The following is a 56500-nucleotide window of genomic DNA, read 5'->3' as shown; positions in this document are numbered from 1 at the left end:
CCGCTGCCGGATACGCCCATCACCACGACATGCTGAAGGTCCTCACTCATAGCAGCCACCATCCCACAAGCGCGAAGGCGAAACCAATCACCCCGAGCAGGGTTTCCATTACCGTCCAGGTCTTGAGCGTCGTCCGCTCATCCATCTGAAGGAAGCGGCCGACGAGCCAGAAGCCGGAATCGTTCACATGGCTCAGCACCGTCGCGCCGCAAGCGATGGCGATCACGAGGAAGCACAGGTCGAAGGGGCTGAGCCCCGTCGTTGCCGCGACCGTTGGAGCGAGAAGGCCCGCCGTCGTCGTCAGTGCCACGGTCGCCGAACCCTGCGCCACGCGCAGGGCCGTGGAGATGAGGAAGGCGGCGACGATCAGCGGCATGCCGATCGCCTCGAGGCTGCCGGCGAGCGCCTGGCCGATGCCGCTTGCTCGCAGCACGCCGCCGAACATGCCGCCGGCTCCGGTAACGAGAATGATGCCGCAGATCGGGCCTAGCGCCCCGTCCATCAGCTTTTCCATGTCCTTGAGCGTACGCTCGCCGCTGAGGACCCACATGCCGACGAGCACAGTGATCAGCAGGGCGACGGGCGTCTGCCCGGCCATGCGCAGGATGCTGACCCACAATGCGCCGCCGTCGATCATCTTGGCGGCGGCCAGCGTCGATAGGCCGGTATTGAGGAAGATCAGCACGAGCGGCAGCAGCAGCACCAGCATCACCGTGCCGAAAGACGGGGGCACTTCGTCGTGCGCCGCCTCGTTCGGCGACCCGAGAAGGGTTGGCACCGGCAGTTCGAAGCGTTTGCCTGCCCATAGGCCGAAGAGATAGCCGCCGAGATACCATGTGGGCAGCGCCACGACGAGGCCGACGAGCACGAGCAGGCCGATATCCGCCCCCAGCAATTCGCTGGCGGCCACCGGGCCTGGATGGGGCGGGAGGAATGCGTGCATGACCGCAAAGGCGCCTGCCGAAGGCAGCGCATAAAGCAGAACCGAGCCGCCGAAGCGGCTTGCGACGCTGAAAATGATCGGCAGCATGACCACGAGGCCGGCGTCGAAGAAGATCGGAAAGCCGAACAGCAGCGAGGCGACGCCGAGCGCGAGAGGCGCGCGCTCAGGTCCGAACTGGCCGATCAGCCGATCCGCGAGCACCTGCGCGCCACCGGAGACCTCCAGCATCCGCCCGATCATCGCGCCAAAACCGACGAGCAGCGCCACCGAGGCAAGCGTCGAGCCAAAGCCCTGCAGGAGGGTCGGGACCACGTCCGCGAAGGAGATGCCGGTCACCAGCGCCGTCAAGAGGCTGACCAAAACCAGAGCGACGAAGGCATGCAGGCGCAACCGGAGGATAAGAAAAAGAAGCAGGCCAACGGCTGCCGCCGCGATCAGCAGGAGCGTCGCGGTTCCGTAGGCGGGTTCGATCGAAGTCATGTGTCCTCCTTGTTCCGGAAGTGAGGTCAAGGGCCATATAGTCTATGGCCCTTCACAGCAACCTACCTGAAAGAGGTGGGCACAGAGATACGGCCGTATGAAGAAGGGCTTGTGGCCTGGCGCTAACGATCGCCTTCGACAGGCGATCGCGCGCTTGAGGCGCGGCGCATTGCCATAGGCACACATCGCCACACGCGCTCGATCATACTCCACCGGGCGTGTTAGGTATGGCAGCAACTCGGCAGCCTCTGTCGTGATCATTCAACTGAAAGGTAGAATAAATGCGCGCTACAATCCTGTTGGCAATGGTTCTCGCCCTCGCCGGATGCTCCCAGACCGGCGGCGGCGGCGGTGGCGGTGGCGGCTACGCCGCCGATTATGAAGCTGGTGACGGCGACTACTATCACGGGATCGTAGCGCCGAGATAAGGCCCGACCTTCTGCACGAAAGACCACCTTTCGTGTTCCAGCAGGATGGACGCTCGTTCAAGTCCATCCCGGCAATACCCCCTAGGCACACGCGCAGCCGCCTCGGCTATGATCAATCGAGGGCCTGCCGACTCATCCACCCGAAATCGCGAGTGCTGCGACGCGACGTCCGGACCCGTTTCATCGCCGCGGAGCATGCCGATTTGTGCAATCAGAGCCAGCGCCTGACGCGCGCCTTGTAGACCCGATAGACGTCGCCGAACTTGCGCTCAAGATAGGCCTCCTCGCGCGCCACGACGCCATAGCGGATGACGAAGTAGAAGGGCACCAGCAGGATCAGCAGCCACAGGCTGTCGAAGATGATGGAAAAGCCGATCAGGCCGAGAAACATGCCAGTATAGATCGGGTTGCGGGTGAAGCGGTAGGGACCGGCTTCGACAATCGCCGATGTCGGGCGATGGATCTGGATTTCGGTTCCCGCACGCCTGAAGCTCACCGCCGCCCAGATCAAAAGCGCGATACCGGCGAGAAAAATGATGCCGCCGACGAGGGCGTCCGGCACGGTCGCGGGCACGAACGGCAACGGGTAGAGCCGGTCGAGCACGAGGCCACCGCCCACCGACATCACCCAGGCGATCGGCGGATGGATCACGGCGCCGGAACGGTCAGGCGCATTTCCCGTCGTCTCGTTCATCAAAACACCTTTGGTCTGGTTTCCGCGCCGTCCGTCCCCGCACCGATGGCGCTGGCTGCCATTTTAGAGGATGCGGGCCATTTGCGAAAACCCTCCAAGACGCTATGTGAACGGAGGATCATCGGCTCTGTCTGGGTCCGTGATCATGCCATGGCTACAACAGGACGAGACACATGAAAGCACGCGTCAAATGGGTGGAAGACCGGACCTTCGTCGGAGAGTCTGGTAGCGGCCACAAAGTCGTATTGGGAACCGCCTTCGGCGAAGAGGGGCGCACCCCGGGACCGAGCCCGATGGAACTGGTGCTGATCGGCACCGGTGGCTGCTCGGCCTATGACGTCGTGCACATTCTGGAGAAGGGCCGCGAGCCGGTGGAAGACTGCGTCGTCGAACTCGACGCCGACCGCGCCGAGACGGAACCGCGCGTCTTCACCCGCATCCACATGCACTTCATCGTCAAGGGACGCGGACTTGCGGTCAACAAGGTCGAGCGCGCCGTTTCGCTCTCGATCGAGAAATACTGCTCGGCCTCGGCCATGCTCGCCAAGACCGCGACGATCACCCACGATTTCGAAGTGGTCGACACCAGCGCTGGCTGAGAGCCCGACCTGGCGCTCGCATCCCCAGCGGTGCGAGCGCATCGACGACCCGCGGGCGCGCGGGTCGCTATCGTCGCGCGGGCTGAAACAGTTCGACAACATTTCCGGAGGGATCGATCAAAAGGATCTGCGCCCCTCCGGGACCGGTGACAATGTCATTGCGGAACATGACGCCGGCACGGCGCAGCCGCTCCACTTCGGCGTTGAGGTCATCGACGAGGAGATGGACGCGGTTCCAGCCGCCCGGCCCCGGCTTCTCGCCGTCCGGCATCGGCCGGCCGGCCGAACTCGTCGGTCCGCTCAGCAGCAGCCGCAGCGCACCGCGCTGCACATCTGCGAAAGCCGGTGCATAGCTCGACAGAAGCGAAAAGCCGAGGTGGGTCGTGTACCAGGCGATCGCCGCCTCGACGTCGTCGACCATGTAGCGGACATTGACTGTTTCCGACATTGCTTTTCCTCCAAGTAAACCCGGCCGGCCGATGCGGCTCCCTCACGCCGTTCCGAACTCACTCCGGCAGTCCGGCCAGCCGCAATCCTTCAACGTAACGCGCAAGCAAGGCCTTATCCCGGTAGGGTGCACGGGAACCGTATCGCTCGATCGAGAATTCCGGATTGAGTTTCAGGAGCTCCGCCGCGGCGCGACGTGCATCCTCAAGGCGCCCGAGTTGCGCGTAGGTCGCCGCCAGCAAACGGTAGGCCGAACCAAGATCGGCCATCTTCTCCAGCAGAGCCAACGCTTCGGTGTACTGGCCGGAGAGATACCTGGCAGCGGCGATGTTCCAGAAATACCAGTCCGGACGACTGGGGTTCAGCCGCAAGGCCAGTTCCCCGATCCTGATCGCGTCCTCCAACAGACCGAGATACCCCAGGGCATCGCAATATTCCGCAAGAAGATCGCAATTGTTCGGCGCCAGTTCGCGCCCACGCTCGTAACAACCGATGGCGCGTTCTGCCTCTCCCCTCCACAAATGGACGACGCCGAGCGCCCAGTGAACATCGGCGTCACAGGGACTGAGCTCCAAAGCCTTGCTTGCCGATGCGAAGGCACTGGCAAGCGTCGCTTCCATGTCGGCACGCTCGTTCCATTTCAGTTTGCGTATATCCAGCCAGGCCAGCCCGAGATATCCGCGGGCGTAGGCTGGATCAGCGTCGACCGCGGCCAGGAACATCTCCTTTGCCCGCCTGACCTCATCCGGTTTCAGGCTTTTTTCAATGTGCCGGCCACGCAGATAGAAATCGTAGGCGCTTGATCCTTTGAGCGGCTCGGCGAGAATCCGGTATCGTTCGGCCTCTTCGATTTTGACATTCAAGGCAGCCGGAATGGAACGGGACAACTCGTCCTGGACATCGAACATGTCGACAAGGTCGAAATCGTATTTCTCCGCCCAGATGTGTTCGCCAGTGGCATTGGTCAGACTGGCATTGACCCTGACCCGGTCGGCAGCGCGCCTGACGCTGCCTTCGAGCGTGTAGTAGGTTGTGCGTGCCTGAGGTTGCGGCTCGGGACGCGGCAACCGAACGATCACGTTCAAACCGGAGAACCGCGACAATGCCGCGACGACGTCCTGCGTGATGCCGGCCGCGAAATAATCCTCATCGGGATTGCCGCTCAAATTCGCAAAGCGCGACACATAGAGATGCGTCCGGCTCGACTTGACGGGGGGATTTTCCCGTATCTCCTGTGTCGGTGGCGCCATCAGCGCCGCCCCCTCCGATCCGCCGTCGTCGATGACGATATTGTAGATGTGGACGGGGCGGCCGATGTTCTTCAACGCCTGCGCGCCCGTGTCTTCGAAGCGGATGTCCAGGCGACCGCCCAGCGTGTCGTGAACCGAGGCGGAGACGGATATGCCACCCGGCTTGGCGAGGCTCTCGATGCGCGCCGCCACGTTGACGCCGTCACCGTAAACGTCACCGTCTTCAAACAGGATATCGCCGAGATTGATCCCAATGCGAAATTCGATCCGGCGATCCCGCTGCGTACCCGCGTTCCTCGTCTGCATTCCCCGCTGGATCTCGACCGCGCAGAGAACTGCGTCTTCCACGGCACGGAACTCCATCAGCATGCCGTCACCGATGAGCTTGACGATGCGCCCGTGATGCGCGGCGACCGCGACGTCCCACAGCTCCTGCCGATGAGCCATGAGGGTCGCAAGCGTGCCCTTCTCGTCGAGCTCCATCAGCCGACTATAGCCGACCACGTCCGCGGCCATGATGACGGAGAGCTTTTGTTCCATCGGCGCCCCCAGGCTCCAGCACCCCTATGGATAGCATATCCGGACGGGCGAGGCACTGAAGACGCGGCCACGCAGCCGACAGATCCCTGGGAGCGTCGATGACAGGCGGCGAAACGGCGGCTTCAATCCCGATAGAAGTTGCGCCGCCAGCGGTGGGCGGTCAGTTTCGCCCGCTGCGCATCCGGCAGGCCGGCACCGTCGCCGATGGCGCAGTTGCGCTCGACGTTGCGCACCGAACGCATGCCGGGAATGACCGTCGATACGGCCGGGTGGCTGAGAACGAAGCGCAGCGCCGTCTCGGCCAGTGCGTCGGGCTTGATTTCCAGATCCTCGACGATCTTCTGCGTTCGTTCCTCGACCTCGCGCTTGCGCTCGCCCCGGAAGTAGGTTTCCCGGAAGTCACCCTCGGGAAAGACGGTATCGGCGCGGATCTGGCCGGTCAGACCACCTTCGTCGAGCGCCACGCGGACGATGACGCCGACATTGTGCTTCAGGCACGCGGGCAGCAGTTTTTCTTCCGGCGCCTGCTCGAAGATGTTGTAGATCACCTGCACGCTGTCGACGACGCCGGTCTCGATCAGCCGGAGCGCATTGTCCGGCTCGTAGTCGTTGATCGAAACGCCGAAGAAGCGGATCTTGCCGTCGCGCTTCAGCCGCTCGACAGCCTCCAGCCAGTCGCCGCGGCCTACCCACTCGTCCGACCACACATGGAACTGCTGCACGTCGATCGTCTCGACACCGAGATTGCGCAGGCTCGTCTCGGTGCAGGCGATCACGTGGTCGGCCGGGAAGGTCTGCTCGGCCGGGGTGCCGGCGTGCGCCGGCCATTGCATGTTCTTAGGTGGGATCTTGGTGGCGACATGGATCGTCTCCGACCGCTCGCGCAGCAAGGCGCCGATCAGCTTCTCGCTGTGGCCCTGGCCGTAGCCGAGTGCGGTGTCGATGAAATTGAGGCCGAGGTCGACTGCGCGGTTGAGGGCGCGGGCGGACTCGTCGTCGCGCGCGCCCTGCCAATGGCTCTTGCCGATGCCCCAGGCACCGTAACCGATTTCGGAAATGCGCAGGCCCGTACGGCCGAAGGTTCTGTAGTGCATGGCGCTCTCGCTGGCATTGGGGAAGGAGGACGGGATACCGCCGGTTATCTAGGCTTCAGCGATCGACCGTCAACCGGGAAAATGTCACGGCCACGGCGGCTTTGTTGCCTCATACGTCCTAGGCAAGAAACCAGAAGAAAACGGCCGACAGGAAGATGAAGGCGAGCACGAGCCCCATGAACTGCCGCATGCCCTCGCTCGTATTGTCGCCGAGCAAGGCGACCCAGATCGGCCCGCCGCTGCAGTCTTCGTCGCGCATGTCGCGGATGGAAGCCAGCGCATCGCGACCGACCGCCGGACGGCTGTAGTCGTGCGGCGGCGGCTGCCGGTTGCGATGAGGGGCGAGAGATCCCGAAAGATCCGGCGCCACCAGGCCGCCGTCGCCGGCGTCGACCACGGGAGACAACCGTTCCTGCGTCGTCGACCCGTCGCGGGTCGCGTCTCCTGCCCGCAGGCGCCCTGCGCCATGGTGAAACGCCCAGCGCTGTGGTTTCGACTGCGGATCGGATTTCACGTGCCGGATAGACATCACGCACCTCCACAGGCGTAACCGCTAACCGGGCACTTTGGTTCCGTGCGCGGGCATGCATTGTTGATCACGGGGGCGTGGCGTCGACGAATTCGACACTTGAAGGACGCAATTGCCGGCAGCGTCTGCCGAAAAACAAAAGAGCCCGCCGCGGGAGGAGCGGCAGGCTCTCTAAAAATCGATCAGCAGCCTGGGAGGAGGAGTGGCGCTGATCTCGTGAACGATCCATGGGAGGAGGAGATCGTTCACCGCATCGAAGCTCTGCGGGAGGAGATGCATTGCTTTGATGAGGTGAATATACAGGGTTTCTGCCCAAATCGTAGGCGGATTTTGCGCAAGCCAGCTATGCGCTATGCGCGCAGCGCAATACCGGTCCAGAGCCGCCGTAAATGCGATCGAACGGCCGGTGATGCCGGCGAAACGCGGGCAGGCGGAAACGGGTTTCACGCCGCCCGTATTCCGACGTCGTAGGCGCTTCTGCCGCGCGAAACCGTCAGTTTTCCATGAAGGCGCGCGCCATGCTGTCGCGGATCGGCTTGGTGAGATAGTCGAAAAAGGTCCGCTCCGCCGTCTGGATCAGAATTTCCGCCGGCATGCCGGGGGTCACGACGAAATTGTGAACTCTTGCAAGCTCGCTTGCCGGAAGGCTGACGCGCGCCAGGTAGACCTCGCGCGTGCCCTCATGCGTCTGCACCGGCAGGGCGTCCGCCGACACGTAGAAGACCTGCCCATTGAGGACCGGCGTCGTGCGCTGGTTCAGCGCGGTCAGCCGCACCGTCGCCTTCTCGCCGACCCGGATATTGTCGACGTCGGTGCGCAGCACCTGCGCCTCGATGATGAGCGGTACATCGGCCGGCAGGATTTCCATGATCGGCTTGCCGCTCTCGATGACGCCGCCGGACGTATGAAAATGCATCCTGATGACCGTGCCGGTCACCGGCGCGTTGATCGTCGCGCGGCGGAGCACATTGGTGGCGCCGCGCAATTGTTCACGCACTGTGTCCAGTTCACCCTCGGCCTTCTGCAATTCGTCGAGCGCAGCCTCTTGGTAGCTCTGTTCGGTCTGGTTGACCTGCTGCTGCTGCTTGAGGATCTGGGACCCGGTCTCCGAGACTTCGGACATCAGACGGCCAATCTGGCCCTCTGCATCGGCGATCGCGCGCTGGATGGTCTTGATCTCCGTCTTGCGGATCAGGTCCTTGGCCAAAAGCGTCTTCTTGCCGATGTATTCCTCCTCGAGCAGGACTCGTTGCTCGCGCACCGATTTCAGCTGCTCCTGAAAACCTTGCGAGCGGAACTCCAGGCTCTCGATATTCCGCTTCAACAGTCCGATATCGCTGTCGAGCTTGCTCCTCCAGGTCTGAAAATTGAGCTCCTGGCTCTGCACGATCGGGACAATCTCAGGATCTTTCTTGACGTGCTCCGTGAGAACCGCGGGCAGCACGATCTGCTTCAAACCGTGCGCCTGCGCGGTCAGCCGGGCGACGATCGCCTCCAGCCGCGCCCAGCGCAGAAAATACTGCCTCTCATTCGCTTGTGCGGCCGTTTCGTCCAGCCGCACCAACGGCTGATCCACGGTTACGCGGTCGCCCTCGCTCACCAGAATATCCTTGATGATCCCGCCTTCGAAGTGCTGGACCACCTTGTTCTGCCCGGTTGCGACAAAGCTGCCCTGGGCGATGATGGCAGCCGCCAGAGGCGCGGTGAAGGCCCAAAGGCCAAAGCCGCCGAAGGTCACGACGATCAGCACCAGGCCGATCATCGTATGCTGCCAGATTGAACGCGGAACCTCTGCGTACCAGGTCAGATCCTGTACTTTGGCCATGTCGCTCATGATCGCCTACGGAAGCTGGTTTTGTTCGAGCGGGTTGCCTTCGGTATTCACCCCACGCGAAGCGAGTGCCTTGAGAACGTCCTGGCGCATGCCGAAGAGCGCCACCGTGCCGTTGACGAGCAGCAGAACCTTGTCGACGCTGTTCAAAAGCGCCGGTCGCTGAGTGATGGTGACAACCGTGATCTTCTCACGCTTGGCATGCGTCAGCGCCCGCGTCAGCGCCGCCTCGCCGGCGGTATCGAGATTGGAGTTGGGCTCGTCGAGCACAACCATGCGCGGGTTGCCGAAGAAGGCGCGGGCAAGGGCGACGCGCTGCTTCTGGCCGCCCGATAGAGGCGAGCCGTCGGCGGCCACCACGGTCTCGTATCCGTGCGGCAGCATGGCGATCATGTCGTGAACATCGGCAAGCTTGGCAGCGGCGTAGATGTCGGCGTCGGTGGCATCCTCGCGCATGCGGGCGATGTTGGCCTTGATCGTGCCGGGAAACAGCTGCACGTCCTGCGGCAGGTAGCCGATGCTTTCGCCGAACTGCCGCTGGTCCCAGTTCCTCAGGTCCATGAGATCCAGCCGGACGTTGCCCGACGTCGGCAGGATGGATCCAACCAGCATCTTGCCGAGCGTCGTCTTGCCGGCACCGGAACTGCCGATCACGGCAAGCGAATCGCCGGGCTCCAGCGCAAAGGTAATTCCGTTGAGCACCACGCGCTTGGTGCCCTGCGGAACGAAAAGCAGGCGCTCGACATCAAGGCGCCCTTCGGGCCGCGGCAGCTTCAACCGTTCGAAATTGAGCGGTGACGTCTTCAGCAGCGCGGAAATGCGCCCATAGGCAGCACGCGACTGGATGACCTGGCTCCATCCCTCGATCGCGCCCTCGATAGGTCCAAGCGCGCGGCCCGCGATGATGGAGGCCGCAATCACCATGCCACCGGTGAGCGAGCCATTGAGGGCGAGATGGGCGCCCCAACCGAGCATCGTCACCTGCGTCAGGAGGCGCACCGCCTTGGACAGCGACGCAAAGGCGATGTTGCGGTCCTGCGCCATCACCTGGGCCTTGAGCGAACCGGCCATGTCCTTGCCCCAGATGTGCACGGCCTCCGGGATCATCGCCAGTGCGTTGATGATCTGGGAGTTGCGCGACATCGAATCGAGGTGAAGGTTGGCCTTGGTCTGGAAATTGGTCGCTTCGCCGAACGCCGCAGCCGTCGCTTTCTGGTTCAACAGCGTAACGATGAGGAGGAGAACGGCTGAGGTGACGACGATTATCCCGAGATGCGGATGGATGAGGAAGACCGCCACCAGAAAGAGCGGCGCGATCGGCGCATCGAGAAACGAAAGCAGCGTGCCGGAGACGAGGAAGGAGCGAAGCTGCTGCAGGTCGCCAAGCGTCTGGTACTCGCGCCCGTTGCTATGCAGGGCGGCTCTCGCTGCCGCGCTCAGGATCGGCGCGCCGAGTTGCGCGGCCACCTCCACGGCGGTGCGCATCAGGATCATGCGGCGAATGGCGTCGAAAACCGACTGCAGCAGCACCGCGCCGACGATGATCGCCGTCAGCATCACCAGCGTGTCGACCGAGCGGCTGGTCAGCACCCGGTCCGAAATCTGGAACAGATAGACAGGGATCGAAAGCACGAGGATGTTGGTGACGATCGTAAACAGCATGACGATCATCAGGTTCTGCCGGATCGCCTTGAGACCAGCGCTGAGGCTCGCCGAAAAATCGACCGGGCCAAGGCGCTTGTGGAACACGCCCCCTCCACCGCCTCCGCCGCCGCCCTTGTCGGACGATCCGCCACCCTTGTCGGGCGACCGCGGCTCGGCCTTGATCGGCCCACGGTCGGCTTCGATCACCACCATGCCCGAAGGCGAATATCTCTCCTTCATCTCCGCGGTCGGCCAGGCAACCGGTTTTCCGACCGGCTTTTCGATGCAGGGTTCCGGCTTTGGTTCCTCCTGCAACGGGCGGCGCTCGACCGTCGCCTCGCCGCGCAGAGCCGGCTCGGGTCTGGCCACGGGCTCGGTCTTTGGAGGCCACGGCCGCGACGTGACGTTGACCGTCTCAGCGGCATCCGCCCGTGGCGTCCCCATCTGTGCGCGTGACGCCTGCGCGACCCCGATCGGTGCGGCCGGTGCAGCAGCGCGCGCCGGTGCGAGGCCGGGTGTCGGACCGGTGATCTGTACCGGCCTTGCGGCAACGCCCGATCCGGGAAGAGGCGAAACGGGTGAAGGGGTCCAGTTGCCATCCTCGCCGGCGCCGTTTGCCGCCACTCTTCTTATTTGGTCCGCCACCCCGTCGATCTCCCTAACAGCACGGTCCAGAACGTGTTCCTGATGATTGAGCTTGCGCAGAAACTGCCGTCGCGCGGCGTCGGCGCCGGATGCTTCCGGCCGTGTTCCGTTTTCCTCCGCACGCGAAGCGGCATCGGCGCCGGTTTCGGCAGACACTGGCCGAGACGGATTGGTGCGGTCGGTCATGACTATCCTCCCGCACTCCCATCAGGCGACCATGCTGTGCATGGGGTCGGCACTGGCCGTATCGATGCCGTGCCCATGGCTCGGCGAGATCTGATCCTGCGGCTGGTGGCCGAAATCCGGAGTGAGCATGTCGTCGCCGAGAAAGACGACCGCTTCGCTGACCAGCGCATCCGGGTTCTGACTACCGAGATAGGGATCGTTCTTGACCAGCTCCGCCTGGATGAGCACCTCGTCCGAATAGGCGCCGCCGCCGGCATAGATCGTCTTGCCCGTATCGACATCGACGATCCCGGCATAGTTCAGCAGAGCATTCGAGCCCGTGGAAATGGTCCAGTCCGCGTCCGGGCGCGCCTCGAGCGCGTTCATCGCCAGCGTCACCTGATCGCTGTCGCCGAGAATGTTGGTCTGCTGGATGTAGTTGAGGCTGATGAGGTCGCCGGAAATGTAGAGCACCCTCAGGCCATTCAGCCCGGCAAAGGCGGGATCATGCAGAAAGTCGTCGCCCGACGGCTTCTTGCCTTCCGACAGATCCTGCAGCGCGGACAGGTAACCGTCCGACATCGGATTGACCGGGCCTGCACTGCCAGCTTCGACGATTCCGGCATAGTTCCAAAGCAGGTTTCCGCCGGTCGAGACCGAACCGGCGCCGCTGGTGTGAAAGCCGCCGACGGCACCGATCAGATCGTTGTCGAGCAGGATGTTCGTCTGCTGGATGATGTTGGCGTCGAAGACGCTGCCGCCGACGAAGATCAGGTCAAAGCGGTATCCGAGCTCCAGCAGCGATATCTGGTTGGCCGCCGTGTTGTCGCCACCGACGATCGAAAGCTTCGAGCCCGAAGCCGCGAGGATCGCAGTGTCCTCATCCGACATGAAAGTGAACTGCTGGAGCCAGTTGACCATCATCAGGTCGCCCTTGACCTCGGTGATGGCCCAGACCTTGGGGAAGTCGGCGGTGTCGGCATGCGTCGTCTGCGCCGGCTCGACATGTTTGAACATGGCGATGTTGAACGCCTGGGTAGCATGCTGCTCAATATTGTTGCCGCTCAGCGCGGAACTGACGAGGTCGCTGTCATAGTGGGTGTTGACCTGAACGATCGCGTTGAGTTCGACGTGGTCGCCGGCCACCGCCAGCACTTCGGCCTGCAGCCAGTCGCTGGTGATGACGACGGAGTTGACCAGCGTGTTGCTGCCCGCTTCCAGCTCGACCGAAGTGTCGACCGCGACGGCACCCTCGCCATAGGCGATGCCGCCCTCGACTTCGACCCCGTCGTTCGACAGTTCGGGCTCGTCCGGCGCATCGGAAGCCTCGTCCGGGTCCGGCAGGTGATCCTTGAGAACCGGCGCTTCCTCAACGATCACGCCGTTCACATAGATGCCTTCGAGCGTGCTGGCCCTGGCTGAAAAATGGGTGACGCTCAGCCCCCCGGCCTCCGCTTCGCCGCCGGTGGAGAATGCCTCAAGCCTCTCGGCCGTGCCGACAACGAGGCTGGCGATCGCGTCACTGGAGCCGGCGACATCCGTCTCGCCGAGCAGCGAAATACTCTGCGTCGCGTCGATGAGCTCGGCCATCGTCGCGCTGTTGTCGATCTGCAGGCCGGACTTCAGGCCATGCCCGCCGACACTGACGAAATCATTGTCCGAAAGCTCGGCGGTCTGGTTGCTGTAGACCACCACCGAGCCCGGCGGGTTGATGTGCGGCTCGACCACCTGCGAGGCCGATCTCGGCGATGCGCCCTGCAGGGAGGCTTCCGAGCTGGCGCGGCCAAGGGAGCCGCCAAAAATCGGGTATTCGGGGAAGGACACCCCAGCATAGCCGTCCGGTATCGGCATGAAGATGTCCGGTCCGACCGGCTTGTACGGGACGTCGGGGTTGAAGTCGTCGAGATCGTAAGGTGCGTGCACCTTGACCGGCGCAGAAACGAGCTCCTTCGGATCCTTGTGGACGTCGCGATCCGGGTCGAACTTCTCATGGATTTCACGCAGACGCGCCTCTTCGGTAGAGAGTTCGAAGAGACCGATGAAATGGGCAATGGCCTCGGTGATCTTTGCGGAATACAAGGTCAGGCCCTCCTCTTGTCGTCGGCAGTCCCCGCCGGCTTGGCGGGTCGTGCCTGACTGCGCGGGAGCTTCCCGCGCAGTCATTCTCGGGTCGATCCCGCGAGACGCGGATCGACGCCCCCTCACCGATCAGGTGTTGTCGTCGTCGCCGACGGCAGTGGTCGTGTAATCACCACCGACGACCGTCATGTCGATCGTGTTGCCCTGCAGGTTCGCGCCGAGCACGATCTGCTGGTTGAAGGCGTTGGTGTCGATAACTGCGTCTGCCGAAGCCGAGGAGAGCCCTTCGACGAAGCTGTCGTCACCATTGTACGAGCCCCACATGCCGGCGCTGCCACCCGCACCGCCATCACCGTTCGTCGCGAAGCCACCCGCGCCACCCGCGCCGCCGGCACCACCGAGTGCATGGCCACCGTAGGCATCGCCACCGTCGCCGCCGGCTGCCCACGAACCCGTGAGCGCGAGGCCGCCGAGGCCGTGACCACCGGTCGCTGCACCACCGGTACCGTCACCACCGGTCGAGTCACCCGTAGAGCCGCCACCGGCATAGGCATCGCCACCACCGCCGCCGGCACCGCCGACGCCTGCACCGGCGCCGAAGCCAGCACCCGCGCCAAGACCAGCACCCAAAGCGCCGCCGCCGTCGCCGGCATCGCCGGCATCACCACCGTCAGCACTGCCGGTATCGCCAACCGCTACGCTGTTGCCACCGTTGCTGTCGCCACCGTCGCCACCGAGGTTCAGGATTGGCAGGATGAAGCCGCCGGCATCGCCGCCGTCACCTGCATCCGAAGATCCTGCCGGGCCGCTCGTGACGTCGCCACTTGTGCCACCGTTGCCGGCACCATTGCTGCCGCCGTCGCCGCCGGCTGCCGCGCCGACACCAAGGCCGACACCGAGACCGAGGCCGACGCCGAGGCCGGCACCACCGGCACCACCGGCACCGGCTGTCGCCGTACCGCCATTTGCGTCACCGCTGGAGCTGCCGCCGCCAACGCCAACACTGGCTGCAATGCCGCCAAGGCCGGCACCGCCGGTCGCATCGGCATTGTTGTCTGCGTCGCCGCCATCGCCGTCGCCAGCGCCCGCGAAGCCACCAACGCTATGGCCGCCATCGCCGCCGTCGCCACCGTTGGCATAGGCCTTGCTTCCGCCTTCACCACCGTCTGCGCCGGCCTGAATGCCGTCGCCCGAGCGGGCGTCGCCGGCATTGGCGTTGCCGTTCTGGTTAAGCGTGCCGCTGTTGTTGATGTCAGAGGCGCTGTCGTCATCCGACATGATGGCGTTCTGGCTGAACACGTTGGCAACGTTGCTGTTGCCGTTCATCGAGCCGTTCAGGATGTCCTTGAAGCTCGTGTTCGCCATGCCGTGGATCGAGGAGTTGTCGATATCGGCAAAGTCGTCGTCGGACGGCTTGTAGCCGCTCAGATCGAGATCGACGTCCACGTCAACGGTCGTCTTGCTGTCGACGTCGACATGGGTGCTGTTTTCGTTGAGGTTGGCATTGAGGTTGGCGTTGCCATTGCCGTTCAGGTTGGCGTTGCCATTTCCGTTCAGGTTGGCATTGCCGTTGCCGTTCAGGTTGCCGTTCCCGTTGGCATTGGCGTTGCCGTTACCATTGAGGTTGCCGTTGCCGTTGAGATTGCCGTTGTAGGACTCGCTGTACTGCGATTGTCCCTGATCCTGGCCCTGACCTTGGTCCTGGCCCTGTCCCTGGTCTTGCCCCTGGCCCTGGCCTTGTCCCTGTCCCTGAAGCTGGCCCTGCAGCTCCGCCTGCAATTGTCCCTGACCCTGGCCCTGTCCTTGTCCCTGGTCTTGATCTTGAGACTGGCTGTCATCCCATGGCCACAGGATATTCTTGTCCTTACTCATGACGATTACCTCGAGTTGAGGCCGCGACAGCCGAGCCGCATTCTTCTCTTACGCGGATTTGGGCCATGCGCGGGCTACGTGTTGGACTTGTTGAACTCAGTAACGGTGTTTTCCTCCGGGCGCCTAGTCGCCCATCTGTCGATACTTTGATCGCTTTTGTTGCCTCTCCCCTTACTTGGTCGAGAGGACCGGAACAGGTTCCCAACTGGGTATTCCATTCGATGCAGAGCTTGCCCAAAGGGGGCCTGAGTGCGTCCTGCTCGCCGGTTGCAGAGGAGACTCTGTCTAAAACCGACACGCATTGTAAGTTGTCAGTTCGGGCTAACCTTCGCGGGCTAGCGACGAGACGCAGAAACCTTCACCCGTGAGCTAGGCAAAATATGGCCGTCACCCGACGGCTGGCCACGCGCCGGAGAGGGCCCGAGCGCCGCATTTCCGGGCCTGCGCGACCATCGTCAGAACGAATTTACTGGACGCAGGAATGCAGTATTCTGACGAGCAGTGGTGTGGCATTTGGCAACCGGCGAGCACTGGAAGGCCCATGGCAAGATTTCACGAAATCCTCCTCTTAATCGGACAACTCAACTACACGTGGACGAATACGGAGAGTTTGCTCATCTACCTCATCGCCGGCCTCGCCCGGGTCGACAAGGAAACCGCGATCGTCATCTTCCTGACGCTGAACACGACGCGGGCCCGCATCGAACTCGTCGAGCGGCTGACCAAGATGGGAAAGACGCCTGCCGCGCAGCGGCAAGAAATTCTTTCGATTACCCAACAGCTTGGCCGGCAGGCAAAACTCCGCAACAAATACAGCCACTGCATCTATTCCTTCGACGAAACCGGCGACCAGGCGAGCACGCAACTGATGGCGATCTTCGACAGCAAGGACACGATCAAGTACGGCAAGATCGAGCAGATCAACGAGGCGGAGATCGCGCGGATCAACGAGGTGATCGAGCAGCTGCAGGAGGTCAACCGGGAAATCTGGGCGATCGTCGACCGCTACGCCTTCCCGCGCTGATCACCCGCCACGAGCGCAGACGACGGCATGCCGCAATCCTGCTGCCGCCGCTGGTGGCGGATGCGCGGCAGCCACCTCCACACGGCCCGGTTTCCAGCCATCCACAATTCAACCGCATTGTCAGGCCATCGCAGCAGCGACGGCAAAAGGAGGCGATGCGGATGGTTGGACAACCCGAGGAGAGGCGGTTTACGAGCATTGAGGCGCGCATCGACGCTGCGGCGCATGGCGTGCTCGACCGGCTTCCGGCAAGCGGCTTCCTTGGCGGCCTGACCGAATTTCTGGTGTTCGGCATCAAGCAGGCCTTCGCCTGCCTCTTCGGCGGCGCGATGCTGGCCCTGATGCTGGCAACGAAATTCTACTGGCCCGAAGGCAGTGGTCTCGCCCGCTACGACTTCCTGTTCCTGAGCGCCATCGCCATCCAGATCTCACTGCTCGTCTTCAAGCTCGAGACCATCGCCGAGGCCAAGGTCATCCTGATCTTCCACGTCGTCGGCACGCTGATGGAAATCTTCAAGACCTCCGTCGGCTCGTGGATCTATCCGGAGCCAAGCTTCTTCCGCATCGGCGGCGTGCCTTTGTTTTCGGGTTTCATGTATGCCGCCGTCGGCTCCTATCTGGCGCGCGTGACCCGCATTCTCGACATGCGCTACAGCAACTATCCGCCGCTCATCGCGACCCTGCTTTTGGCCCTTGCCATCTATGTCAACTTCTTCAGCCACCACTACATCATCGACCTTCGCTACGCGCTGTTCGGATTGACCGCGATCCTCTTCCTTCGCACCACGGTGCATTATCGCGTCTTCCGCTTTCGCCACCGCATGTCGCTGCTCGTGGGCTTCCTGCTGGTCGCCCTCTTCATCTGGTTCGCCGAAAACATCGGCACTTGGTCGCGGGCCTGGATCTATCCCTCGCAGCATGCCGGCTGGACGCTGGTCTCCGTGCAAAAGCTCGGCGCCTGGTATCTGCTGATGATCCTGTCGTTCGTGCTGGTCACGCTCGTGCATCGTCCGCGCGCGGTTGCCGCTCCGGCAGCCGTGGCCGAGAGTACAGCCGTCGAGATGGGCGATGCAGCCGTCGCCGGAAAGGGTGTCGGCGCGCGATAGCGCAACCGTACGACGAGAAGGCAGATCGCCCCAGGAGTTGCAAAACGGCGCGCGCTGGAAAACGATACCGAATCAATCGCTTTCGCAACGAGGGGAAACATGCGGCGTTTCTTTCTTTGCCTGCTGGCGCTCGGCGTCCTCGCTGTCGTTTCAGTCATGATCCTGCCCAGCTTCGTTTCGAGCGACTGGATGCGCGCCGAACTGGGACGGCAACTCTCGAACGCGACCGGCAGCGCGATCGCGCTCAACGGCCCGGTCAGACTTTCCGTCGTCCCGCATCTGGCGGTGGTGGCCGAAAACGTCTCGCTCGATGCCGACGGCATGACCGCCGAGATCGGCGAAGTCGCGGGCTCCGTGACGCTCTCCTCGCTATGGTCCGACCGCCTGCACGTGAGGGAAGTAAGGCTTGTACGCCCTGTCGTGGCGCTGCGGCCGAAGGCAGAGGCCGCAGCGGTTGCGCAAGACGGGGGGGCTGAGGCGGGACAGGCGAGCACGGGCGAAACGCGCGATCCGCTCGCCGCCCTCGTCGCCTTCCTCGAGAAAAGCGCCATCGACAAGATCTCGATCAGCGAGGGAACGCTGCGGCAGGAAGGCGCCGGCGGTTCGGTCGACGTCGTCAGCGATCTCGATCTTACGCTCGCCGTTCCGGATATCGATGGCGAATTGTCGCTCTCGGCCGGCGCCGGCGTCGATGGCCGGCGCTACGATGTCACGCTTGCCGTTTCGCCTTTGCGTCCGCTGCTCGAGCACAAGCCTGCCGAACTCAGCCTTTCCCTGGAGGCCGAGCACCAGCTTGCGGCCGGGCTCACCGAACTGACTGCCAGCGGCCAGGTAGCGCTGAATGCCAATGGCGGTTACCAGATCCGCGGCGGCAAGCTTACGATCGGCGACGAAGCGCTCGGACTCGACGCGCTGTTCGTGCCGGGCAGCCGCCCGCGGTTCCTCGCCGACCTCAACGCCGAGCGGCTGGATCTGAGCGCATTTCTCGATGACGGCGAGACGGCCGCATCCTCCTCCCAGCCCGAGGAACCGGCAGGCCGGACGGACAAGGCCAAGGCAGCTGCAGGCCTGCAGGCGCTGGCCGGTTTTGACGCCGATATCAGCGTCAATGTCGGCGCCCTTGCCGTTGGTGACATTTCCGCATCCGACGTCGCGCTGACGGCGACCCTCAAGGACGGGCAGTTGACCGGGCGGCTCGAGCATCTCGGCATCGACGCCGGCAGTGTTGCCGCCGATCTCGCCGCCGACGTCGGCGCCGCCGAGCCGATTTTCCAGGGCCGCGTCGTCAGCAACGGGCTCGACGTTTCCAAACTCGCGGCTCTGGTCGGCCAATCGGTACCGCTGTCGGGAACCGTGACGATGGACACGGCCTTCGCGTTTCGCGGACTGAGCGCGAACTCTGTGCGCAAGACGATCAACGTGACCGGCGGCGCAAGCCTGCGTGACGCGACCATCGTCATTCCCGGCATCGCCGATCCGGCCATGGCCGAGGTGAAGGCAAAGAAACTCGCCCTCAAGATCGAGGGCCTGGCCAAGCCAATGCGTCTTGCGGGCAGCCTCGTGTGGCGGGGCAAACCGGCCGAGATCGATCTTACCCTACCGGTCCGCGACCTGCTCATGGACGCCAATGCCCGTGCGGGCGACATCCCGCTGAAGCTCGACCTGCGCACGAAGGAAGCGACGCTTGCGCTGGATGGCAAGGCGGCGCTTGCGGGCAGCTACGCCGGCAAGCTGAACTTCGCGGCCGCAGACCTGCGAGCGCTTCTTGCCTGGATCGGTCAGGCCGACGCGGGCGGCATCACGCAATTCGCCTTCAATGGCGACGTGAAGGCAAGCGCTGCGGGCGTCGCATTCCAGAAGGCCACGCTCTCGGTCAACGGGGTCGAAGGAAGCGGCAATGGCGCGGTCGAACTCGGGACACCGCTCAAAATTTCGAGCGCGCTCCATTTCAAGGAACTAGACCTCGCGCGGTTGGCCGGCGCGCCTTCGGCCGCGCCGCAGGCGAAGGCCAAAAGCAAAGCGAGTGGTGGCCCTGCCCCGGATGGTCCGCTGGATCTGTCCGCACTTCGCTCCATCGATGCCTCCATCAAGGTCGATGCCGAAAAACTCGCCTACGGCCGCGTCGTCGTCGGGCCGGTCGCAACTTCCCTGAAGATCTCCGAGGGCATCGCGAACCTCGACATTCCGGATAGCCCCTTCTATGGCGGCCAGGTGGCCGCGAGCCTGACCGCCGACGGATCCGGCACGGAGCCGTCTATCGCCGTGAAGGCCTCGATATCGGGCGCCTCGGCCGCACCACTGCTCACCGACCTTGCAAACTTCAAGCATCTCGAAGGCGCGCTGCAGACGACGTTCGACATTGCAGGCGCCGGCGGCACGACCAGCACGCTCAAGCGATCGCTCAAGGGCACGGCTGAGGTCCGTTTCTCCGACGGCGCCATTCGCGGGATCGACGTTGCCGACGTCTACAACAATCTCGTCGGCCTGATGTCCTCCGGCTTCAAGCAGAACGACAACAAGGCGACCGGCTTTACCGAACTCGGGGCATCCTTTGCCATCGAGAACGGCGTTGCGCGCACCGACGACATCAAGCTCGTCGGCCCCCTCGTGCGGATGAGCGGCAAAGGCGAGGCAAACCTGCCGGAGGACCAGTTGAACTTCCGCCTCGATCCCCGCGTGGTCGCATCCTTGCAGGGCCAGGGTGCCGACATCGCCACCGAAGGCATCGGCGTGCCCGTCGTCATCGAAGGGTCGTTTGCCGCTCCGCGCATCTATCCCGACCTTTCGGGCCTTCTGAAAAACCCCGATGCCGCGCTTTCGACCTTGAAGAAGCTCGGATTGCCGACCGGCAAGCTGGGGCTCGATGAGCTTCTGTCCGGGGACGGCAAGGGAGGAAAGCTTCGCGACATCCTCAGCGGTGCGATCGGCAAGCAGCCGAAGGACGAAGGCAGCGAGCTCTCCATCGAGCAGATCATCGGCGGTGGCGGCACCGAGCCCGAGGCGGCACCGCCCGTCGATGGGCAAGCTCCGCCCGACACGGCTGCCGAACAGCCGGCGCCGGAAACGCCGCAGCCGGAGCAGCAACCCGCTGCAGAAGCCGAGCAACCGGCACAGGACAGCGGCACTTTGGGAAAGCTGTTCAAGCTTCTTCAATGAGCGAGCGTCTCAGATGATGCAGCCCAAAACCTGAGGCATGTCCACAAGACCACACGTGCCGGCTTCCAACCACGGCCGGCAATGCTAAAGCTGTCGGCGATTGCTTCGAGGACAGAAAGACCATGAGACACGACCCGTTGTTCGAGCGTCTGTGGGACGGCACGGCTCAGATGGAAGAATGGACCGCCGCGGTCTCGCACGGCGCCATCACCCATGTCGCCGACAACATCATCACCGTCCACACGACCTACTTCTGCGGCAGCGTGACGGCCATCCGTACCAGCGAAGGTCTGGTCCTGATCGACACCGCGAAGCCGGAAACGGCAAAGCAGACCCTCGACGTCATACGCTCCTGGGACGACAGCCCCATACACACCGTCATCTTCACGCATGGCCATATCGACCATACCAGCGGGATCACGGTCATCGACCAGGAAGCGGATGCGCGTGGGCTAGCGCGCCCGCGGATCGTCGCCCACCGCAACGTGAAGCGGCGGATGGAGCGCTACGAGGCTTCGCATGGCTACAACAGCATCGCGCAGAGCCAGCAGTTCAACAAACCGGGCTACATCTACCCAATCGGTCAGCGGCGACCGGACGCGGTCTATGACGATACCCTGTCACTGTCCGTCGGTGGCGAGCGGATCGAACTTTTTCACGGCAGAGGCGAAACCGACGATGCCACGTTCGTCTGGCTACCGGAACGACGTGTCCTTGCGAGCGGCGATTTCGTCATCTGGGTGTTTCCGAACGCCGGCAATCCGCGCAAGGTGCAGCGTTATGCAGCCGATTGGGCGACGGCACTTCGGCGGATGGAGGCGCTCGCTCCGGCGGTCCTCATTCCCGGTCACGGTCCGGTCGTCTTTGGCGAAGAGCGCGCGGCCGAGATGCTGCGCCACGGGGCAGAGGCGCTCGAGCATCTCGTGCGTGAAACGCTCGCGCTCCTCAACAGGGGCGCCAGCCTCGACGCGGTTCTGCATGCGGTGAAGGTGCCCGAGGCATATCTGGGCAAGCCCTATCTGGCAGCGAAGTACGACGACCCGGAATTCCTCGTCCGCGGCATCTATCACTTCTATGCCGGCTGGTTCGATGGTGACGCGGCCCATCTCATGCCGCCGAGGACTGCCGATCTCGCATCGGAACTGGCCGCTCTTGCCGGCGGCGCCGAAAAACTTGCGGAGCGGGCCACGCAGCTATCGGAGGCTGGGAATTTCCGCCTCGCGATGCAACTCGTGGAATTCGCCAGCATGGCCGCACCCGACGACCGGGCCATTCAGGCAATTCGGGCCGCGGTCCTGCGAAAGAGCATCGAGAACGAGAATTCGCTGATGGGGAAGGCCTTCCTCGCGGTTTACGCACGCGAGGCCGAGCAGCGCTCCAAAGGCTAATGCATGTCGCGCAAAACTGTGCATCGGTCTTGCGGCAACGAGACGCATAAAAACAAGAGCTTACAGTCTGGCGTGTGAATCCTTTGTCACGCAACAGGCTTTAGGCGCCACGCGCTGGAGCAGCCTCACCTCAGAAGCCGAAAGACTGCTGTGCGGGCTTGGCCTGTTGCTCCTCCAAATGGACGCCTTCCAGTTCGAGCATGCGCGTCTTGGTGGTCGAACCGCCCGGCGCTGAAAACCCGCCGATCTTGCCGCCGGCGGCCAGCACCCTGTGGCAGGGGATGATCAGCGATACCGGGTTCTTCGCCATGGCCTGGCCAACATCGCGTGCTGCTTCCGGCCCGACGCCCAATTCCTTGGCAAGCGCGCCATAGGTCGTGGTCTGGCCCCAGCGCAACGCCCGCGCGGCCGCATAGATGCGCAGGAAAAATTCATCCTGGCCTTGCAGATCCACCGCGAAGCCGGAGAAATCGACCTCCCTGCCCTCGAAGTAGTGCCGCACGGCTTCCACCGCCGCCCGGATTACCGGCGTCGGCTCCGACGCCTCGCCGGAAGGCAGCCGCCGCAGCAACAGCCGCTCGGTCGCCTCTAGCGTGCCGGTCGGCAGTTGAAAGCGCGTGATACCGACATCGTTCCAGGCGATGCCGCAGAAACCGGCCGCGGTCTCAAAGATGAAATAACGATGCATCGCCTGACCCATCGGCCTCGCCTCCACTTGTACGCCTCCCTCAAAAATCGTGCAGGACGCCGCCGAATTCAACCCGTTTCCTGCCTACGCGACCGCCGTTTTGGCACAGATTGCCCGGAGCCGCGCACGCCACCAAATGCCGTCATTTGCGAAAGCTTTACGCTTGTCGGGCATGGTTTCGCGCGAACATCAGGAGACGATGGTGGACATCCTGCATACCCCGACGATCATGTTCAGTTCGTTCGTAACGCTGGTGATCTTCGCCGCTTTCTTCGGTTTTGCCTGGCGGCAGGAGCGCAAAAGCCTCGAACTGCTTCTGTGGTCCTTGGCCTTCGCCATCGGCGCAGTCGGCTTCGTCCTGTTGACGCTGCGCGGCGACGGCTACAACTTCATCACCATCTCGCTCGGCAACGCGCTCGCGGTGCTGGGGCTCGCGATGATCTGGCTGGGCTTGCGCGCCTTTGACAATCAGCCGCTCAAGATCGCCTCCGCGCTCGTCGGGCCGCTCCTGTGGATCGTCGTCACCTATTCTTCAGACTATGTTCGCGAGAGCGTTACAAGCCGGATCGTGCTCTACTCGATCCTGATCTTCGCCTATTCGGCGCTGATCGCGCACGAGATCTTCCGCTCGGAGAATTTCCGCAAGCTCCCGAGCTCCTACATCGTCGCCTTCGTGTTCGCCACCCATGGCCTGCTCTATCTCGCCCGCATCCCGCTGATCCTGATCTGGCCGCTCGCCGGCAACACGGCCGCGGGAACTTCGCAGCCGCTCTGGTACCAGTTGCTGACCTTCGAGCTGTTTTTTCACAGCCTCGCCGGTGGCTTCGCCTTCTTCGCCATGGTCAAGGAGCGAACCCAGCAACGCTACAAGCTCGCCTCGGAGACCGACGCGCTGACGGGTGTGCCGAACCGCCGTTCGTTCCTTGCGCAGCTGGAGACCCATCTCGCCACGCAACCGGCCAAGGGAGCACTGCTCTATCTCGACATAGACCACTTCAAGGTGATCAACGATCGCTACGGCCATGCGGTGGGCGACCAGGTGCTCGTGGAATTTGCCGGGATCCTCTCGAAGGCCGTGCCGCGTGACGCCCTGATCGCGCGCATGGGCGGGGAAGAATTCGCCGCCTGCCTCCCGCAGGCGGATCGCGCCGACGCGATCGCCATTGCCGACAGCGTTCGCACCGCGCTCGAAGCGCGCCGGCTGAGCACGACCAAGGGCGTGCTGTCGGCAACGGTCAGCATCGGCATTGCCTTTGCCGACCGGCAAAAGGATGTGCACGCGATCATTTCCGCCGCCGACGCCGCGCTTTATGCCGCGAAGGCCGCCGGCAGAAACAGCGTTTGGTCGGAAGATCCGTCGGGCGTGCCGCAGTTTGCAGCGGGCTCGATCGCACCCGCCGAAACGGCGGCGACGCTTCTATCATTAAGCCCTGCCAGAAGCAGTGCTGCGACACGGCGGCCCACCGGCTCCTGAACCTTCCGCATCCCGAAAACGAACGATCGGCCGGGCACCCCGTTATCGCGACCCGCCGCCTATCCGTTGACGCGCTTTACCAGCGCGAGCGAGGCAGCCGAGACAAGCAAGGCGCCGCCGCAGCCTCGTTCCATCCAGCGCCGCATCGACGAGGCGGCAAATTGCGTCGTCTTGAAGCCGACAAGGGCGTAACCGAACATGACGGCAAACTCGACGACGGTGAACACGGCGGTAAGCGCCAGGAACTGCGGCAGTTGCGGCGCGGCCGGGTTGATGAACTGCGGCAGCAGTGCGGAGAAGAACAGGTAGGCCTTGGGGTTGGTGATGGCCACGATCATGCTGTGGCGGCAGATCGCAAGCGCGGATTCCGTGCGAACGAGATCGCCGTTTTCGGCGCCTTGCGTTTCCGCTTTCTCGGCTCTACCGGGCCGAAGCATCTTGTAGCCGAGCCAGGCTAGATAGCCGGCACCCGCATATTTGACGACCGAGAACCAGAACTCCGACGCGGCAAGGATGGCGCCGAGGCCGGCTGCCACGGCGGCGATCAGGAAGAAGTCGGAAAGAAGCACGCCGATCATCCCGGCAACTGCCTTTTTCATGCCGAAACGAGAGCCATTGGCCATCGCCAGGATCACGTCCGGGCCGGGCGTAACCACCGCGATGAAGGTGACGGCCGCAAAGGCAGCCATGGTGCTGATGTCCATGAACGAGCTCCTCCCGTGAGCGGCCTATCTTTGGCCGTTCAGATCGAACGTGTAAAGCACCGCCCGCTCAACCTCGCATCGGCTTTCATCTGACGAATTGCACGTTGCGTGAAGGAACACGCCCGTCGAAGGACAGTTGAACAGCCTTTCCGGATCCGGCATCGACGGCATGAATGTGCAGATGCGGCTCCGTGCTGTTGCCAGAGTTGCCGACAGCGCCGATCGGATCGCCGGCGAGAACCCGCGCCCCGATCAAGGCGGTCACGCTCCCCTTGCGCAGATGCGCCAGTTCCACCCGCATGCCGTCGCAGGCAACGATCACGTGGTTTCCAGCCAGGTTGCCCCGATCCGCCTCGGGCGGGGGCAGGTCGGGCAGCCCATCCGCTGCCGCGACGATCTCTCCCTCGCACGGGCTGACGACGGTCTTGCCGAAGATGGCGTAGTCGGCGGGATCCCTAGGCAACAGTCCGAACGCCCGGAAGCCGGTCTCGCCGATCGCCGTGATGTCGAGGGCATGCCGTTGCGCCGGGTGATCGCTGTGATGATTGAGCACGCCGATGCCGCCGCCCTGCGCGACGACGAAGCGACCACCGACCAGCGGAAACGATAGCCCGCGCGGATCGTGCTGCGCGCCGATGCCCCAGGCGACATAGGCGAGTGCTGCACCGAAGACGAAAAGAGAGGCTACGGTCGGCACCAGGCTGCGCGCCAATGCTCCGCGATCCAGCGACAGCCAGGGCCGGCGCCAATGTCGGGGCAACGACACCAAAGACGCCGCGACCGCGAGCGCGGCCAGCGCCGCCCGGGTCCAGAAGCCGGCGATGTCCCAGCGGTTGAGAAGCCCGATCAGGGTGAGCAGCACGACGGTCTCTGCAAGCGCCAGCAGCCAGCCAAGCCGCGTCGGTTCATTCAGCCGCCATAGTCGCCAGTTGAACGCAAGCGGCAGCAGGATGCTGAGAACAAGCAGAAAACCGACGACAACGACCATGATCCCTCCTGTTGCACATGACGGCGCTGTTTACACAGGGAAAAAATAGGGATATTTTTTGTCCTTAATAGATGCGGACGGCATCTGCCGGACGAAAAAGATCGTTAGAGCGTATGATCCTTAAGAGCCAAGTCGAATGGGCGTTGCACTGTTGCGCCATTCTCGCCGGCCTGCCCGAGGGCCGCTACCTATCGACCAAGGCGCTGGCCGAATTCCACGGACTTCCGAAGGAGTATCTGTCGAAGGCGCTGCAGAGCCTGTCACAGGCGGGCCTCGTCCACACGACCCTCGGTCCTTCGGGAGGCTACCGGCTGGCGAAAGCGCCGGCGGAACTGAGTTTCCTCGATATCGTCGAGGCGGTCGAAGGCCGGTCGCGCACCTTCGTCTGCACCAATATCCGGGCCAACAATCCCTGCCGGGCGCCCGGTTACTGCGACGAGACCCCCTGTGCAGTGGCGCGCATCATGTGGGAGGCGGACGAAGCCTGGCGCGACAAGCTGCGAAGCGTGCGCCTGTCCGACCTGATGGAAATCCTCTCGAAGGAAATTCCCGCCGATCTCTCGAAGCGAAGCTTTGCCTGGGTTCTAGAACGCGCCGGATGAGCGGCGCCGGCCGCGGTTTCAGCAGGCGAAGCGTAAAGATAGGCCTGCGCCGGCAGATGCTCGGCAAACTTGGCTGGCCCCAACGGTTGGGCCGAAAGAAGGGCCGGCTGCGCGATCGGCAGTCGGCCCTTGGCTGGCGTCACTTCGTCATCGGAAAGGTCAGTTCCTTTTCGGCGGTGTCGACGACGAAGACCGCCAGCAGCTTGGCGGGCGCGGTCTTGCTGCCGTTGGCGCTGACGCCGTGACGGTCGCCCGGCATCTCGGAGAAGCTCTCGCCGGCCTTGTATTCCTTGACTGGACCATCATTGACCTGGCTGAGGATCGAGCCTTCGAGCACCGTCGCATAGATGAAGGCCGTGCTCGCATGGGTGTGCGCATCGGACGAGCCGCCAGGCCCGTATTCCACCAGAACGCCCTTAATGCTCTTGCCCGGAACGTTCGGCAATTCATGCTCATAGACGAGCGTCACCTTGGCAGCGTCACCGGCGACGGCGGTCCCGAACAGGGTTGCGGTAACGGCGAGGGTGGTGAGGAGAGACTTGATCATGTCGAAAATCCTTTCAGATGAGGGAGATGCGCGACGCGCGCGCCTCCGGTTCGGTTACTTGCGGGGTGCCGTTGCGAACCACTCTTCGAAGGTGATGCGGCCGAGGCGGGGATTGTTGTCGGAAACAAGCGAGCCATCCTCGAGCAGAGCGCCGAAATAGCGCGCCTCCCGGTCCGGCTCGACCTTGCGATTGTCGCCCATCGCCCTGAGATAGCGGGCGACGAGATCGCTGAGGCGCGAGCGCTCCGGACCCGCAATCTCGATCGTGCCGTTGACGGGATCGGCAAGCGCCACGTCGGTCATGGCATCGGCAACATCGTCTGACGCGATCGGCTGCACATAGGCCGGCGACAGGCGCACGAGGTCGCCGACGGTTCCCGATTGCGCGATCCCTCTCAGGAACTCCATGAACTGGGTCGAGTGCACGATCGTGTAGGGGATGCCACCGGCCTCGATCAGCTTTTCCTGCGCAAGCTTGCCGCGGAAGTAGCCGCTTTCCTGCAGCCGCTCGGTTCCGACCACGGAAAGCGCGATATGGTGTTTGACGCCGGCAGCCTTTTCGGCGGCAAGCAGATTGCGGCCCGACGTCTCGAAGAATTCGAGCACCGCCCTGTCCTCGAACGAGGGGGAGTTGGCGAGGTCGACGACGACGTCGCAGCCGCTGAGCGCTTCGGCGAGCCCCTCTTCCGTGATCGTATTGACGCCGGTGTTCGGGGAGGCGGCAATCACCTCGTGTCCGCGCTTGCGCAGGCGTTCGACCGTCTTCGAACCGATGAGGCCGGTTCCGCCGATGATGACGATTTTCATGGGATCCTCCATCGGCGGCGCCCATCGCGCCGCCGTGCATGACGGTTGCTGCGGGCTCAGTTGAGCCCGGCCTTGTCGAGCCCATAGAGCTTGTCGGCCGAACCGGGCACGGACTTGAACGCGACGCTGACGCGGTTCCAGGCGTTGATGGCCATGATGAAAAAGGTCAGATCGGAGATCTCCTTTTCCGAAAGCTGGCCGCGCACGCGCTCATAGAGTTCGTCCGGAACGCCGCCCTCGGGCAATTTCGTCAGCACCTCGGTCCAGGCAAGTGCTGCGCGTTCGCGCGGCGCAAACAGGTTCGATTCCCGCCAGATTGCCACGTGGTAGAGGCGCAATTCGCTCTCGCCGTGGATCTTCGCCTCCTTCACATGCATGTCGACGCAGAACGCGCAGCCGTTGATCTGCGAAGCCCGCAGATTAACGAGATCGCGGATTGTCTGCTCGATGACGCTGTCCTTCAGGCTGAGGCTGAAGTCGGAGATTTTCTTGAAGAACTCGGGTGACTGCTGGGCGTAGTTGAGGCGCTGGGTCATGGCTTTGCTCCTAATTAAGGACATCTATTATCCTTATGGATACAAGATATCCTTAATCGATGGACAGTAAAGCGCGCCGGGGGTAAACTCGGCGCATAAGGCTTATGTCGAAACGTTTGGGGGAAGCCGGATGGACATCGTTTCTGCGCTCAGAGCCTTCCTGCGGGTGGCGGAGACCGGCTCGTTTTCCGCGGCTGCCAACGATCTCGGCCTGACCCAGCCGGCGGTATCACGCCAGGTCTCGGCACTCGAGGAGCACCTGAGCATGCGTCTTCTGCACCGGACGACGAATGCGCTGGCGCTGACCGCCGAGGGGGAACACATGATCCCGATGGCGCTCAAAGTTGTCGAGGCGGTCGATGCTCTGAACGAGGCTTCCTGCGGCGAGGCCGGCCTCGTGGCGGGCCGCGTGCGGCTCACCGTGCCCGCGCCGCTCGGCCTCTATCTGAGCGATCGCCTGGCCGCCCTGCTCGCCCGTCATCCGGGGCTTTCCGTAGAGATGTTGTTTCGCGAGGAACCATCGGAACTGATTGGAGAGGGCATCGATCTGGAGGTTCGCTTGGGTCCGGTGTCGGAGGCAGGCCTGATCTGCCGGCGGATCGGCTGGACGACCGCGTTTCTGGTGGCGGCACCCGACTATCTGAACCGGCGCCCCGCGCCAAAGATTCCCGACGACGTCGGGAAGCATGAATGCATCTGCTACAGCCGCGCCGGCGACGGCCGCCAGTGGACGTTTTCCGACGGGTCCGGCGACGTTTTCGTGCGCATCGCGCCCCGGCTCGTCGCCAACAGTGCCGTGGCCGTGCATCGCGCGGTGCTCGCCGGCAACGGCCTTGCGATCCTCTCCCATATCCTGGCCTGCCCGGACATTGAGGCTGGCCGCTTGGTCAACGTGATGCCGGCATTCCCGCCGGCGCGCCTGCCGATCAGCGTCGTCTATCCCTCGCGCAGAAACGTGCCGCTACGCGTGCGCACCGTTCTCGATTTCCTTGTCCAGGTGGTCCGGGAAGACCCGCTGATGGCCTCCGCCTCCTGACCGTCGTTTGGGTCAGCGCTGGCCGGCCGAGGCGCGCAGGGGCAGCCCGCCATAGGCCTTGATCTCCTTCAGCACGAAGGTCGTCTGCATCTCCTTGATGCACGGCAGGCGCCGCACGACCTTCATGGCAAAATCCGAATAGGAATCGAGATCGGCAGAGACGACCTGGAGGAGAAAATCCGCATCGCCGGCAATGCTGTAGCAGGCAACGACGCTGTCGAGTTTCATCACCTCCTCGGCGAAGGCGTCCGCCTCCGCCTCCGTATGGCTGTCGATCTTTACCCGGATGAAGGCGAGCACCCCAAGGCCGATTTCCCGGCGATTGAGTACCGCCATGTAGCCCTGGATGACACCGTCGTCCTCCAGTTGCCGTACCCGCCGCCAGCAGGGCGAGGTCGACATGCCAACCTCCTCCGAAAGCGCCTGGTTGCTCAGGCGCCCGTCACTTTGCAGCGCGGTCAGGATCTTTACATCGGCGGGTGTCAGGGTGGCGGGCATCTTCTATCTCATTTTCTGCTCTATCGGGATGAATCTACCCCATCTTGGCAATTTCTCGCAACATCAGAAAGATACTGCCTCGCCACACGGTCTATTCTCCCGGCCGACCCAGCCTTTGAGAAACAGAGAGGAAACAGACCACGTGCTTCAGGACACCCGCCTCGCCATCATCGTCAATCCCGAACTGACACCCGGTCATCTCGCCAACACGATCGCCGCGATCTGCATCGGCATCGGCTCGGCGATGCCCGGTCTCGGTAACCAGCGGCTGACGGACAGCAGGCAGAACACCATCGACATCAGCTCCAACCGGCCCGTGCCGATCCTCCAGGCCGATGGCGCGACGATCCGTGCACTGCTCCTGAAGGCACTGCCGAAAGAAGACGATCGTGTCGTCGTGCCGTTTCCAGCCTTCGCGCGTTCGCTGCACAGCTATGCCGACTACGAGACGCAATTTCCGGAACGGGATCTCGCGCAGGAGACGATCGACGGCATCGGTCTTGCCGGCGACGTGAAGTGGGTCAGATCGCTGACGGGATCGCTGAAATTGCTGCGATAGGACAAAAGCACGCGCAACGGCACGGCGGGTCGGAGCCCGCCGCTTCCGGTATGTACATTTTTTTCACCGGAACCAGACCAATGCCAGGATTGGTGGCGACACATTCGCAACACCAACAGCCATTCGCTCGGAAAGGCCGCGCTTTCCGACTTGACGGCCTCTTCTCGCCTTGACGGGACCCGCCCCGCGCGACAAGCTCTGAAAACAATTTTCAGAATATCAGAATTCCTTCACATACCGCATCGGCTCGACGGCTCCCGCCCGCTGCCGAGGGTGCATCGCGCGACACGCTATCCGGGGAACAATGCGCATGACCAACCAACGGCTCATCATGCTGATCTTCTTCCTGCAACCGATCGCCTTCGGCGCCTGGCTGCCGCGTATTCCCGACGTGCAGCAAAGGCTCGGCCTCGGCCCGGCGGAACTGGCGATCGCGCTGCTCGGCATGCCCGTCGGCATTCTGCTGACCCTGCCGTTTGCCGGCCGTTTTGTCGCCTGGATCGGCGGCCGTGCGACCATCCTCTACGGCTTCGTCGTCTTTCTGGCGCTCGTCTGGCTACCGACATGGGCCCCGAACATCGAGGTGCTCTTCGTGGCGCTCGCCATCGTCGGCGCAGCGTTGACGACGCTCGAACTCGGCCTCAATGTCGAGGCCGACGCGATCGAGAAGCACTCCGGGCAGCTGATCATGAGCACCTGCCACGGCTTCTGGAGCCTCGGCATCATGACCGGCAGCCTGGTTGGCGTCGGCTTCGCGGCGCTGCACGTGGCACCGGAATGGGCGGTGCCGCTGACGGCGGCAGGCATGTTGCCGATCAGCGTCTACTTCGCCCGGAAGCTGCCGCTCCTGAAGACCGGCGAGGCCGCGGCTGCCGAAGCGGCGCCCTCCAGACGCAAGCTGCCGGGCTGGGCATTGCTTGGCGTCTGCTTCTTCGTCTTTGGCATCACCATGACCGAAGGCGCCGTCGCCGACTGGTCGGCGGTCTTCCTGCGCGACATCTTCGGGCTTTCCAGCGCCAGCGCCGGTTTCGGCTACTCGATCTTCGCCTTCATGGTGGCTGCCGGGCGCTTTGCCGGCGACCGGCTGAAGGCGAGCTACGGCCCGGTTGCGGTGGCACGTGCCTGCGGTATCGCCAGCATTAGCGGGCTCATTCTCGTGGTGGTAAGCCCCGCCGCCTGGGCAGCGCTTCTCGGCTTTTCTGCCATGGGCTTCGGCGTATCCGTCGGCTTTCCCTTCGCCGTCACCGCCGCTGCCGACCAGAAGGACCGGCCGGCGGCCGCGAGTGTCGCCATTCTGTCCTTCATCGCGCTGCTCGGCTTCCTGCTCGGGCCGCCGCTGATCGGCCTGATCGCCGAATACAGCGACATGCGCTTCGGTCTTGGCGTGCTCGTGCCCTTCCTCGCCGTCAGCCTGCTCTTGACCGGCCGGCTCAAGCCCGCGGCCCGTCTGGACGTGCAAGACGACGCCCAGCAGGCCGCCAGCCGCGCATAAAGGCCACGGCAACAGACAACACGAAAAGCCCCGGCCATCCCAGGCCGGGGCTTTCGTCGTTCATCGTCTGGCGTGTCTTACTTGCGCGCCGCCATGGTGTTGTAGCTGGTGATGAGGTTGCGGTAGTCCGGGATGTGGTTCGAAAATAGCGTGCCGAGACCCTCGATGTCGTTGCGCCAGTCGCGATGCAGCTCACAGGCAACGCCGAACCAGGTCATCAGCTGAACGCCGGCGGCGGTCATGCGCGACCAGGCGGAATCGCGGGTCACCTCGTTGAAGGTGCCGGAAGCATCCGTCACCACGAAGACCTCGAAGCCTTCCTCGATCGCCGAAAGCGCCGGAAACGCCACGCAGACCTCGGTCACGACGCCGGCGATCAGCAGCTGCTTCTTGCCGGTGGCCTTCACCGCCTTGACGAAGTCCTCATTGTCCCAGGCGTTGATCTGGCCCGGACGGGGAATGAAGGGCGCATCGGGAAACTGTTCCTTCAGCTCCGGAACCAGCGGGCCGTTCGGGCCATCCTCGAAGCTGGTTGTGAGAACCGTCGGCAGCTTGAAGTACTTGGCGAGATCACCGAGCGCCAGGACATTGTTCTTGAACTTGTCCGGGTCGAAGTCGCGCACCAGCGACAACAGGCCGGTCTGATGGTCGACGAGCAGGACGGCAACATCATCCTTGTTGAGGCGTACGTAGGGCTTGGTCATCGGAAGTCCTTTCCTTCGTTTTGTTTTCATCACCGCCAGCGGCCTTCGTTGCCGATCTGCTGTGATTGAACGTAAGCTACTGCAGGACCGTTGCCGCCAAAAGATTGTGAATTTCGACGCAGCGTCCTATGAATAGAACGATGCAGGACCTGAACGACCTCTATTATTTTGTCCAAGTCGTGGATCATGGCGGCTTTGCGGCTGCGGCACGGGCAACCGGTACGCAGAAATCCCGGCTGAGCCGGCGCATTGCGATGCTGGAAGACCGGATCGGGGTTCGGCTGATCCAGCGTTCGCCGCGCCGGTTCTTCGTTACCGATGTCGGCCGCGAATATTACCAGCGCTGCGTCGCGGTGTTAATCGAGGCGGAAGCGGCCGATGCCTTCATCGCGCAGCATCAGGGAGAGCCGCAGGGCATCATCCGGGTGAGCTGCCCGACCGCATTGATCTCGTTCCAGTTCGGCCGGCTCTTTGCCCGGTTCATGACCGCCCATCCGCGGATCGGCCTGCAGCTGGAAAGCACCAACCGGCGCGTGGATGTGATCGCCGAAGGTTTCGACGTTTCGATCCGTGTCCGGTTCCCGCCGCTCGAAAAAAGCGAGCTGGTGATGCGCAAGCTCGACGACAGTTCGCAATATCTCGTCGCCAGGCCCGGATTTCTGAAGGCGCCGATCGCTGAGCCCGCGCAACTGACGGGATTGCCGAGTCTTGCCTGGACTTCGGCCACGCACACCTATGAATGGCGGCTGGAAAGCGCCGATGGAGAACGGGCCGTCATCCGCCACGAGCCACGTTTCCTGACCGACGATATGGCGGCGCTACGCGAAGCGGCGCTCGACGGCGCCGGCATCGTGCAACTGCCGACGATGATGATCTGGAAGGACCTGGCAGCCGGCACGCTGGTGCCCGTGCTGCCGCAATGGCGCCCGGCGTCCGGCGTCGTGCACGCCGTCTTTCCTTCGCGGCGCGGGCTACTGCCCTCCGTTCGCACCTTCATCGACTTTCTTGCCCAGGAATGCGCCGCCGATCGCCTGGCGATCGACGAAAGCCTGGCATGGCCGGCAAGGCCACCCCATATCACGGCCTAACGCATCCGGCGGTCAACGGGCTCCCTTGACGCGCTACCCCGGCGGCCGCCCTCCGCGGACCCATGCGCTGGCCGCATAGTAGCCATTCCTTGCATATCGCGCCGCAACGCACGATCTTATTGGAGAAGCCGCGTTCGACGCCGGCTCCCCTCCTGGACTCACCCCAGTCGTAGACTTTTCCCCCGGCTTCGGCCGGCGCGGCCATTTCGGCTTGAACAATAGGGAAGGTAATCATGCAGACAACTGCCAAAACTCCCGACGCCAAGACACTGGATGCCATGACGCTGGATGAACGCTCGAACATGATGGCGCTGGTAGCGGAAGCGCTCGAGGCAACGGCCGAGAAGGCCTACGAGATCGGCGACGACCGGTTCGCCGAGAACTCGATCAGCCTCGCCAACATCATCATCGGCTGTGCGGACGACCTGGTGGTCGGCGACTTGCCAGCCGCCGAACTGCTTTTGCAGCAGGGCATAGCACTTCTCAGCCTGTTTCCGGGCGAACCCCGGGAATTCACCTTGCACTAGCCCTTGCAACCACGGCCGACGGCCAGTCGGCCGTGGTCAGGCGTCCCCGAGCGCGAGGTCGACCGCAGCAAGCGCGTGGATCTCGGTCGTATCGAACACCGGGACCGGGCTATCAGCCTGTGAAATCAAAAGCATGATCTCGGTGCAGCCCATGATGATCGCTTCCGCGCCCGCATCGACAAGCCGCGCGATGATAGCGCGATAGGCGTCGCGCGAGCTGTCTTTGACGATACCGGCAACGAGTTCGCGGTAGATGATCTCGTGCACCTTCGCCCGGTCTTCCACCTCCGGCACCAGCACATCGAGACCGAATTTTTCCGCCAAGCGACCTTTGTAGAAGTCCTGTTCCATGGTGAAGGCCGTTCCGAGCAGGCCGACTTTGCGAAGGCCCGCCGCCTTGATCTTCTCCGCCGTCGGGTCGGCGATATGCAGCAGCGGAATGGAGACGGCTGCCGAAAGGTCCGCCGCCATCTTGTGCATGGTGTTGGTGCAGATCATCAGGAAATCGGCGCCGCCTGCCTCGAGACGTCGCGCTGCGGCGATCATCTCTCCCGTCAGGGCCGGCCAGTCGCCGTGATGCTGCAGGCGCTCGATCTCGCCGAAGTCCATCGACCACATCAGCGATTTCGCCGAGTGCACGCCGCCCAGGCGCGCGCGAACCGTCTCGTTGATGATGCGGTAATACTCCGCCGAGCTCTCCCAGCTCATGCCGCCGATCAGGCCGATGACCTTCATTCTCTTCTCCCTTTTCAATCCGGACTCCGGGCTAACAAATCCCGCGCCTTCGCGATAGCTCCCGTCCACTTATGCACCCTCCAGGACAAGGGTTCCGGCCCGCCGCTGCCGGCGGTTGTGACACGACGACGACAGCCGGTTGACATTTCCGGCTTTGTGCCTTTTTATATTCCAAAATAAAGAACGACATAGCATAACTATGGAATATGAGGAGGAGCAAATATGAAATCGACTAAACTCGCATTGCTTATTGGAACCGCATTGGTGGCATCGGCAACTCTCGCCTTTGCGCAGGAAAAGGGCGGCGTGATCAACGTCGCGACCGTCGGTGAGCCGCCGACCCTCGACCCGATGGCATCGACGGCCGACCTGGTCGGCATAGTCTCGCAACACATCTTCGAGACGCTCTACACCTTCGACAAGGACTGGAAGCCGACCCCGCTTCTGGCGGCAGCACTTCCGGAGATCAGCGCCGACGGCAAGACCTACACGATCAAGCTGCGCTCGGGCGTCAAGTTCCACGACGGCACCGATCTCGACTCGAAGGACGTCGTCGCCTCGCTCGAGCGCTGGACCAAGGTCGCCTCGCGCGGCAAGCAGACGGCAACGACGATTTCCGGCATCGAAGCGATCGACCCGCTGACGGTGAAGATCTCGCTCACCACCCCTTACGCGCCGCTCGTTTCGCTGCTCGCCTTCAACAACTCCGCGGCGATCGTGCTTCCTTCCGAAAAGCAGGCCGAGCCGATGACTGATTTCGTCGGCACCGGCCCCTACCAGCTGAAGGAACGCAAGGCGGACCAGTACATCCAGCTCACCCGCTACGATGCCTACAAGTCGCCGGAAGGCGAAGCCAACGGCTATGGCGGCGCCCGCCACCAATATGCCGACGAAATCCGCTTCGTGCCGGTTCCGGACCCGAACACCCGCGTCGAAGCGGCCGTTTCCGGCCAGTATGACTATGTCGATTCTCTGCCGGTCGAATCCTTCGAACGCGTCAAGGGTTCGAGCGCTTCCGAACCCGTCATGCTGCAGCCCTTCGGCTGGCCAGTCTTTGTCTTGAACTCCGGCAACGGCATGACCAAGAACCTCGACCTGCGCAAGGCGATCCGCGCTTCGCTCAGCATGGAAGACATGATGGCGGCAGCCTTCGGCACCACAGACTTCTATGCGCTCGACGCCGCTCTCTACCCGTCGCAGTTTACCTGGCGGACCGATGCCGGCACCGAAGGCGCCTACAACATCGCCGATGCGGAAAAGGCTGGCGAACTCCTGAAGGCCGCCGGCTACAAGGGCGAGCCGCTGCGCATCCTGACGAGCCGCCAGTACGAGTTCCACTACAAGATGGCGCAGGTCGCGGCCGAATATCTGAAGCTCGCCGGCTTTACCGTCGATCTGCAGGTGGTCGACTGGGCGACGCTGACCCAGCGCCGCGCCGACCCGACGCTCTGGGACATCTACATCACCCACAGCCCCTTCCTGCCGGAACCGGCCCTCATCGGCATGATGTCGACCAAGGCGCCCGGCAACTGGGATACGCCTGCGCGCGCCAAGGCGGTCGATGCCTTCAACGCCGAATCCGACCCGGCCAAGCGCGTGGCGCTGTGGGCAGACGTGCAGAAGGTGATCTTCGAGGAAGTGCCGTTCATCAAGATCGGCGACTTCAACGCGCTTTCGGCGAAGTCGAAGTCGCTCGACGGCGTCTCGCCGGCCCCGTGGCCGTACTTCTGGAACGCTTCGATCAAGAAGTAAGCTCCCCCTCCCAAGGGACTTCGGCGGGCAGCCGGGCCATGCGCCTGGCGCCCGCTCGAAGGGGCGCGTCACTCCACCCTTGCGGCGGAGCGCACAGGAAAGGTTCGAGGCCACCATGTTACGCTACATCTTCCAACGGCTGATGGGCATGATCGTCGTCATGGCGATTGTCGTCACGATCGTCTTCGTCATCGTCCGCGTGACGCCCGGCGATCCCGCCGCCGTCATGCTCGGTCCGGAAGCAACCCAGGAAGACATTACGGCGCTGCGCAGCCGGCTTGGCCTCGACCAGTCGCTCGGCCTGCAATATGTTTACTATATCGGACAACTGCTGCAGGGCGATCTCGGTCAGTCGATCTTCCTCAACCAGCCGGTCACGTCAGCACTGGCGGAGCGTGCCGAGCCGACCTTCTTCCTGACCCTGTTTTCCATCGTGATTGCCTGCGCCATCGCGCTGCCGATCGGCATCTATGCCGCCTACAGGCGCGGCTCCTTCGTCGACCAGGCGGCAACAACGCTTGCCATGCTCGCCGCCAGCATACCGAGTTTCTGGCTTGGCCTGATCCTGATCCAGGTCTTTGCCGTGCGTTTCGGCTGGTTCCCGGTCTCCGGCTATGGCGGCCCCGGATCCTCCTTCACCGAGCGCATGTATCACCTGACCTTGCCGGCGGTCGCGCTCGGCGTCGTCTCCTCGGCGCTGATCCTGCGCTTTACCCGTGCATCGATGCTCGACGTGCTCGGCGACGATTTCATCCGCACCGCCCGCGCCAAAGGCCTCGGCGAACGCAAGGTGGTGATGAAGCACGCACTGAAAAACGCGCTGATCCCGATCCTGACGATCATTGGCCTCACCGCCGCCGTGCTGATCTCGGGTGCGGTTGTCACGGAAACCGTCTTTGGCCTGCCCGGCGTCGGCAATCTCGTCGTCTCCGCCGTGCTTCGCCGCGACTATCCCGTCATCCAGGGCGCGCTGCTCGTCATTGCCGCGCTCTACGTGCTGATCAATTTCGTGATCGACATGCTCTATCTCCTCGTTGATCCAAGGGTGCGCTACTGATGTCTATCACCGTATCTGCCCCCACCGAGAGCGAAGGCCGCAAGTTCGTCCGCCGGCTGTTGAAGCGCAAAACCGTTGCCTTCGGCCTGATCGTGCTCACCGTCTTCGTGCTGCTTGCCGTCTTCGCGCCGCTGATCGCACCCTATGCGCCCGGCAAGCTGTCGATCGTCAACCGGCTGCAGCCGCCGAGCCTGCAATGGTTCTTCGGCACCGACGAGTTCGGCCGCGATGTCTTCTCCCGCACCATCTATGCCGGCCGATTGTCGCTGCTTGTCGGTGCGGCGGTCGTCACGCTTGCAACCGTGATCGGCGTCGTGCTCGGTCTGCTCGCCGGCTTCTTTCCGAAGCTCGACACGCCGATCGCCCGCGTCATCGACGCGATGATGGCCTTCCCGGACATCCTGCTTGCGATCGCGCTGGTCGCGGCCTTGGGCCCCTCGCTGACGACCGTCATCATCGCGCTCAGCATCGTCTATGCGCCGCGGCTCGCCCGCGTGGTGCGCGCCTCGACACTGGTCATCCGCGAGCTTCCTTATGTCGAGGCGGCCCGCGCGCTCGGGATCTCGACGCCACACATCATGACGCGTCACGTGCTGCGCAATCTGCTTTCGCCCGTCCTCGTGCAGGGCACCTTCCTCTTCGCCCATGCGATGCTTGCCGAAGCCGGGCTTTCCTTCCTCGGCGTCGGCGTCAGCCCGGAAATCCCGACCTGGGGCACGATGATCGCCTCCGGGCGTCAATATATCGGCCAGGCCGACTGGGTAACGCTCTTCCCCGGCATCGCCATCGTGCTTTCGGTCTTGTCGCTGCAGATGGTCGGTGACGGCCTGCGCGATATGCTCGATCCCCGCCTCAGAAAGGACCTGTAAGTCATGACGAACGCAACATCGAACGCCGGTCCGGTGCTGATCCGGCAGGTGAAGCCCGTCGCCTTCGGCATGGCCGCACCGGCTGAAACCACCGACATCCTGGTCGACGGCGAAGGCCGCATCGCAGCCCTCGGCCCGAACCTGGAGGCATCAGGCGACGTGCGTCGCATAGAGGGCAAGGGCGCCTGGATCTCGCCCGGCTGGATCGACCTGCACGCCCACGTCTGGCACGGCGGCACCGACATTTCTGTGCGCCCGCAGCTTTGCGGCATGGAGCGCGGCGTCACCACTATCGTCGACGCGGGTTCGGCCGGTGAAGCCAATTTCCACGGCTTTCGCGAATACATCATCGAGCCGTCGCGCGAGCGCATCAAGGCGTTCCTCAATCTCGGCTCGATCGGGCTTGTCGCCTGCAACCGCGTCAGCGAACTCTCCGACATCCGCTCGATCGACATCGACCGTATCATCGCCTGCTACCAGGAAAACCGCGAGCACATCGTCGGCCTGAAGGTGCGCGCCAGCCACGTCATCACCGGTTCCTGGGGCGTGACGCCGGTGAAGCTCGGCAAGAAGATCGCCAAAATCCTGAAGATCCCTGTCATGGTGCATGTCGGCGAGCCGCCGGCGCTCTATGACGAGGTTCTGGAAATCCTCGGGCCCGGCGACATCGTCACCCATTGCTTCAACGGCAAGGCCGGTTCCAGCATCATCGAGGACGAGGACCTGTTTGAGCTTGCCGAACGCTGCGCCGGCGAAGGCATCCGCCTCGACATCGGCCACGGCGGCGCCTCGTTCTCCTTCCGCGTGGCGGAAGTGGCGATCGCCCGCGGTCTGCTCCCCTTCTCGATCTCCACCGACGTGCACCTGCGCAGCATGAACCAGTCCGTCTGGGACCTGGGCACCACCATGTCGAAGCTCTTGAGCGTCGGCATGCCTTTCGAAAAGGTGGTCGAGGCCGTGACTCAAGCGCCCGCCTCGGTCATCCGCCTGCCGATGGACAATCTGCTTACCGTCGGCGCCCGCGCCGAATTCACCCTCTTCGACCTCGTCGATAGCGAGCTTCGGGTCTTCGATTCACTCGGCGCCGAAGCGCACCTCAACCGCCTCTTCGAGCCGCGCTACGCGGTCATGGGCACCCACGTGGTTGCCGCCAATCGTTACCAGCCGCAGCATATCGAGTGCCCGGACCACAGCCACGGCTTCAGCTACCGCTAAGCCAGGGCGACAGAATACAGAAATGACAGGACAACGCGTGAACAGTATGGACCCGAAAAACGACAGCCCCGTCGCTGTCTCACCCTACGAACGCCTTCAGGCCCTCGGCATCAACCTGCCGCCTGCGCCGCCGCCGATCGCCAATTTCGTGACGCATGTGCGCGAAGGCAACATCCTGTATCTCTCCGGCCAGGGCCCACGCGAGCCCGACGGTCATCTCTACGCCGGCAAGGTCGGCGGCGATGTAGATATCGACAGCGCCTATGACCACGCACGGTTAACCGGCATCAACCTGCTTGCGGTCATGCATGATGCGCTCGGAGACCTCGGAAAGGTCAAGCGCATCGTCAAGATCCTGGGCATGGTCAATGCCGTTCCGGATTTTGCCGAACATCCGCGCGTCATCAACGGCTGCTCGGACCTGATGATGGACGTTTTTGGAGCGGCCGGCAGCCATGCGCGCTCGGCGGTGGGTTTCGGGTCGTTACCCGGCAACATCACCGTCGAGATCGAGGCGATCGTCGCTCTGCACGAGTGACGACGGGAGGTCGGATCAGTGGCTGCGCCAGCCCATCATTTTTTCGATCCGCTCGGCGGAAACCCTGACGTGATCGGCGTAGAACGCCCGGTCGTCGAGGATTTTCTGCTCGGGCAGGACGATCGAGATCGTGGCAGCGCAATTGCCCTTATCGTCGAGGATCGGGGCTGCGACGCAGGCGACGGCATAGTCGGATTCGCCCGCCTGGATCGACAGCCTTGCGGAAAGCGCGCTTTCAGCCTGGGCGGAGAGCGCGGCCGGATCGATATCGGCGCGGCCGGTCGGCGAGGTTCGTGCGCAGCGGCGGAACAGCTCCAGCCGTTCGTCGGCGGGCAGATGCCCCACCAGAAGACGGCCCGACGCCGTCCAGTTGAGCGGCACGCGGGTACCGACGCGCGAGGTCACCTGGAAATGGCCGGGACCATCGGCCATGGCGAGCACCTGCATGTAGTCGCCGTCGCGGCCGCAAAGCTGGATCGTCTCGGCAACTTCACGGCCGAGGTCGTGCATCTCGCGGGTGGCGACGCCGAGGAAATCGAGCGAGCGGGCATAGGCAAGGCCATAGTGATAGAGCCGGTCGCCGAGCCAGACGAGCCCATCGGCATCGCGGCTAAGCAGGTTCTTTTCGACCATGTCGTCGACGATGACATAAGCGGTCGACAGCGGCGCGCCGACAGCCTTGGCAATCGCGTAGACGCCACTCGGGGAACCCGTCTCATAAAGGAAATCGAGCACCTGCAAGGCGCGATCCATGCCGCTCACGCGCGAGCGGCGCGGCTTGCCGGTCGTTTCCATATCGTCGGTCGGCTCGACGCCGGTCATCGTCTTGTCCACTGCTTCACTCCTGCACCGCTCGAAGGGCGTGCTGCCGGTAAAATCTCGGCTTCCGCTGCCGCCGCGCCGCCGATGGCGGCCGCGTCAGATAGCGCAAAGCCTCACTCATACTTCATTACTATGGTAGATATTCCGCGAAGACGGAATAGTCTACCCGCTTCGACCGCCAGAAAATCATATGGAGACCACTATGCCTGACCGTGACATTCGCGAAGCTCTCGGACTTCGTCCCGTTATCAACGTCTCCGGCACGATGACCAGCCTCGGCGCATCGATCGTGGTCCCGGAAGCGATCGCGGCCATGACAGGCATACTGCCGCAGTTCGTCGAGATCAACGACCTGCAGCGCAAGGTGAGCCCGGTGATTGCTCGGCTGACGGGTGCCGAGGCCGGCTTCATCACGGCGTCCTGCTCCGCCGGCATCAGCCTCGCCATTGCCGGCACCATGACCGGAAGCGACCTTGCCGCCATCGAGCGCCTGCCGGATACGACCGGCCTCAAGAATGAAGTCATTCTGCAGATGGGCCATGTGGTCAGCTACGGCGCGCCCGTCGACCAGGCGATCCGGCTTGCCGGCGCCAAGCCGGTGATCGTCGGCCAGGCGACGTCGGCCTATCGCTACCATATCGAAGGCGCGATCAACGAGCGCACCGCTTGCGCCGTCTACGTCGTCTCGCATCACGTGGTGCAATACGGTCTCGTCGGCCTCAGGGAATTTGCCGAGGTCTGCCATTCGAAGGGTGTGCCGGTCATCGTCGACGCCGCTTCCGAATACGACCTGCGCATCTTCCTCGATGAGGGCGCCGACATCGTGCTCTATTCCGGCCACAAGTTCCTGGGCGGCCCGACCTCCGGCATCGTCGCCGGCAAAAAGGAAATGGTGCGCAACACCTTCCTGCAGAACCTCGGCATCGGCCGCGGCATGAAGGTGGGCAAGGAAAGCATGCTCGGCGTGATGGCGGCACTTCAAGCCTGGGAAACCCGCGACCATGCCGGCATCCGCGAGCGCGAAACCGGTTACCTGAACCTCTGGCGCGAGACGCTCGACGGCCGTCCCGGCATCAAGCCGGTGATCGAGGCCGACCCGACCAACAACCCGCTCGACCGGCTGCGCGTCAACATCGACCCGCAGGAAGCCCATATCACCGCCTGGGATCTCGCCGATGCGCTGGCCCGCGGCGCGCCGCCGATCATCGTGCGAGACCACGAGGCCGAGCACAATTACTTCTACCTCGACCCCTGCAACCTGCATCCGGGCCAGGAGAAGATCGTCGCCAGCCGCCTCGCCGAGGAGCTCGACAAGGGGAGAGCCTCGAACGAGATCATCGCCACGTCGCTCGCCGAACGCAACGCACGCCGCTTCGCCGGCCTGCTGCGCTGGCCCGACTGACCCGACGACCAACTACGATACGCGCAGCATCTGACGGAGGAAACGAGATGACCGAGACCAAAGCCCAGCCGGACCGTTCGACGGCGCCCGTTCTCTCCGTCGAGAACCTGACGACCTCGTTCCTGGTCGACGGCGCCTGGAAGCCTGTCGTTCGGGACATATCGTTTACCGTCGCGCCCGGCGAAACCGTGGCGATCGTCGGCGAATCCGGCTCGGGCAAGAGCGTCACTTCGCTCTCGATCATGCGGCTCCTGCAGAAGGAGACGAGCCGCGTCGAAGGACGGGTGATGATGGGCGGTCGCAACATCCTCGACCTGCCCGAGAGCGAGATGCGACGCGTGCGCGGCAACGATGTCGCGATGATCTTCCAGGAGCCGATGACCAGCCTCAATCCGCTGTTCACGATCGGTGACCAGATCTCCGAGGCCCTTCTCTGCCACAGGCCAATGTCGAAGGCCGACGCCCGGGCGGAAACCATCCGATTGCTCGAAAAGGTCCGCATTCCCTCCGCCGCCTCGCGCTTCGACGAATACCCGCACCGCTTCTCCGGCGGCATGCGCCAGCGCGTGATGATCGCCATGGCGCTCGCGAGCCGGCCGAAGCTCCTGATCGCCGACGAGCCGACGACGGCGCTCGACGTCACCATCCAGGGCCAGATCCTCGACCTGATCAAGGTGTTGCAGGAGGAGGAAGGCACCTCGGTGCTCTTCATTACCCACGACATGGGCGTGGTCGCCGAAATCGCCGACCGCACGGTGGTGATGTTCCGCGGTGACGCGGTCGAGACCGGCAACACCGAGGACATCTTCCTTCGGGCGAAACACCCCTATACCCGCGCACTGCTCTCGGCCGTGCCGATGCTCGGCTCGATGAAGGGCGAAAGCCAGCCGATGCGTTTTCCCGTGATCGACGCCGCGACCGGGCTGCCTTCGGCGACGGCGGAAGCCACCGATACGGTCCAGGCCGGCCGCAAGCCGATCCTCGAGGTCAAGAACCTCGTCAAGCGCTTCGACATCCACGCCGGCTTGCTCGGCAAGCTCAAAGGCCGCGTCCACGCCATCGAGAACGTCTCCTTCAGTCTGCAGCCGGGCGAGACGCTGTCGCTCGTCGGCGAATCCGGCTGCGGCAAGTCGACGACCGGCCGGGCCATCATGCGGCTGATCGAGCCGGAAAGCGGCTCCGTGGCGCTCGACGGCCAGGACGTCCTCAAAATGGATCGCAGGCAGCTGCGCGAAATGCGCCGCACCATGCAGATGATCTTTCAGGATCCTTTCGCGAGCCTCAATCCGCGCATGACGGTGGGCGCCGCGATCGCCGAACCCTATCTCGAACACAAGCTCGGCACGGCACGGCAGGCGCGTGAGAAGGTCGCCGACCTGCTCGAACGCGTCGGACTGCAGGCCGACATGGCCGCCCGCTACCCGCACGAGTTCTCCGGCGGCCAGCGCCAGCGCGTCTGCATCGCACGCGCCTTGGCGCTCGACCCGAAGCTGATCGTCGCCGACGAGTCTGTTTCGGCACTCGACGTCTCGATCAAGGCACAGGTCATCAACCTCTTGCTCGACCTGCAGGCGAGCCTCGGCCTTGCCTATCTTTTCATCTCGCACGACATGGCCGTCGTCGAGCGCGTCAGCCACCGGGTCGCCGTGATGCATCTCGGCGAGATCGTCGAAATCGGCTCGCGTGCGCAGGTTTTCGAGAATCCGCAGCATCCCTATACGAAGAAGCTGATGGCCGCCGTCCCAATCGCCGATCCGACCCGTCGCCATGCGCGCCGCAATGTCGCGAGCGACGAGCTGAAGAGCCCCTTGCGCGCGCCCAACTACGTTCCGGAAACGCGGCGCTATCAGCAGGTCGCAGACGATCACTTCGTCCAGGTCTGACCGGGTTGCACCTATCGGGCCGCATCCGGCACGCTGAAGACGTACCGGGTCTCGCGTGCCCTTCGATGCGAAAGGCCAATCGTTCGACGACCGTCAGAACGGCAGCCGGGCGTTCTCCTTGACTTCCTTCATCACAAAGAAGGTGCGCGTCTGGCGTACCCCCGGTAGCGCAATCAGCTTCTGACCGTGCAGTTTGTTGAAGTCCGCCATGTCTCGGACCCGGATTTTCAAAAGATAGTCGAAGTCGCCAGCAACGAGATTGCAGTCGAGCACTTCCTTCATCTCCAGCACCGCGCCCTCGAAGGCCGCAAAGCTCTCGGGCGTCGAACGATCGAGCACAACGCCGACCATCACCAACGCTCCGAGACCGACCGCTGCCGGCGCGACCTCCGCCCTCACACCGGTGATATGACCCTCTTCGAACAACCTCTGTGTTCGCCGATGACAGGTCGCCGGACTGACGTTTACCCGCTCGGCAAGGTCGGCGTTGGTCAGCCGTCCTTCGGATTGCAGGGCACGCAGGATCTTGAGATCGATCCGGTCAAAATCATCATCGGAAGAATCTTTCATTATGCATCCCGTTTATTGAAGAAAATCAAAACTTGATCGGAACTCTATTCTATCCAGCGAAATTTGAACAGCAATTTAGAGAGCACCTTTCACGAGACTTCGCCTATCCTTTTCCTACAATTTCCACACGGAGGCCTGGATCATGTCACTGCTTGAGAAGTTCGAACGCTACCCCCTCACCTTCGGCCCGACGCCGATCGAGCATCTGCCGCGACTGACGGCGGCGCTCGGCGGAAAGGTCGCGATTTACGCCAAACGCGACGACTGCAATTCCGGCCTCGCCATGGGCGGCAACAAGCTCCGGAAGCTTGAGTATATCGTGCCCGACGCAATCGCTTCGGGCGCCGATACGCTGGTCTCGATCGGCGGCGTGCAGTCGAACCACACCCGCATGGTCGCCGCCACTGCTGCCAAGATCGGCATGAAATGCGTCGTCATCCAGGAAAAATGGGTGCCGCACTATGATGCGGTCTATGACCGCGTCGGCAACATCCTGATGACACGGCTGATGGGGGCGGACAGTCGACTCGTCGACGACGGTTTCGACATCGGTATTCGGAAGAGCTGGGAAGATGCGATCCAGTCGGTTAAGGATGCCGGCGGCAAGCCCTACCCGATCCCGGCCGGCGCCTCGGTGCACAAGTATGGCGCACTCGGCTACGTCGGCTTTGCCGAAGAGGTGGCGGCACAGGAAAAGGAGCTCGGCTTCACCTTCGACTACATCGTCGTCTGCGTCGTCACCGGCTCCACCCAGGGCGGCATGATCGTCGGCTTTGCCGCACAGGACCGCGCCGATCGGGTGATCGGCATCGATGCATCGGGCACGCTCGAGCAGACCCGCTCCCAGGTTCGAAGGATCGTCGACTCGACGGCCGAACTGGTTCGCCTCGGCAGGGCGATCCGCGAAGACGAGATCGTGATCAATCCCGATTACGCCTATCCCGCCTATGGCGTACCATCCGAGGAAACCAACGAGGCGATCCGGCTCGCGGCTCGCACCGAAGCGATGATTACCGACCCTGTCTATGAGGGCAAATCCATGCAGGGGATGATCGACCTTACCCGCAAGGGATTCTTCCCGGAGGGGTCTCGCGTTCTCTACGCCCACCTCGGCGGCGCACCGGCGCTCAACGGCTACAGCTACTACTACAAGGACGGCTGAGTCCTTGGCCTAGACTGTCACCTTACGTCCTTCTCCATCGGAACCTGGCGATGACCGACACGACCCATCTGAAGACCATTGAAAAGCGCCTGCTCTGGCTCTCCCACTGGATGATCCATCACGCCAACCACATCCGGCCGAAGGTCGACGGCATCAAGACTGGGGGGCATCAGGCCAGCTGCGCCTCGGTCGTCTCGATCATGACCGCGCTCTATTTCTCGGCGCTCAGGCCGGAGGATCGTGTTGCCGTCAAGCCGCATGCGGCGCCGGTCTTCCACGCGATGCACTATCTGATGGGCCGACAGACGCGCGAGAAACTTGAGAACTTCCGCGGCTTTGGCGGGGCGCAGAGCTATCCGAGCCGGACCAAGGATGTCGACGATGTCGATTTTTCGACCGGCTCCGTCGGACTCGGCGTCGGCATCACCGCGCTCGCCTCGATCGTCCAGGATTTCGTCCGTGCCAAACAATGGGGCGAGGGCAAGATCGGCCGCATGGTCGCGCTCGTCGGCGATGCCGAGCTTGACGAAGGCAACGTCTACGAGACGCTGCAGGAGGGCTGGAAGAACGACCTCAGGAACTGCTGGTGGATCATCGACTATAACAGGCAGTCGCTCGACGGGATCGTGCGCGAGGGCCTGTTCGAGCGCGTCGAGAAAATCTTCGACGCCTTCGGCTGGGACGTGGTGCGGGTGAAATATGGCGTGCTACAGCGCGCGGCCTTTGCCGAACCGGGCGGCCAGAAGCTGCGCGACTGGATCGACGGTTGCTCCAATCAGGACTATGCGGCGCTGACTTTCATGGGCGGTGCCGTCTGGCGCAAGCGGCTTGCCGACGATCTTGGCGACCAGGGTGACGTCTCGGCGCTCATCGAGCGGCGCAGCGATGCCGAGCTTTCAGCGCTGATGGAGAACCTCGGTGGCAACTGCGTCGAGACGATGGCCGAAACCTTCGCAGCGATCGACCATGATCGGCCGACCTGCTTCCTTGCCTATACCATCAAGGGCTGGAGCACGCCGATTGCCGGCCACAAGGACAATCACGGTGGCCTGATGACGACGACCCAGTTCGCCGAATGGCAGGCGCATATGGGTGTCGGGCGCGGCGAGGAATGGGAGCCTTTCGCCGGAGTGGCGGATCGTCAAGCGCTCCAGGCGTTCCTCGCCGCGGTCCCTTTCTTTGCCGAAGGCATACGCCGCCACGCCGAGCACCGGCTCGAGGTGCCGCCGATCGCGTTTGAGACCCAGCGCGAGGTGTCGACGCAGATGGCCTTCGGCAAGATCCTCGACGATCTCGCCAAGGGCAAGTCGGACCTGGCCGAACGCATCCTCACGACGTCGCCCGATGTCACCGGCACCACCAGTCTTGGCGCCTGGGTCAACCGGCGCAAGCTCTTTGCCCGCCAGCCGCTCGCCGACGCCTTCATCGAGCACCGCATTCCATCGACGGCAAAGTGGGAGTTCACTCCGGAGGGCCAGCATGTGGAACTCGGCATCGCCGAGATGAATCTGTTCCTATTGCTCGGCGCCGCCGGCCTCAGCCATTCGCTCTTCGGGAAAAGGCTGATCCCGATCGGCACTGTCTATGACCCCTTCGTCTGCCGCGGCCTCGATGCGCTCAACTATGCCTGCTACCAGGACGCCCGCTTCATGATCGTCGGCACGCCCTCGGGCGTGACGCTGGCGCCCGAAGGGGGCGCGCACCAGTCGATCGGCACGCCGCTGATTGGGATCAGCCAGGACGGACTGGCAGCGTTCGAACCAGCCTTTGCAGACGAACTCGCCGTCATCATGGAATGGGCCTTCGACTACATGCAGCGCGATGGCGACAACGATCCGGACGAGCGCACCTGGCTGCGCGACGAGACCGGCGGCTCCGTCTATCTGAGGCTCACCACCAAGCCGCTCGAACAGCCGCTGAAGCGCGTCGACGATGATTTTGGCCAGGGTGCAATCGACGGCGCCTATTGGCTGCGCAAGCCAGGGCCAAACTGCGATGTCGTCATTGCCTACCAGGGTGCGGTGGCCGACGAGGCGATTGCCGCTGCCGGACTTATAGGCGAGGTCCGCCGCGACATTGGCGTGCTCGCCGTCACCTCGGCTGACCGTCTCAATGCCGGTTGGACGGCCGCCCAGCGCGAACGGGCCCGTGGCAACCCCCGTGCGAAAAGCCATATCGAGCGGCTGCTCGATCCGCTGCCCGGCCACTGCGCGATCGTCACCGTGCTCGATGGCCATCCGGCAGCGCTCTCGTGGCTCGGTGCCGTCGCCGGCCACCGCACCATCGCGCACGGCGTGGAACATTTCGGCCAGACCGGCACGATCGGCGATCTCTACCGCCACTTCCGGCTCGACCGCAACGCGCTCGCGGCATCCGCAATGGCGCTGACGGCAGGCCGGCGAACCGCTGCCGGACAAGCGGCTCTCCTCTTCCCATAGTTCAGCAATCGCCGTCCGAACTATCGAAGACGCACCATCATGCGCCGCGGACCCCGCGGCCAGAGCATGCGTGCGCCTCTCAAAATCCAGAAGCGTCACCCGAAGAAGGCGCCGCTTGTCGGGGAACAATCACTCCGCTCTCAAGGAAAGGAAACCTAAGAATGCGAAAGATGAGAATCCTGGCTGCCACACTCCTGGCTTTGGCGGCGGCCCCGCTTGGGCATGCCCTGGCCGAACCCGTCAAGAATGTCGTCATCGTGCACGGCGCACTCGCCGACGGCTCGAGCTGGCGCAAGGTCTTCGACCTTTTGACCACCAAAGGCTTCACCGTCACGGTCGTCCAACCGCCGATGACCTCGCTTGGCGACGATGTCGCGGCAACCAAACGCATCCTCGACCTGCAGGACGGCCCATCGGTCCTCGTTGGCCACAGCTATGGCGGCATGATCGTCACCGAAGCCGGGACTTCCGAAAACGTCGCCGGCCTCGTCTATGTCGCAGCCTTTCAGCCGGATGCTGGCGAAACTCTGCTTGACCTGGCAGCCAGGAAGCCGGCTGCAACCAAGGGCATCGCGGCAACGGACGACGGATATCTCTATCTCGATCCGGAAGTCTTCGCCGCGGACTTCGCCGCCGACGTTCCCGAGGTAGAAGCCCGTTTCATGGCTCATTCCCAGGTCTTCCCGGCAAAATCTGCCTTCGAGACGAAGATCACGGTACCGGCCTGGAAGGGCAAGAAGAGCTGGGCGCTGATTGCGACCGAAGACCGGGCCATTCATCCGGACTTGATGCGGACGATGGCCAAGCGTGCCGGCAGCGATACGGTCGAGGTCAAGGCAAGTCATGCGGTCTTTCTGTCCCAGCCGGCCGCCGTCGCCGAACTGATTGAGAAGGCGGCGACAGCGCTTTCCGACTGATCGCGAAGATATCCAGGCAAGCGGGCCTCGCAGCGGATCACTGATCCGCTGCGAGGCCTTTTTCTCGCGAAGAACGAAACCGCTAGGCATCAGTCACCGCCAATGGGTTTCGCAAACTCGCTTTGAACCCTGACGCTGTTCCCCAGGGAACTTCAGCGAAACGATCCGCCGGTAGGTTGGCCGCGCCAAACCAAGAGCCGCGAAGGCCAAGAACTCCAGAAGGACCGACCGAATGCGCCTGATTGCCTCCGCCCTCCTCGCTTGCAGCCTTGCGGGCTCCGCCAGTGCCGCCGATCTCATCACCTTCTGGGATAAGCCGCAGCATGGCGGCAACAGCTTCAACCGGCTGCCTCCGGACGACGCCTATTTCAGGGCCTTGGCCGGCTACGGCGCCACCTGGGTGCGCCTGTCCTACGACAAGTGGGAGCCGGCCAAGCGCGACTATCTGATCGGCGACGCCGACAAATACGAAGGCATACCGGCGGCAGACCTCAAGACGCTGAAGGAGACCCTCGACCGGGCCGACAAGGCGGGCCTCAAGGTCGTCATCGCGCCGCTGTCGCTGCCCGGCATGCGCTGGGCGCAGAACAACGGCAACCGGTTCGACGGCCGTCTCTGGCAGGACAAGATCTGGTGGGGCCAGGCAGCAGCCTTCTGGCAGGATCTGGCCCGCGCGCTGAAGGATCATCCCGCGGTCGCCGCCTACAACATCGTCAACGAGCCGGCGCCTGAAAAGAGGAACGGCCTTGCCGAACATGCCGACCGAAAGACGATGCAAGCCTGGTACGGCGACCAGGCGGGCAGCGCCTCGGACCTCAGGGCCTTCTACAAGACGGTGATCGCCGCCATCCGGGCGGTCGACCCGGCAACGCCCATCATGGCGGATGCCGGCTGGTATGCGGCTGCCGACGCCTTTTCCTATTGGCCGGCAGCGCTCACCGACCAGAAGGTGCTCTACAGCTTCCACATGTATGAGCCCTATGCCGCGACCAGCGCACCGAACATGAAGCGCGACAAGCCCTACGCCTACCCCGGCAAGGTGCCCTTCGGCGACGGCGAGGAGACGTGGGACAGGGCCCGGGTCGAAGCCTATCTTGCAGAGCCGGTGCGATGGGCAAAAGACAAGGGCGTGCCGCTCAATCGGCTGGTTGCCGGCGAGTTCGGCTGCATGCGCCTGTGGTCCGGCTGCAAGACCTATCTCGAGGACGTGTTGACCGCGCTCGACAGGGACGATCTGCACTGGGCCTTCTACAGTTTCCGCGAGGATGCCTGGGACGGCATGGACTACGAGCTCGGCGCGAAAAAGGTCGGCTGGAAATACTGGCAGCAGATGGAGGCCAACGAGCGCGACACGACGCCGCGCAAGGCGACCCCGGAGTTCGAGCCGATCAGCCGGCGGCTGCAAGGGACAGATTGACGCAGAACGGGAAAGGCCGGCGCACGCTTGGAAAAAAGCCCAAAACAGCTAGAAGAGGGTGCATTCCTTGCGGGGCCGCGCGAATGGCGAGCACCTGCTGCAACATGAGGCATGCTGGTGCAGACGACCAAGGCGACTAACGCCGAAACACCCAACCGAACCATCTCCCTGTCGCGCACCCTGGCGATCGTGATGGCAGCCCTGGTCGCCCTGACCGCAGCCGTTATCCTCTCGGTCGTCTGGTTCATGTCAGCGGGCACGACCCGCGACCTGCTCGTGCAATCGGCGCATCTCGGCCTGGAGGCGGTGCAGACGCAAATCGGCAGCCGCTTCTCGCCTGTGGAGGATCAGCTCGCCTTTCTGGCGCGAGAGGTCGGTGCCGGCCGCCTCGACCCGAAGGATTCGCCGAAGTTCGAACGCGTGATGACGGGCGCTCTGGCGGCAACGCCGCAAGTTCGAGTACTCTCTTTCGTGAAGCCCAACGGCGATATCATCGGCGTTACGCAGGGTCCAAAGGGTGTCTTTTCCTATACCGACCAGGTCACGAGCGACAACGAGCGCGCGGAGATCGAGGAAGCGCGGCGCAGCGGCACGCCTCACTGGGGGCCCGTCTATTTCGTACCCGATCCGGCGATACGCACGTCAGTCACGAATTTGCAGCAACCGGCAAACCACAACGGTGAATTTGCCGGCGTTTTCCGTGCCACGATAACGGTCGACACCATGTCCGACTTCCTGCGCCAGATTGCCGTCTCGAACCCGGGGGCGACGCCCTTCGTCCTCTACGGCCGCGACCAGGTTCTCGCCCATCCGCTGATGGCCGCGGGACATCCGCTCCTTTCGGCGGAGCATCGGTTGCCGAAGCTCGACGAACTGGGCGACCCTTTTCTCGCCGCACTGTGGAAAGAACCGGCCGAGACCTTCGACGATTCGGACATGGAGATACGCGCGGTCAAGCTCGGGGACGACGGACGGGTCGTCCTGACGCGCGAGATCCGCGGCTACGCTCCCTCTCCGCTCATTATCGGTGTCGAGGTTCCGATCGAAGCGGTCGAGAAGCCGGTGTGGGACCTGCTGCGGGCCGGCATTGCCGGCCTCGCGGTGCTGTTCGTCGCGATCGTCATCGCGTGGGTTGTCGGTCGCCTGATCGTTCGCCCGGTCACCAGCATGGCGCGTGAGGTCCGTGCCGTCGGCATGCTCGATTTTGCCGCTCTGCGGCCGCTTCCCGGCAGCCTCTTCACCGAACTCGACGAGCAGGCTAAGGCCTACAACACGATGCTGACTGGGCTGCGCTGGCTTGAGACCTATGTGCCGAAGAAGCTCGTGCGCCACCTGATCGGTCGTGAGGACCTGGCATCCACCCAGCGCACCGTCACCATCATGTTCACCGATGTGGTCGATTTCACCGCGACGGCAGAAAAGACCAGCGCCGGCGACGTGGCGGCACTGCTCAACAGCCACTTCGATCTGCTCGGCCACTGCATCGAAAGCGAAGGCGGCACCATCGACAAGTTCATCGGTGATTGCGTCATGGCCTTCTGGGGCGCACCCGACGCGCAAATGGACCATGCAGATCGGGCAATCCGGGCAGCGCGGGCGATCGCCAAATCGATCGCCAGCGACAACGCCGAGCGACGCCTAAAGGGCCTGCCGCCCCTCAGGGTGCGCATCGGTATCCATTCCGGGTCGGTCGTTGCCGGCAATATCGGCATGACCGGTCGGTCGGCCTATACGATCGTCGGCGACACGGTGAACGCCTGCAACCGGCTGGAGCAGCTCGGCAAATCGATCGCGCCAAGTGAAGAGGTAATGATCCTCCTGAGCGGCGAAACCTTCGGTCTGGTGGCTGATGACGATCGCTCCGATCTCGCCCAGCTCGGCAAACATTGTCTGGCCGGCCGAAGCGAAGAGACCGAGATCTACAGGCTTCAGACACAATAGGCCCCGCGCCGACACGAGCCGGCGCGCAGACCTCCGGGCCATCATGATGCGTAACGCCTATTGGCCGGCGGCCCGGCGGTTCGGCTCGGTCCCGTCAACCGCCTCGCGGACCTGCCTGCGATCGCGACGCAGGGTCTCGAAACAATCGTTGCCGAACCATTCAAGCGACGCGTCGACCGACGGCTCATCGGCGATCTCCGTCAGGAACCGTTCGTAGTCGACAACCCCTTCGAAGAGCGGCGTCATCCCGCGCCGGCTGCCGGCCGCGGCATAGACATTGGCCGGCTCGAAGACGGAAAGTTCTGCCCGGCCGACGATGTTCTTCAGGTGGTAGTGGCGAATGTGCGGTTTCATCGCACGGTGCACGGCGACCGGGTCGTCGCCGCCTTCCCAAACATGCAGCGTGTCGAAATTGATGGCGAAGGAGGGATGGTCCACCTCTTCGATGAGCCGCATCGTCGAGGCCGCCGTGTCGGCGAGCGTCTTCGGATGCGTTTCGACAAGCAGCTGGATGCCGTAGCTTGCGGTAATGGTGCAGATCTCCTTCAGGCGCTCGACAATCTCCCGCCGCTCGTCAGCGCTGACGTCAAGGCTGCCACGGCTTCCCGCGAAGGTGCGGATCTTGCGGGTGCGCCACCGGCGCGCCAGTCGGCAAAGCTCGACCGCCTTGTGCCGCAGCGCTTCCACGTCGCCGTCGAGCGGCAGGTAATCGCTGATCATCGGCACCGAGAGGCCGTAGCCGTCGAGCCATTCGGCGTTGCGATCCGCGCGCGGCGAGAGGTTGCGCGCATGCGCGCCCCAGAGTTCGATACCCTGGAAGTCGTTGGCCTCGGCCCAGGCGGCGATCTCGTCGAGCGAGATCAGATGGTGGCGGAAAGTGATGGTGCAGAGCGAAACTCTCATCGCGCAATTCTCTTCAAGGGACGGATTTCCTGGGGGATGGCAAGATCGCACCAGAGATCGAAGACCTCTGCGAGCTTGACCTTCAGCTTCGTCTCCAGCCGGTCGGCTTCGTCGAGACGCTCGATGACGGCGCCCAACAGCGAGCGATCGCCTGTCTGGGCGAGCTTCATGCAGGCGTAGTGCAGCGTCTTCAGCGACTGAACCAGCGCCTCGATCTCCCCGCACCAGCCCTCGAACTCGGCGGCCGGCAACTTCAGCGCCCGCCAGTAGAAGGCAAAGCCGTGCTCATAGGCGTATTTTCGGATGGTGATAACAGGCAGTTCCCGCACCGCGGCGCCGAGATCAGTGAGTGCGACACCGTTCGTCCCGTCGAGATGCGCGGCGACTATCGCTCTGACGGCATCGACCAGCGGATTGCGGTCCCGGACGAAGCAGGCCTCGAAATAGGCCCTCAGATCTTCGGCAAACGGCGCGCGCGCCTCGGCATTGTCGAAGACATAACCGCCGCCGACAGTCGGCTGCATGATGGCGTGAACGACCTTCTCGCGGGCAATCTCGCCCTCCCAGCGATAGTCGGGATCGTGCACGAACCATGTGTCGGGATCGGCCGTTTCCTGCAGCATCAGATAGTGCGGGAAGGGGTTCTGGTTGAACTTGTTCTCCCGCTCCGGCAGGTGGAACATGTCGAGCATGACCATGACCGAGCCGGTTTCGCCGCGCTGTTTCATCAGCCCGAGCAGCACTGCGAGGTTGTCGAGCTTGGTGCGCTGCGGATCGTACCACTCGACGACGGAAACGCCGTAAAGCCGCTCGAACCAGCCACGGAAGAATTCCTGGGTGATATCGGGCGCATGATAGAGAAGCTCGAAACGCTCGCTGACCGCGAACTTCGCGTCCCAGACACCGAAATAGAACGGCCGCTGATCGAGCCCGTTTCGCTTCAGGCCGTCCGAGACGCAACTGACGAAGCAATGGACCTTGATGTCGTAATAGGCCTCGCCGTGCACCCCCTCGTCGGTCGTCCCGCCGGTGAGCGGAAAGGCGGGCACGATGGCGGCGGTCGGCTTCGGCACATAGAGCGCGACGAGATCGGCGACCGTTTCGATCTCCTGTTTTGCGATCGCCTCTTCCGGCACCGACAACCCGTATTCGAGCTCGAGATTGAGGAAGATTTCGAGGATCAGCACGGAGTCGAGATAGAGATCTTCGTTGAGACGGGCATCGAGGCCGAAGCCGTCCATATGTCCATGCGCCATTTTGTCGGTCAGGACGGCCTCGATCGCCGCCAGAACTTCGCTTTCGGTCATGATGCGGCTCCCGCAATCGGTTTGTTGAATTCGCCTGCCAGATGACGGGCCGCGACATCGCGGCGGCTGATTTTGCCGTTCGCCTGGCGCGGAACTGCATCGATCTGCAGGATTTCCATCGGCAACTGGTGAGATGCGAGGTGTCGGCTGCACCATTCGCGCACGGCCTGCGGCGCCACCGGCGCCTCGGCGCTAAAGAGCAGCGCCACGCGCTCGCCGGCAAAACGATCGGCCTTGCGGAAGGCCACGGCGTCGGTGACCGCCGGCATCGCCATGACGGCATCCTCCACGTCCTTCGGATAGACGTTGAGGCCGGAGACGTTGATCATGTCGTCCAGGCGGGAAACGAAGACCAGCATGCCGTCGGCGCGCCGGTAGCCGAGGTCACGCGTGTGGATCGGCGCGCCGTCGCCGTTGCTAACGACGATCTCACCCGCGTCCTCGGCGCTGTTGCCGGTGGCGGCGATCAGATGCGGCAGGACGAAGCCCATGTCACCGGCGGAAGTCACATCCGGATTGATGGCGATGCAGCCGGATTCCGAGCAGCCATATTGCTGGAACATGAACCGGCTCTTGGTGCGAATGTCGGCAAACCACGGATCGGGAAGCAGCGTGCCCGACGTCATCGTCGCGTGGATCTGTTCGCCCGCGGGCGTCAGCCGCGCCAGCGTGTGCAGGATCGCCGGCGAGGAATAGAGCAGCGGCCGTTCGATCTCGCGCAGCACCTTCAGGAGATATTTCGGGTTCGCGGTGTTGACGATGACCGGCGTCTGCCCACGCTTCAGCGCCACCAGGATGCCGCAGATCAGCCCGTAGGAATGGGTGGTCGGGCAGGCGACGACCGGCGTCATGTCCTCCGGTTCGCGGAAGGTGGCGACATAGCTTTCGATCTCGGCATCGATTTCCGTCCAGTTGCGCGCCACGCATTTCGGCGCGCCCGTCGTTCCGGAGCTCATCTGCAACAGCGTGCCCTCAGCCGAAAGCAGGTCGGATGGTTCGAGAACTTCGGCCGTCAGGCTGTTGTAGAACAGCCGGTCGCAGCCGGCGCCGATCGCGAGCTTGCGCGCGGCCGGATAGGGTGTGCCCGGATGGATCGGCAGCACGCTCGCGCCCGCCTTGCGGATGGCAAAGAACAGAGCCAGCCAATCGACCGTCTCCGAGAAGCAGACGGCGTAGCGGCCGGTGTCCTGTGCGCCAAGGCCGATCTCGGCTGCGAGTTCGGCCGATCTGGCGCTGAAATAGGCCTCGTCATAGAGCCTGTCATCGATACGGATCATGGCTTTCTCCAATGAAAGAACGCAAGGGGCAGAACGCCTTGAGTTGGCGGCTTTCCTTGGGTTCGGTTTTGTTCTGACCGGCCTTTTTGCCGATCGGCTCAATGGTCTTCGTTCCGCTGGACAGGGCCGTC

Annotated in this window: 51 protein-coding genes (1 of these 51 cut by a window edge); 25 read left to right on the top strand and 26 right to left on the bottom strand. The window is 63.5% G+C overall.

Annotation, left to right across the window (positions count from 1 at the left end; genetic code table 11):
- On the bottom strand, nucleotides 1-50 hold the 5' end (the start) of the coding sequence (locus tag IB277_RS22790) for a gluconokinase (RefSeq protein ID WP_113080262.1). It extends 460 nt beyond the left edge of the window; 50 of the gene's 510 nt are visible here — the first part of the coding sequence; the start codon lies at nucleotides 48-50; its stop codon lies off the left edge, out of view.
- Nucleotides 47-1423: a GntP family permease gene (locus IB277_RS22785; protein WP_034787501.1), complete on the bottom strand. Its 1377-nt coding sequence runs from the start codon at nucleotides 1421-1423 to the stop codon at nucleotides 47-49. Before IB277_RS22785 ends, IB277_RS22790 begins: the two co-directional genes overlap by 4 nt.
- 281 nt (nucleotides 1424-1704) lie before the next feature.
- On the opposite strand from IB277_RS22785, the gene IB277_RS22780 reads away from it, so the two are divergent.
- Nucleotides 1705-1851 (top strand): hypothetical protein, encoded by a 147-nt coding sequence (locus IB277_RS22780; RefSeq protein WP_156400696.1) that lies wholly within the window; start codon nucleotides 1705-1707, stop codon nucleotides 1849-1851.
- A 211-nt stretch (nucleotides 1852-2062) separates the two neighbouring features.
- Here the strand turns inward: IB277_RS22780 and IB277_RS22775 are convergent, their stop codons facing one another.
- Nucleotides 2063-2545, bottom strand: a complete 483-nt coding sequence (locus tag IB277_RS22775) for an isoprenylcysteine carboxylmethyltransferase family protein (RefSeq protein WP_112975243.1) — start codon at nucleotides 2543-2545, stop codon at nucleotides 2063-2065.
- A 173-nt stretch (nucleotides 2546-2718) separates the two neighbouring features.
- On the opposite strand from IB277_RS22775, the gene IB277_RS22770 reads away from it, so the two are divergent.
- Nucleotides 2719-3144, top strand: a complete 426-nt coding sequence (locus IB277_RS22770) for an OsmC family protein (protein WP_060604512.1) — start codon at nucleotides 2719-2721, stop codon at nucleotides 3142-3144.
- A 67-nt stretch (nucleotides 3145-3211) separates the two neighbouring features.
- On the opposite strand, the gene IB277_RS22765 is transcribed toward IB277_RS22770, so the two are convergent.
- The 9 genes from IB277_RS22765 to IB277_RS22725 all read right to left on the bottom strand — a co-directional run bounded on the left by IB277_RS22765 (nucleotide 3212) and on the right by IB277_RS22725 (nucleotide 15240).
- Nucleotides 3212-3592, bottom strand: a complete 381-nt coding sequence (locus IB277_RS22765) for a VOC family protein (protein WP_112771494.1) — start codon at nucleotides 3590-3592, stop codon at nucleotides 3212-3214.
- Between the two features lie 58 nt (nucleotides 3593-3650).
- Nucleotides 3651-5381, bottom strand: a complete 1731-nt coding sequence (locus IB277_RS22760) for an adenylate/guanylate cyclase domain-containing protein (protein ID WP_090297105.1) — start codon at nucleotides 5379-5381, stop codon at nucleotides 3651-3653.
- Nucleotides 5382-5503: 122 nt separating this feature from the next.
- Nucleotides 5504-6475 carry an aldo/keto reductase gene (locus tag IB277_RS22755; protein ID WP_060604505.1) on the bottom strand — a complete coding sequence of 324 codons (972 nt, stop codon included), beginning with the start codon at nucleotides 6473-6475 and terminating at the stop codon, nucleotides 5504-5506.
- 118 nt (nucleotides 6476-6593) lie between these two features.
- Nucleotides 6594-7004, bottom strand: coding sequence for a hypothetical protein (locus IB277_RS22750; protein ID WP_090297111.1), 411 nt, complete (start codon nucleotides 7002-7004; stop codon nucleotides 6594-6596).
- A 171-nt stretch (nucleotides 7005-7175) separates the two neighbouring features.
- The gene (locus IB277_RS22745) at nucleotides 7176-7451 is read right to left on the bottom strand and encodes a hypothetical protein (protein ID WP_162727287.1); all 276 of its coding nucleotides are present in this window, start codon (nucleotides 7449-7451) and stop codon (nucleotides 7176-7178) included.
- A 46-nt stretch (nucleotides 7452-7497) separates the two neighbouring features.
- Nucleotides 7498-8838, bottom strand: coding sequence for an HlyD family type I secretion periplasmic adaptor subunit (locus tag IB277_RS22740; RefSeq protein WP_034787518.1), 1341 nt, complete (start codon nucleotides 8836-8838; stop codon nucleotides 7498-7500).
- Between the two features lie 6 nt (nucleotides 8839-8844).
- Nucleotides 8845-11310, bottom strand: coding sequence for a type I secretion system permease/ATPase (locus tag IB277_RS22735; RefSeq protein ID WP_060517687.1), 2466 nt, complete (start codon nucleotides 11308-11310; stop codon nucleotides 8845-8847).
- A 21-nt stretch (nucleotides 11311-11331) separates the two neighbouring features.
- Entirely contained in the window at nucleotides 11332-13368 is a 2037-nt protein-coding gene (locus tag IB277_RS22730; RefSeq protein ID WP_246812543.1) for a type I secretion protein, read from the bottom strand.
- Between the two features lie 129 nt (nucleotides 13369-13497).
- Nucleotides 13498-15240, bottom strand: a complete 1743-nt coding sequence (locus tag IB277_RS22725) for a hypothetical protein (RefSeq protein WP_060517689.1) — start codon at nucleotides 15238-15240, stop codon at nucleotides 13498-13500.
- Nucleotides 15241-15781: 541 nt separating this feature from the next.
- Here IB277_RS22725 and IB277_RS22720 point away from each other — a divergent pair.
- The 4 genes from IB277_RS22720 (at nucleotide 15782) to IB277_RS22705 (ending at nucleotide 21914) form a co-directional block, all read left to right on the top strand.
- A complete protein-coding gene (locus tag IB277_RS22720; RefSeq protein WP_051659098.1) occupies nucleotides 15782-16264 on the top strand; it encodes a hypothetical protein in 483 nt (160 codons plus the stop codon).
- 161 nt (nucleotides 16265-16425) lie between these two features.
- Complete coding sequence (locus IB277_RS22715; protein ID WP_192371868.1) at nucleotides 16426-17370, top strand: DUF817 domain-containing protein; 945 nt, start codon at nucleotides 16426-16428, stop codon at nucleotides 17368-17370.
- A 99-nt stretch (nucleotides 17371-17469) separates the two neighbouring features.
- Nucleotides 17470-20526, top strand: coding sequence for an AsmA family protein (locus tag IB277_RS22710; RefSeq protein WP_192371866.1), 3057 nt, complete (start codon nucleotides 17470-17472; stop codon nucleotides 20524-20526).
- A gap of 122 nt (nucleotides 20527-20648) precedes the next feature.
- Nucleotides 20649-21914 carry an alkyl sulfatase dimerization domain-containing protein gene (locus tag IB277_RS22705; protein WP_192371865.1) on the top strand — a complete coding sequence of 422 codons (1266 nt, stop codon included), beginning with the start codon at nucleotides 20649-20651 and terminating at the stop codon, nucleotides 21912-21914.
- Nucleotides 21915-22044: 130 nt separating this feature from the next.
- Here IB277_RS22705 and IB277_RS22700 read toward each other — a convergent pair whose 3' ends face one another.
- Nucleotides 22045-22602 (bottom strand): methylated-DNA--[protein]-cysteine S-methyltransferase, encoded by a 558-nt coding sequence (locus IB277_RS22700; protein WP_371813661.1) that lies wholly within the window; start codon nucleotides 22600-22602, stop codon nucleotides 22045-22047.
- Between the two features lie 202 nt (nucleotides 22603-22804).
- On the opposite strand from IB277_RS22700, the gene IB277_RS22695 reads away from it, so the two are divergent.
- Nucleotides 22805-24076, top strand: a complete 1272-nt coding sequence (locus IB277_RS22695) for a GGDEF domain-containing protein (protein WP_210339656.1) — start codon at nucleotides 22805-22807, stop codon at nucleotides 24074-24076.
- Between the two features lie 59 nt (nucleotides 24077-24135).
- On the opposite strand, the gene IB277_RS22690 is transcribed toward IB277_RS22695, so the two are convergent.
- Entirely contained in the window at nucleotides 24136-24780 is a 645-nt protein-coding gene (locus IB277_RS22690; protein WP_060517700.1) for a LysE family translocator, read from the bottom strand.
- A gap of 85 nt (nucleotides 24781-24865) precedes the next feature.
- On the bottom strand, nucleotides 24866-25768 hold the full coding sequence (locus IB277_RS22685) for a M23 family metallopeptidase (protein ID WP_192371861.1): 903 nt from the start codon (nucleotides 25766-25768) through the stop codon (nucleotides 24866-24868).
- 113 nt (nucleotides 25769-25881) lie between these two features.
- On the opposite strand from IB277_RS22685, the gene IB277_RS22680 reads away from it, so the two are divergent.
- Nucleotides 25882-26370 (top strand): Rrf2 family transcriptional regulator, encoded by a 489-nt coding sequence (locus tag IB277_RS22680; protein WP_192371859.1) that lies wholly within the window; start codon nucleotides 25882-25884, stop codon nucleotides 26368-26370.
- A 139-nt stretch (nucleotides 26371-26509) separates the two neighbouring features.
- On the opposite strand, the gene IB277_RS22675 is transcribed toward IB277_RS22680, so the two are convergent.
- The 3 genes from IB277_RS22675 to IB277_RS22665 are packed head-to-tail and all read right to left on the bottom strand — an operon-like array spanning nucleotide 26510 to nucleotide 28260.
- The gene (locus IB277_RS22675) at nucleotides 26510-26917 is read right to left on the bottom strand and encodes a cupin domain-containing protein (RefSeq protein WP_060517704.1); all 408 of its coding nucleotides are present in this window, start codon (nucleotides 26915-26917) and stop codon (nucleotides 26510-26512) included.
- A 54-nt stretch (nucleotides 26918-26971) separates the two neighbouring features.
- Nucleotides 26972-27724, bottom strand: a complete 753-nt coding sequence (locus tag IB277_RS22670; protein ID WP_192371858.1) for an SDR family oxidoreductase — start codon at nucleotides 27722-27724, stop codon at nucleotides 26972-26974.
- A 56-nt stretch (nucleotides 27725-27780) separates the two neighbouring features.
- Entirely contained in the window at nucleotides 27781-28260 is a 480-nt protein-coding gene (locus tag IB277_RS22665) for a carboxymuconolactone decarboxylase family protein (protein WP_192371857.1), read from the bottom strand.
- A gap of 130 nt (nucleotides 28261-28390) precedes the next feature.
- Here IB277_RS22665 and IB277_RS22660 point away from each other — a divergent pair, with 130 nt between their 5' ends.
- Nucleotides 28391-29296: a LysR family transcriptional regulator gene (locus IB277_RS22660; protein ID WP_060604473.1), complete on the top strand. Its 906-nt coding sequence runs from the start codon at nucleotides 28391-28393 to the stop codon at nucleotides 29294-29296.
- Nucleotides 29297-29308: 12 nt separating this feature from the next.
- Here the strand turns inward: IB277_RS22660 and IB277_RS22655 are convergent, their stop codons facing one another.
- Entirely contained in the window at nucleotides 29309-29794 is a 486-nt protein-coding gene (locus IB277_RS22655; protein ID WP_034787553.1) for an Lrp/AsnC family transcriptional regulator, read from the bottom strand.
- Between the two features lie 142 nt (nucleotides 29795-29936).
- On the opposite strand from IB277_RS22655, the gene IB277_RS22650 reads away from it, so the two are divergent.
- Nucleotides 29937-30353, top strand: coding sequence for a DUF2000 domain-containing protein (locus IB277_RS22650; RefSeq protein WP_060517708.1), 417 nt, complete (start codon nucleotides 29937-29939; stop codon nucleotides 30351-30353).
- Nucleotides 30354-30663: 310 nt separating this feature from the next.
- A complete protein-coding gene (locus tag IB277_RS22645) occupies nucleotides 30664-31845 on the top strand; it encodes an MFS transporter (protein WP_060585557.1) in 1182 nt (393 codons plus the stop codon).
- Between the two features lie 77 nt (nucleotides 31846-31922).
- Here IB277_RS22645 and ycaC read toward each other — a convergent pair whose 3' ends face one another.
- Entirely contained in the window at nucleotides 31923-32549 is a 627-nt protein-coding gene (gene ycaC, locus IB277_RS22640; protein WP_034787558.1) for an isochorismate family cysteine hydrolase YcaC, read from the bottom strand.
- A 140-nt stretch (nucleotides 32550-32689) separates the two neighbouring features.
- Between ycaC and IB277_RS22635 the strand changes: the two genes are divergently transcribed.
- On the top strand, nucleotides 32690-33637 hold the full coding sequence (locus tag IB277_RS22635) for a LysR substrate-binding domain-containing protein (protein WP_034787561.1): 948 nt from the start codon (nucleotides 32690-32692) through the stop codon (nucleotides 33635-33637).
- Nucleotides 33638-33870: 233 nt separating this feature from the next.
- Entirely contained in the window at nucleotides 33871-34164 is a 294-nt protein-coding gene (locus IB277_RS22630; RefSeq protein ID WP_034787562.1) for a hypothetical protein, read from the top strand.
- A gap of 36 nt (nucleotides 34165-34200) precedes the next feature.
- Here IB277_RS22630 and IB277_RS22625 read toward each other — a convergent pair whose 3' ends face one another.
- Nucleotides 34201-34899 (bottom strand): aspartate/glutamate racemase family protein, encoded by a 699-nt coding sequence (locus IB277_RS22625; protein WP_060529005.1) that lies wholly within the window; start codon nucleotides 34897-34899, stop codon nucleotides 34201-34203.
- Between the two features lie 222 nt (nucleotides 34900-35121).
- On the opposite strand from IB277_RS22625, the gene IB277_RS22620 reads away from it, so the two are divergent.
- The 5 genes from IB277_RS22620 (at nucleotide 35122) to IB277_RS22600 (ending at nucleotide 40330) form a co-directional block, all read left to right on the top strand.
- Nucleotides 35122-36651: an ABC transporter substrate-binding protein gene (locus tag IB277_RS22620; RefSeq protein ID WP_060517714.1), complete on the top strand. Its 1530-nt coding sequence runs from the start codon at nucleotides 35122-35124 to the stop codon at nucleotides 36649-36651.
- A 115-nt stretch (nucleotides 36652-36766) separates the two neighbouring features.
- A complete protein-coding gene (locus tag IB277_RS22615; protein ID WP_192371856.1) occupies nucleotides 36767-37708 on the top strand; it encodes an ABC transporter permease in 942 nt (313 codons plus the stop codon).
- Entirely contained in the window at nucleotides 37708-38577 is an 870-nt protein-coding gene (locus IB277_RS22610; protein WP_034787571.1) for an ABC transporter permease, read from the top strand. The genes IB277_RS22615 and IB277_RS22610 overlap by 1 nt, the downstream gene beginning before the upstream one ends.
- A 3-nt stretch (nucleotides 38578-38580) precedes the next feature.
- Complete coding sequence (locus IB277_RS22605; protein WP_060529006.1) at nucleotides 38581-39792, top strand: amidohydrolase/deacetylase family metallohydrolase; 1212 nt, start codon at nucleotides 38581-38583, stop codon at nucleotides 39790-39792.
- A gap of 22 nt (nucleotides 39793-39814) precedes the next feature.
- The gene (locus IB277_RS22600; protein ID WP_051659103.1) at nucleotides 39815-40330 is read left to right on the top strand and encodes a RidA family protein; all 516 of its coding nucleotides are present in this window, start codon (nucleotides 39815-39817) and stop codon (nucleotides 40328-40330) included.
- Nucleotides 40331-40345: 15 nt separating this feature from the next.
- Here the strand turns inward: IB277_RS22600 and IB277_RS22595 are convergent, their stop codons facing one another.
- The gene (locus tag IB277_RS22595) at nucleotides 40346-41152 is read right to left on the bottom strand and encodes an IclR family transcriptional regulator (protein WP_034787939.1); all 807 of its coding nucleotides are present in this window, start codon (nucleotides 41150-41152) and stop codon (nucleotides 40346-40348) included.
- Nucleotides 41153-41354: 202 nt separating this feature from the next.
- Here IB277_RS22595 and IB277_RS22590 point away from each other — a divergent pair, with 202 nt between their 5' ends.
- Both IB277_RS22590 and IB277_RS22585 read left to right on the top strand, forming a co-directional pair.
- Nucleotides 41355-42554, top strand: coding sequence for an aminotransferase class V-fold PLP-dependent enzyme (locus tag IB277_RS22590; protein ID WP_192371855.1), 1200 nt, complete (start codon nucleotides 41355-41357; stop codon nucleotides 42552-42554).
- A 47-nt stretch (nucleotides 42555-42601) separates the two neighbouring features.
- On the top strand, nucleotides 42602-44437 hold the full coding sequence (locus IB277_RS22585; RefSeq protein ID WP_060529008.1) for an ABC transporter ATP-binding protein: 1836 nt from the start codon (nucleotides 42602-42604) through the stop codon (nucleotides 44435-44437).
- A gap of 93 nt (nucleotides 44438-44530) precedes the next feature.
- Here IB277_RS22585 and IB277_RS22580 read toward each other — a convergent pair whose 3' ends face one another.
- Nucleotides 44531-45007, bottom strand: coding sequence for an Lrp/AsnC family transcriptional regulator (locus IB277_RS22580; RefSeq protein ID WP_034787587.1), 477 nt, complete (start codon nucleotides 45005-45007; stop codon nucleotides 44531-44533).
- A 142-nt stretch (nucleotides 45008-45149) separates the two neighbouring features.
- Here IB277_RS22580 and IB277_RS22575 point away from each other — a divergent pair, with 142 nt between their 5' ends.
- The 5 genes from IB277_RS22575 (at nucleotide 45150) to IB277_RS38970 (ending at nucleotide 52882) form a co-directional block, all read left to right on the top strand.
- Nucleotides 45150-46169, top strand: coding sequence for a 1-aminocyclopropane-1-carboxylate deaminase (locus IB277_RS22575; RefSeq protein ID WP_060529009.1), 1020 nt, complete (start codon nucleotides 45150-45152; stop codon nucleotides 46167-46169).
- 50 nt (nucleotides 46170-46219) lie between these two features.
- Entirely contained in the window at nucleotides 46220-48607 is a 2388-nt protein-coding gene (locus IB277_RS22570; RefSeq protein ID WP_060529010.1) for a 1-deoxy-D-xylulose-5-phosphate synthase N-terminal domain-containing protein, read from the top strand.
- Between the two features lie 161 nt (nucleotides 48608-48768).
- Nucleotides 48769-49524: an alpha/beta fold hydrolase gene (locus tag IB277_RS22565; protein WP_060529011.1), complete on the top strand. Its 756-nt coding sequence runs from the start codon at nucleotides 48769-48771 to the stop codon at nucleotides 49522-49524.
- A 232-nt stretch (nucleotides 49525-49756) separates the two neighbouring features.
- Nucleotides 49757-50941: a glycoside hydrolase family 5 protein gene (locus IB277_RS22560; protein WP_034787610.1), complete on the top strand. Its 1185-nt coding sequence runs from the start codon at nucleotides 49757-49759 to the stop codon at nucleotides 50939-50941.
- Nucleotides 50942-51058: 117 nt separating this feature from the next.
- Nucleotides 51059-52882, top strand: a complete 1824-nt coding sequence (locus IB277_RS38970) for an adenylate/guanylate cyclase domain-containing protein (RefSeq protein ID WP_159415697.1) — start codon at nucleotides 51059-51061, stop codon at nucleotides 52880-52882.
- 57 nt (nucleotides 52883-52939) lie between these two features.
- Here the strand turns inward: IB277_RS38970 and IB277_RS22550 are convergent, their stop codons facing one another.
- From IB277_RS22550 to IB277_RS22540, 3 genes are read right to left on the bottom strand one after another with little or no spacing between them, the layout of a single operon-like run.
- Complete coding sequence (locus IB277_RS22550) at nucleotides 52940-53785, bottom strand: sugar phosphate isomerase/epimerase (protein ID WP_060529013.1); 846 nt, start codon at nucleotides 53783-53785, stop codon at nucleotides 52940-52942.
- On the bottom strand, nucleotides 53782-55092 hold the full coding sequence (locus tag IB277_RS22545; protein ID WP_060517727.1) for a DUF6005 family protein: 1311 nt from the start codon (nucleotides 55090-55092) through the stop codon (nucleotides 53782-53784). Before IB277_RS22545 ends, IB277_RS22550 begins: the two co-directional genes overlap by 4 nt.
- Nucleotides 55089-56369, bottom strand: coding sequence for an AMP-binding protein (locus IB277_RS22540; protein WP_060604470.1), 1281 nt, complete (start codon nucleotides 56367-56369; stop codon nucleotides 55089-55091). Before IB277_RS22540 ends, IB277_RS22545 begins: the two co-directional genes overlap by 4 nt.
- Nucleotides 56370-56500: the final 131 nt, after the last annotated feature.

This window comes from Ensifer sp. ENS07 (genome assembly GCF_014852185.1).
Taxonomy (GTDB): Bacteria; Pseudomonadota; Alphaproteobacteria; order Rhizobiales; family Rhizobiaceae; genus Ensifer; species Ensifer adhaerens.
Note: the sequence above shows the minus strand (reverse complement) of the source record. Positions and strands in the feature narration are given on the sequence as shown.

Bases quoted from the DNA above. Each gene is read 5' to 3' on its own strand.
- IB277_RS22785 (WP_034787501.1), bottom strand. From the start codon at position 1,423: ATGACTTCGATCGAACCCGCCTACGGAACCGCGACGCTCCTGCTGATC.
- IB277_RS22780 (WP_156400696.1), top strand. From the start codon at position 1,705: ATGCGCGCTACAATCCTGTTGGCAATGGTTCTCGCCCTCGCCGGATGC.
- IB277_RS22775 (WP_112975243.1), bottom strand. From the start codon at position 2,545: ATGAACGAGACGACGGGAAATGCGCCTGACCGTTCCGGCGCCGTGATC.
- IB277_RS22770 (WP_060604512.1), top strand. From the start codon at position 2,719: ATGAAAGCACGCGTCAAATGGGTGGAAGACCGGACCTTCGTCGGAGAG.
- IB277_RS22765 (WP_112771494.1), bottom strand. From the start codon at position 3,592: ATGTCGGAAACAGTCAATGTCCGCTACATGGTCGACGACGTCGAGGCG.
- IB277_RS22760 (WP_090297105.1), bottom strand. From the start codon at position 5,381: ATGGAACAAAAGCTCTCCGTCATCATGGCCGCGGACGTGGTCGGCTAT.
- IB277_RS22755 (WP_060604505.1), bottom strand. From the start codon at position 6,475: ATGCACTACAGAACCTTCGGCCGTACGGGCCTGCGCATTTCCGAAATC.
- IB277_RS22750 (WP_090297111.1), bottom strand. From the start codon at position 7,004: ATGTCTATCCGGCACGTGAAATCCGATCCGCAGTCGAAACCACAGCGC.
- IB277_RS22740 (WP_034787518.1), bottom strand. From the start codon at position 8,838: ATGAGCGACATGGCCAAAGTACAGGATCTGACCTGGTACGCAGAGGTT.
- IB277_RS22735 (WP_060517687.1), bottom strand. From the start codon at position 11,310: ATGACCGACCGCACCAATCCGTCTCGGCCAGTGTCTGCCGAAACCGGC.
- IB277_RS22725 (WP_060517689.1), bottom strand. From the start codon at position 15,240: ATGAGTAAGGACAAGAATATCCTGTGGCCATGGGATGACAGCCAGTCT.
- IB277_RS22720 (WP_051659098.1), top strand. From the start codon at position 15,782: ATGGCAAGATTTCACGAAATCCTCCTCTTAATCGGACAACTCAACTAC.
- IB277_RS22715 (WP_192371868.1), top strand. From the start codon at position 16,426: ATGGTTGGACAACCCGAGGAGAGGCGGTTTACGAGCATTGAGGCGCGC.
- IB277_RS22710 (WP_192371866.1), top strand. From the start codon at position 17,470: ATGCGGCGTTTCTTTCTTTGCCTGCTGGCGCTCGGCGTCCTCGCTGTC.
- IB277_RS22705 (WP_192371865.1), top strand. From the start codon at position 20,649: ATGAGACACGACCCGTTGTTCGAGCGTCTGTGGGACGGCACGGCTCAG.
- IB277_RS22700 (WP_371813661.1), bottom strand. From the start codon at position 22,602: ATGCATCGTTATTTCATCTTTGAGACCGCGGCCGGTTTCTGCGGCATC.
- IB277_RS22690 (WP_060517700.1), bottom strand. From the start codon at position 24,780: ATGGACATCAGCACCATGGCTGCCTTTGCGGCCGTCACCTTCATCGCG.
- IB277_RS22685 (WP_192371861.1), bottom strand. From the start codon at position 25,768: ATGGTCGTTGTCGTCGGTTTTCTGCTTGTTCTCAGCATCCTGCTGCCG.
- IB277_RS22680 (WP_192371859.1), top strand. From the start codon at position 25,882: ATGATCCTTAAGAGCCAAGTCGAATGGGCGTTGCACTGTTGCGCCATT.
- IB277_RS22675 (WP_060517704.1), bottom strand. From the start codon at position 26,917: ATGATCAAGTCTCTCCTCACCACCCTCGCCGTTACCGCAACCCTGTTC.
- IB277_RS22670 (WP_192371858.1), bottom strand. From the start codon at position 27,724: ATGAAAATCGTCATCATCGGCGGAACCGGCCTCATCGGTTCGAAGACG.
- IB277_RS22665 (WP_192371857.1), bottom strand. From the start codon at position 28,260: ATGACCCAGCGCCTCAACTACGCCCAGCAGTCACCCGAGTTCTTCAAG.
- IB277_RS22660 (WP_060604473.1), top strand. From the start codon at position 28,391: ATGGACATCGTTTCTGCGCTCAGAGCCTTCCTGCGGGTGGCGGAGACC.
- IB277_RS22655 (WP_034787553.1), bottom strand. From the start codon at position 29,794: ATGCCCGCCACCCTGACACCCGCCGATGTAAAGATCCTGACCGCGCTG.
- IB277_RS22645 (WP_060585557.1), top strand. From the start codon at position 30,664: ATGACCAACCAACGGCTCATCATGCTGATCTTCTTCCTGCAACCGATC.
- ycaC (WP_034787558.1), bottom strand. From the start codon at position 32,549: ATGACCAAGCCCTACGTACGCCTCAACAAGGATGATGTTGCCGTCCTG.
- IB277_RS22635 (WP_034787561.1), top strand. From the start codon at position 32,690: ATGCAGGACCTGAACGACCTCTATTATTTTGTCCAAGTCGTGGATCAT.
- IB277_RS22630 (WP_034787562.1), top strand. From the start codon at position 33,871: ATGCAGACAACTGCCAAAACTCCCGACGCCAAGACACTGGATGCCATG.
- IB277_RS22625 (WP_060529005.1), bottom strand. From the start codon at position 34,899: ATGAAGGTCATCGGCCTGATCGGCGGCATGAGCTGGGAGAGCTCGGCG.
- IB277_RS22620 (WP_060517714.1), top strand. From the start codon at position 35,122: ATGAAATCGACTAAACTCGCATTGCTTATTGGAACCGCATTGGTGGCA.
- IB277_RS22615 (WP_192371856.1), top strand. From the start codon at position 36,767: ATGTTACGCTACATCTTCCAACGGCTGATGGGCATGATCGTCGTCATG.
- IB277_RS22610 (WP_034787571.1), top strand. From the start codon at position 37,708: ATGTCTATCACCGTATCTGCCCCCACCGAGAGCGAAGGCCGCAAGTTC.
- IB277_RS22605 (WP_060529006.1), top strand. From the start codon at position 38,581: ATGACGAACGCAACATCGAACGCCGGTCCGGTGCTGATCCGGCAGGTG.
- IB277_RS22600 (WP_051659103.1), top strand. From the start codon at position 39,815: ATGACAGGACAACGCGTGAACAGTATGGACCCGAAAAACGACAGCCCC.
- IB277_RS22595 (WP_034787939.1), bottom strand. From the start codon at position 41,152: ATGACCGGCGTCGAGCCGACCGACGATATGGAAACGACCGGCAAGCCG.
- IB277_RS22590 (WP_192371855.1), top strand. From the start codon at position 41,355: ATGCCTGACCGTGACATTCGCGAAGCTCTCGGACTTCGTCCCGTTATC.
- IB277_RS22585 (WP_060529008.1), top strand. From the start codon at position 42,602: ATGACCGAGACCAAAGCCCAGCCGGACCGTTCGACGGCGCCCGTTCTC.
- IB277_RS22580 (WP_034787587.1), bottom strand. From the start codon at position 45,007: ATGAAAGATTCTTCCGATGATGATTTTGACCGGATCGATCTCAAGATC.
- IB277_RS22575 (WP_060529009.1), top strand. From the start codon at position 45,150: ATGTCACTGCTTGAGAAGTTCGAACGCTACCCCCTCACCTTCGGCCCG.
- IB277_RS22570 (WP_060529010.1), top strand. From the start codon at position 46,220: ATGACCGACACGACCCATCTGAAGACCATTGAAAAGCGCCTGCTCTGG.
- IB277_RS22565 (WP_060529011.1), top strand. From the start codon at position 48,769: ATGCGAAAGATGAGAATCCTGGCTGCCACACTCCTGGCTTTGGCGGCG.
- IB277_RS22560 (WP_034787610.1), top strand. From the start codon at position 49,757: ATGCGCCTGATTGCCTCCGCCCTCCTCGCTTGCAGCCTTGCGGGCTCC.
- IB277_RS22550 (WP_060529013.1), bottom strand. From the start codon at position 53,785: ATGAGAGTTTCGCTCTGCACCATCACTTTCCGCCACCATCTGATCTCG.
- IB277_RS22545 (WP_060517727.1), bottom strand. From the start codon at position 55,092: ATGACCGAAAGCGAAGTTCTGGCGGCGATCGAGGCCGTCCTGACCGAC.
- IB277_RS22540 (WP_060604470.1), bottom strand. From the start codon at position 56,369: ATGATCCGTATCGATGACAGGCTCTATGACGAGGCCTATTTCAGCGCC.